The sequence below is a fragment of the Enterobacter nematophilus genome, assembly GCF_026344075.1.
GTDB classification, from domain to species: domain Bacteria; phylum Pseudomonadota; class Gammaproteobacteria; order Enterobacterales; family Enterobacteriaceae; genus Enterobacter; species Enterobacter nematophilus.
Genome location: NZ_JAPKNE010000001.1, coordinates 1310105 through 1366658, shown reverse-complemented (window position 1 = coordinate 1366658; position 56554 = coordinate 1310105). Strand labels below are relative to the sequence as shown.

Annotated in this window: 53 protein-coding genes (1 of these 53 only partly in view); 31 read left to right on the top strand and 22 right to left on the bottom strand. The window is 60.2% G+C overall.

Annotation, left to right across the window (positions count from 1 at the left end; all coding sequences use genetic code 11):
- Window positions 1–83: 83 nt before the first annotated feature.
- Complete coding sequence (locus OSH03_RS06500; protein WP_266178582.1) at window positions 84–1043, bottom strand: FRG domain-containing protein; 960 nt, start codon at window positions 1041–1043, stop codon at window positions 84–86.
- Between the two features lie 337 nt (window positions 1044–1380).
- Complete coding sequence (locus tag OSH03_RS06495; RefSeq protein ID WP_266178581.1) at window positions 1381–1833, bottom strand: hypothetical protein; 453 nt, start codon at window positions 1831–1833, stop codon at window positions 1381–1383.
- A 250-nt stretch (window positions 1834–2083) separates the two neighbouring features.
- On the opposite strand from OSH03_RS06495, the gene OSH03_RS06490 reads away from it, so the two are divergent.
- A complete protein-coding gene (locus OSH03_RS06490) occupies window positions 2084–2902 on the top strand; it encodes an AraC family transcriptional regulator (protein WP_266178580.1) in 819 nt (272 codons plus the stop codon).
- 75 nt (window positions 2903–2977) lie between these two features.
- Window positions 2978–3340: a cupin domain-containing protein gene (locus OSH03_RS06485; RefSeq protein ID WP_266178579.1), complete on the top strand. Its 363-nt coding sequence runs from the start codon at window positions 2978–2980 to the stop codon at window positions 3338–3340.
- A gap of 72 nt (window positions 3341–3412) precedes the next feature.
- Here OSH03_RS06485 and OSH03_RS06480 read toward each other — a convergent pair whose 3' ends face one another.
- Window positions 3413–4294 (bottom strand): LysR family transcriptional regulator, encoded by an 882-nt coding sequence (locus OSH03_RS06480; protein WP_061098945.1) that lies wholly within the window; start codon window positions 4292–4294, stop codon window positions 3413–3415.
- 105 nt (window positions 4295–4399) lie between these two features.
- Here OSH03_RS06480 and budA point away from each other — a divergent pair, with 105 nt between their 5' ends.
- From budA to OSH03_RS06455, 5 genes are all read left to right on the top strand, one after another.
- Entirely contained in the window at window positions 4400–5179 is a 780-nt protein-coding gene (budA, locus tag OSH03_RS06475) for an acetolactate decarboxylase (protein WP_061098944.1), read from the top strand.
- A 13-nt stretch (window positions 5180–5192) separates the two neighbouring features.
- Complete coding sequence (alsS, locus tag OSH03_RS06470) at window positions 5193–6872, top strand: acetolactate synthase AlsS (RefSeq protein ID WP_061098943.1); 1680 nt, start codon at window positions 5193–5195, stop codon at window positions 6870–6872.
- A 20-nt stretch (window positions 6873–6892) separates the two neighbouring features.
- Window positions 6893–7663: a (S)-acetoin forming diacetyl reductase gene (locus OSH03_RS06465; protein ID WP_266178578.1), complete on the top strand. Its 771-nt coding sequence runs from the start codon at window positions 6893–6895 to the stop codon at window positions 7661–7663.
- Between the two features lie 131 nt (window positions 7664–7794).
- A complete protein-coding gene (locus OSH03_RS06460; RefSeq protein WP_227442104.1) occupies window positions 7795–8268 on the top strand; it encodes a cold-shock protein in 474 nt (157 codons plus the stop codon).
- Between the two features lie 107 nt (window positions 8269–8375).
- Window positions 8376–9074: a GNAT family N-acetyltransferase gene (locus OSH03_RS06455; protein ID WP_266178577.1), complete on the top strand. Its 699-nt coding sequence runs from the start codon at window positions 8376–8378 to the stop codon at window positions 9072–9074.
- Window positions 9075–9107: 33 nt separating this feature from the next.
- Here the strand turns inward: OSH03_RS06455 and OSH03_RS06450 are convergent, their stop codons facing one another.
- The 5 genes from OSH03_RS06450 to betI form a co-directional block, all read right to left on the bottom strand.
- Window positions 9108–10802, bottom strand: coding sequence for a thiamine pyrophosphate-binding protein (locus tag OSH03_RS06450; protein WP_266178576.1), 1695 nt, complete (start codon window positions 10800–10802; stop codon window positions 9108–9110).
- A gap of 33 nt (window positions 10803–10835) precedes the next feature.
- Window positions 10836–11576: an SDR family oxidoreductase gene (locus OSH03_RS06445; RefSeq protein ID WP_266178575.1), complete on the bottom strand. Its 741-nt coding sequence runs from the start codon at window positions 11574–11576 to the stop codon at window positions 10836–10838.
- Window positions 11577–11850: 274 nt separating this feature from the next.
- Entirely contained in the window at window positions 11851–13530 is a 1680-nt protein-coding gene (betA, locus tag OSH03_RS06440) for a choline dehydrogenase (RefSeq protein ID WP_266178574.1), read from the bottom strand.
- 13 nt (window positions 13531–13543) lie between these two features.
- Complete coding sequence (gene betB, locus OSH03_RS06435; protein WP_266178573.1) at window positions 13544–15016, bottom strand: betaine-aldehyde dehydrogenase; 1473 nt, start codon at window positions 15014–15016, stop codon at window positions 13544–13546.
- 13 nt (window positions 15017–15029) lie between these two features.
- Entirely contained in the window at window positions 15030–15617 is a 588-nt protein-coding gene (betI, locus tag OSH03_RS06430) for a transcriptional regulator BetI (protein WP_061098935.1), read from the bottom strand.
- A gap of 128 nt (window positions 15618–15745) precedes the next feature.
- Here betI and betT point away from each other — a divergent pair, with 128 nt between their 5' ends.
- The 6 genes from betT to sitD all read left to right on the top strand — a co-directional run bounded on the left by betT (window position 15746) and on the right by sitD (window position 21807).
- Window positions 15746–17779, top strand: a complete 2034-nt coding sequence (gene betT, locus OSH03_RS06425; protein ID WP_266178572.1) for a choline BCCT transporter BetT — start codon at window positions 15746–15748, stop codon at window positions 17777–17779.
- Between the two features lie 138 nt (window positions 17780–17917).
- On the top strand, window positions 17918–18202 hold the full coding sequence (nadS, locus tag OSH03_RS06420; RefSeq protein ID WP_266178571.1) for a NadS family protein: 285 nt from the start codon (window positions 17918–17920) through the stop codon (window positions 18200–18202).
- 203 nt (window positions 18203–18405) lie between these two features.
- Entirely contained in the window at window positions 18406–19317 is a 912-nt protein-coding gene (locus tag OSH03_RS06415) for a metal ABC transporter substrate-binding protein (protein WP_266178570.1), read from the top strand.
- A gap of 2 nt (window positions 19318–19319) precedes the next feature.
- Window positions 19320–20126: an iron/manganese ABC transporter ATP-binding protein SitB gene (sitB, locus tag OSH03_RS06410; RefSeq protein ID WP_266178569.1), complete on the top strand. Its 807-nt coding sequence runs from the start codon at window positions 19320–19322 to the stop codon at window positions 20124–20126.
- The gene (sitC, locus tag OSH03_RS06405) at window positions 20123–20971 is read left to right on the top strand and encodes an iron/manganese ABC transporter permease subunit SitC (protein ID WP_047355404.1); all 849 of its coding nucleotides are present in this window, start codon (window positions 20123–20125) and stop codon (window positions 20969–20971) included. The genes sitB and sitC overlap by 4 nt, the downstream gene beginning before the upstream one ends.
- Window positions 20968–21807 carry an iron/manganese ABC transporter permease subunit SitD gene (gene sitD / locus OSH03_RS06400; protein ID WP_266178568.1) on the top strand — a complete coding sequence of 280 codons (840 nt, stop codon included), beginning with the start codon at window positions 20968–20970 and terminating at the stop codon, window positions 21805–21807. The genes sitC and sitD overlap by 4 nt, the downstream gene beginning before the upstream one ends.
- Here sitD and entD read toward each other — a convergent pair.
- Both entD and OSH03_RS06390 read right to left on the bottom strand, forming a co-directional pair.
- A complete protein-coding gene (gene entD / locus OSH03_RS06395; RefSeq protein WP_266178567.1) occupies window positions 21761–22435 on the bottom strand; it encodes an enterobactin synthase subunit EntD in 675 nt (224 codons plus the stop codon). The genes sitD and entD overlap by 47 nt on opposite strands.
- Before the next feature lie 60 nt (window positions 22436–22495).
- On the bottom strand, window positions 22496–24736 hold the full coding sequence (locus OSH03_RS06390) for a TonB-dependent siderophore receptor (protein WP_253541172.1): 2241 nt from the start codon (window positions 24734–24736) through the stop codon (window positions 22496–22498).
- A 146-nt stretch (window positions 24737–24882) separates the two neighbouring features.
- Between OSH03_RS06390 and fes the strand changes: the two genes are divergently transcribed.
- The 3 genes from fes to entF are packed head-to-tail and all read left to right on the top strand — an operon-like array spanning window position 24883 to window position 30156.
- A complete protein-coding gene (gene fes / locus OSH03_RS06385) occupies window positions 24883–26079 on the top strand; it encodes an enterochelin esterase (RefSeq protein WP_266178566.1) in 1197 nt (398 codons plus the stop codon).
- 10 nt (window positions 26080–26089) lie between these two features.
- On the top strand, window positions 26090–26302 hold the full coding sequence (locus OSH03_RS06380; protein WP_266178565.1) for an MbtH family protein: 213 nt from the start codon (window positions 26090–26092) through the stop codon (window positions 26300–26302).
- On the top strand, window positions 26299–30156 hold the full coding sequence (gene entF, locus OSH03_RS06375) for an enterobactin non-ribosomal peptide synthetase EntF (protein ID WP_266178564.1): 3858 nt from the start codon (window positions 26299–26301) through the stop codon (window positions 30154–30156). The genes OSH03_RS06380 and entF overlap by 4 nt, the downstream gene beginning before the upstream one ends.
- Window positions 30157–30250: 94 nt before the next feature.
- Here the strand turns inward: entF and fepC are convergent, their stop codons facing one another.
- Genes fepC through fepD form a run of 3 tightly spaced genes read right to left on the bottom strand, consistent with a single transcriptional unit; the run spans window position 30251 to window position 33041 of the window.
- Complete coding sequence (gene fepC, locus OSH03_RS06370; protein WP_266178563.1) at window positions 30251–31051, bottom strand: iron-enterobactin ABC transporter ATP-binding protein; 801 nt, start codon at window positions 31049–31051, stop codon at window positions 30251–30253.
- Window positions 31048–32037, bottom strand: a complete 990-nt coding sequence (gene fepG / locus OSH03_RS06365) for an iron-enterobactin ABC transporter permease (RefSeq protein ID WP_266178648.1) — start codon at window positions 32035–32037, stop codon at window positions 31048–31050. Before fepG ends, fepC begins: the two co-directional genes overlap by 4 nt.
- Complete coding sequence (gene fepD, locus OSH03_RS06360; RefSeq protein ID WP_266178562.1) at window positions 32037–33041, bottom strand: Fe(3+)-siderophore ABC transporter permease; 1005 nt, start codon at window positions 33039–33041, stop codon at window positions 32037–32039. The genes fepG and fepD overlap by 1 nt, the downstream gene beginning before the upstream one ends.
- 108 nt (window positions 33042–33149) lie before the next feature.
- Between fepD and entS the strand changes: the two genes are divergently transcribed.
- Window positions 33150–34397, top strand: coding sequence for an enterobactin transporter EntS (gene entS / locus OSH03_RS06355; RefSeq protein WP_151413882.1), 1248 nt, complete (start codon window positions 33150–33152; stop codon window positions 34395–34397).
- Window positions 34398–34873: 476 nt separating this feature from the next.
- On the opposite strand, the gene fepB is transcribed toward entS, so the two are convergent.
- Window positions 34874–35833, bottom strand: a complete 960-nt coding sequence (gene fepB / locus OSH03_RS06350) for a Fe2+-enterobactin ABC transporter substrate-binding protein (protein WP_061098918.1) — start codon at window positions 35831–35833, stop codon at window positions 34874–34876.
- Window positions 35834–36020: 187 nt separating this feature from the next.
- Here fepB and entC point away from each other — a divergent pair, with 187 nt between their 5' ends.
- The 7 genes from entC to OSH03_RS06315 all read left to right on the top strand — a co-directional run bounded on the left by entC (window position 36021) and on the right by OSH03_RS06315 (window position 43413).
- Window positions 36021–37196, top strand: coding sequence for an isochorismate synthase EntC (gene entC, locus OSH03_RS06345; RefSeq protein WP_266178561.1), 1176 nt, complete (start codon window positions 36021–36023; stop codon window positions 37194–37196).
- A 9-nt stretch (window positions 37197–37205) separates the two neighbouring features.
- Window positions 37206–38816: a (2,3-dihydroxybenzoyl)adenylate synthase EntE gene (gene entE, locus OSH03_RS06340; RefSeq protein ID WP_266178560.1), complete on the top strand. Its 1611-nt coding sequence runs from the start codon at window positions 37206–37208 to the stop codon at window positions 38814–38816.
- 10 nt (window positions 38817–38826) lie between these two features.
- Window positions 38827–39681 (top strand): isochorismatase, encoded by an 855-nt coding sequence (locus OSH03_RS06335; protein WP_266178559.1) that lies wholly within the window; start codon window positions 38827–38829, stop codon window positions 39679–39681.
- Entirely contained in the window at window positions 39681–40433 is a 753-nt protein-coding gene (gene entA / locus OSH03_RS06330; protein ID WP_277614559.1) for a 2,3-dihydro-2,3-dihydroxybenzoate dehydrogenase EntA, read from the top strand. Before OSH03_RS06335 ends, entA begins: the two co-directional genes overlap by 1 nt.
- A complete protein-coding gene (gene entH / locus OSH03_RS06325) occupies window positions 40433–40846 on the top strand; it encodes a proofreading thioesterase EntH (RefSeq protein WP_116341260.1) in 414 nt (137 codons plus the stop codon). The genes entA and entH overlap by 1 nt, the downstream gene beginning before the upstream one ends.
- A 149-nt stretch (window positions 40847–40995) precedes the next feature.
- A complete protein-coding gene (cstA, locus tag OSH03_RS06320) occupies window positions 40996–43101 on the top strand; it encodes a pyruvate/proton symporter CstA (protein ID WP_266178557.1) in 2106 nt (701 codons plus the stop codon).
- A gap of 114 nt (window positions 43102–43215) precedes the next feature.
- Window positions 43216–43413, top strand: a complete 198-nt coding sequence (locus OSH03_RS06315; protein WP_006809671.1) for a YbdD/YjiX family protein — start codon at window positions 43216–43218, stop codon at window positions 43411–43413.
- On the opposite strand, the gene OSH03_RS06310 is transcribed toward OSH03_RS06315, so the two are convergent.
- The 4 genes from OSH03_RS06310 to OSH03_RS06295 all read right to left on the bottom strand — a co-directional run bounded on the left by OSH03_RS06310 (window position 43410) and on the right by OSH03_RS06295 (window position 46164).
- A complete protein-coding gene (locus tag OSH03_RS06310) occupies window positions 43410–43814 on the bottom strand; it encodes a helix-turn-helix domain-containing protein (protein WP_032670385.1) in 405 nt (134 codons plus the stop codon). The genes OSH03_RS06315 and OSH03_RS06310 overlap by 4 nt on opposite strands.
- The gene (locus OSH03_RS06305) at window positions 43786–44091 is read right to left on the bottom strand and encodes a type II toxin-antitoxin system RelE family toxin (protein ID WP_253541190.1); all 306 of its coding nucleotides are present in this window, start codon (window positions 44089–44091) and stop codon (window positions 43786–43788) included. The genes OSH03_RS06310 and OSH03_RS06305 overlap by 29 nt, the downstream gene beginning before the upstream one ends.
- 183 nt (window positions 44092–44274) lie before the next feature.
- Entirely contained in the window at window positions 44275–45018 is a 744-nt protein-coding gene (locus tag OSH03_RS06300; protein ID WP_266178556.1) for an SDR family NAD(P)-dependent oxidoreductase, read from the bottom strand.
- Window positions 45019–45075: 57 nt separating this feature from the next.
- Window positions 45076–46164, bottom strand: a complete 1089-nt coding sequence (locus OSH03_RS06295; protein ID WP_266178555.1) for an oxidoreductase — start codon at window positions 46162–46164, stop codon at window positions 45076–45078.
- Between the two features lie 159 nt (window positions 46165–46323).
- On the opposite strand from OSH03_RS06295, the gene OSH03_RS06290 reads away from it, so the two are divergent.
- Genes OSH03_RS06290 through OSH03_RS06275 form a run of 4 tightly spaced genes read left to right on the top strand, consistent with a single transcriptional unit; the run spans window position 46324 to window position 51141 of the window.
- A complete protein-coding gene (locus tag OSH03_RS06290) occupies window positions 46324–47826 on the top strand; it encodes a sugar ABC transporter ATP-binding protein (protein ID WP_266178554.1) in 1503 nt (500 codons plus the stop codon).
- Window positions 47823–48818 carry an ABC transporter permease gene (locus tag OSH03_RS06285; RefSeq protein ID WP_266178553.1) on the top strand — a complete coding sequence of 332 codons (996 nt, stop codon included), beginning with the start codon at window positions 47823–47825 and terminating at the stop codon, window positions 48816–48818. Before OSH03_RS06290 ends, OSH03_RS06285 begins: the two co-directional genes overlap by 4 nt.
- Before the next feature lie 20 nt (window positions 48819–48838).
- Window positions 48839–49903 (top strand): sugar ABC transporter substrate-binding protein, encoded by a 1065-nt coding sequence (locus OSH03_RS06280; protein ID WP_266178552.1) that lies wholly within the window; start codon window positions 48839–48841, stop codon window positions 49901–49903.
- The gene (locus tag OSH03_RS06275) at window positions 49900–51141 is read left to right on the top strand and encodes an LVIVD repeat-containing protein (protein ID WP_266178551.1); all 1242 of its coding nucleotides are present in this window, start codon (window positions 49900–49902) and stop codon (window positions 51139–51141) included. Before OSH03_RS06280 ends, OSH03_RS06275 begins: the two co-directional genes overlap by 4 nt.
- A gap of 55 nt (window positions 51142–51196) precedes the next feature.
- Here OSH03_RS06275 and mtnK read toward each other — a convergent pair whose 3' ends face one another.
- Window positions 51197–52396: an S-methyl-5-thioribose kinase gene (gene mtnK, locus OSH03_RS06270; protein ID WP_266178550.1), complete on the bottom strand. Its 1200-nt coding sequence runs from the start codon at window positions 52394–52396 to the stop codon at window positions 51197–51199.
- 105 nt (window positions 52397–52501) lie between these two features.
- Between mtnK and mtnA the strand changes: the two genes are divergently transcribed.
- Both mtnA and OSH03_RS06260 read left to right on the top strand, forming a co-directional pair.
- Complete coding sequence (mtnA, locus tag OSH03_RS06265; RefSeq protein ID WP_266178549.1) at window positions 52502–53518, top strand: S-methyl-5-thioribose-1-phosphate isomerase; 1017 nt, start codon at window positions 52502–52504, stop codon at window positions 53516–53518.
- 42 nt (window positions 53519–53560) lie between these two features.
- Window positions 53561–54031, top strand: a complete 471-nt coding sequence (locus tag OSH03_RS06260) for an SRPBCC family protein (protein ID WP_023343575.1) — start codon at window positions 53561–53563, stop codon at window positions 54029–54031.
- A gap of 53 nt (window positions 54032–54084) precedes the next feature.
- On the opposite strand, the gene OSH03_RS06255 is transcribed toward OSH03_RS06260, so the two are convergent.
- From OSH03_RS06255 to OSH03_RS06245, 3 genes are read right to left on the bottom strand one after another with little or no spacing between them, the layout of a single operon-like run.
- Window positions 54085–54627 carry a 1,2-dihydroxy-3-keto-5-methylthiopentene dioxygenase gene (locus OSH03_RS06255; protein ID WP_266178548.1) on the bottom strand — a complete coding sequence of 181 codons (543 nt, stop codon included), beginning with the start codon at window positions 54625–54627 and terminating at the stop codon, window positions 54085–54087.
- On the bottom strand, window positions 54624–55313 hold the full coding sequence (gene mtnC, locus OSH03_RS06250; RefSeq protein WP_266178547.1) for an acireductone synthase: 690 nt from the start codon (window positions 55311–55313) through the stop codon (window positions 54624–54626). The genes OSH03_RS06255 and mtnC overlap by 4 nt, the downstream gene beginning before the upstream one ends.
- Complete coding sequence (locus tag OSH03_RS06245) at window positions 55310–55924, bottom strand: methylthioribulose 1-phosphate dehydratase (RefSeq protein ID WP_266178546.1); 615 nt, start codon at window positions 55922–55924, stop codon at window positions 55310–55312. Before OSH03_RS06245 ends, mtnC begins: the two co-directional genes overlap by 4 nt.
- Window positions 55925–56046: 122 nt before the next feature.
- Here OSH03_RS06245 and OSH03_RS06240 point away from each other — a divergent pair, with 122 nt between their 5' ends.
- Window positions 56047–56554, top strand: the 5' portion of a protein-coding gene (locus tag OSH03_RS06240) for a pyridoxal phosphate-dependent aminotransferase (protein ID WP_266178545.1). The gene runs 653 nt beyond the window's last position; 508 of the gene's 1161 nt are visible here — the first part of the coding sequence; the start codon lies at window positions 56047–56049; the stop codon falls past the right edge of the window.

The following is a 56554-nucleotide window of genomic DNA, read 5'->3' as shown; positions in this document are numbered from 1 at the left end:
CGTTCCGTTAAAAGTTTAACTTGAAAAAAGCCGCTGCGATAATTTCTAAAGCAGCGGTTTTATTAATTCGACATCATCAGTTATTAGTCAAAGAATGAAAAATCATTGTTTATTTTTCTATTTAAAAGAGTATTGCTGAATCCTGATAGTGATGGGTATATCTTGGATTCTACAATGCCTAAATTCATTAGCTCTTTTTTTATTCTATATGGATTGTTAATTATTATTTTGCTTAGATTATTTTCATTTTTAGCTTGAAAAGGTTTCTCAAAATTATTATGAAACAAAAAAAGACACTCTTGAGACTGCATTCTTTTATCAAATGAATAATGTTCAATGCTCAAGGTGTCCGTTAGCGTAGGTATTGGAGTCACAGACATAAAACGATAACCAAAACTACTTAATTTAGCTATCTCTCTAAATGAGCTTTGTTCAGAACGTGTCTTTACATGCGAGGATTTAATTGATTCAACAAGATTTTTTGTGGCATAATCAAATTCATCCCCTGTAAGATATGCTTCACTATCATAGATAAATACTGCCGCAGGGTCTTGTGTTTTGATTGTAGATTTTGACACCGCAAAGTACAATGCAATCAGCGGATTAATGGATACGTCAATAAATCGAGTAGGTAAACCATAATGTTGAGCTAATAGCAGTATAGATAAATTTGAGTTTATAAGGAACTCTTTGGATTCAATCTCTGATATATATGTTGGTAAGTTGTTTTTAAATATTACATATGCATTGAATATATCGTTAATACGAGAGTCTATGCATATCCTTAATTTTCTATAGTCAATTTCATTCTTCTCTTTTTTATTAAGAAAGTCCTTCTTCCTTGGGAAGATAGCCCTTGTGAGAGATGACACTATTCTCCATCTTGCGTCTCCTTGTCCGCGATAAAATTTACCATGATCTATATTGCTTATAATGCCAATATAATCAGAAACAGTGTTTATTTCACCCATTATATTCGTTTCATCGTCAGAATAAATTGAGTTAAGATCAACTTCAAGAGATTCGTAGGAACTGTCTACCATTATTTCTATCCATAATTTTTAATTGGAATTGGCTCTAGGAGAATGCACCATGCCGCAGGGTACGTGTGCGAATGAATTATACAACAATTTTACTGAATTTCCATTGTTCATTAATAATATTAAATAAAATGTTTTTATGTTGGCGGTGCCTCATCCAGCGTATGGTCTCGTATTTAAGGATTTAATAATCGGTCTGGAACCACCAATCTTTAATATATTCAGTGTTGCGTCTTATCTTCACTCTTAACAGACATTCAACAAACAATGTTGTTGTTTGCATAAGGCCGAGAATCCGCTTTTTACCCAGCAGAACCCCGGCCCCCCATCACCCGCCTCATCACGCCGTGATATACGGCTCCTTCACAAACTCCGCCAGCAGCCAGACCATATCATGCAGCAGCCCGGTGAGTTCTTTCGCCACGCTCGAAGGCAACGTCCCGCCCATTACTGCCAGTGTTAACGCTACGGCATAGTCCACCTGTAGCGTCGTCTCTTGCCAGCAATCCGGCACACAGGAAGCGATCTTTTCCCCCGCAATCAGCTGTTCAACCAGATACGCCGGGAGTTCAGCATCGCAGCATTCCCGCAGCCGCTTCAGCGCAGCCAGCAATCGCTTACAGAGGGTGGCAAACGTCACCGCGTCGTCAGTTTCTAGTAGTACACTCACATAGGCGGTGCAGGCGTCGGCCAGTTCAAAAAGATCCGCAGAATCGGGAATTGAAGTGTTAACAAGATGATGAATAGCACTTTCCTCAGAAAGCGCGTATGTAAATCCAGGGGTAGTTGCCATTTAGCATCCTCTTTGTTCAAAAAATGTCATGTTATGCTAACGGGTTCCTACGCCCGGTTACGGATGTGCCGCAACGCAGGTACTTTACGACTGCGAAGAAGGGATGAAAAGGGATGCCCCTGAATTACATAAGGTTACTTGCAGGTTTGCGAGGAGTCTTCCAGAAAGCCCTGACATCAATATCTTTCCAAATGCCACTCCATGCGTTTATGGTGTTACTTCCCCCCTCTACCGTTATCAGGTTGCACATATGCCGAGCGCCAGCGAGAGCAAAGACTGGGTCAAATTTGCGCAAACGCCAGGAAAAATAGAGCGCATTGAGGCGTACTTTAGCGGACATGGCTATGAGCCACATCGGCATGACACCTACGCGATAGGCAGAACCTTGTCCGGGGTGCAGAGCTTTCACTATCGGGGCAGTCAACAACACAGCCTTCCTGGTGGGACGATGGTTCTGCACCCCGATGAACTGCATGACGGAGAAGCGGGGACGATTGAAGGTTTTCAGTATCGGATGCTGTATATCGATCCCGCGTTAATTCAGAAAATCCTGGGCGGAAAGCCGCTGCCGTTTATTCCCGGCGGGATCTCATCCGATCCCCGGCTTTTTGCGGCGACCGAATCCCTGCTGAAAGGGCTAGAAGAATCTGTTGATACGCTGGAAGAAGAGGACGCGCTTTACGATCTGGCCAACACGCTGGCCATGGTGGGAGGGCAGCGCTTTCGTCGATGCGCATTCGATTATCGTCGCGCAGAGCGTGCACGCGAGTATATACAAACTGAATTCAGCCAAAACATTACGCTGGAGACGCTGTCTGCGGTCAGCGGCAGGGATCGCTGGAGCCTGAGTCGGGATTTTCGTGCACTTTACGGAACAAGCCCGTATCGCTATGTGACGATGCGGCGACTTGAATATTGCCGACGTTTGATAGAGAAGGGCCTGTCTCTTGCTGAAGCGGCCGTTGAGGCCGGGTTTTCCGACCAAAGCCATATGACTCGCCAGTTTATCAAAACGCTGGGGATCTCGCCGGGACGCTGGCAGAAAATCATCCAAAACAGCCGCGCCTGAGCTGCACGATCGTTCAAGACTGGCGCAATGGCTTAACTCTATTCTGGACACTTCTCAACCATAGGGAGTGTCACCATGTATCAACCCGTTAATCTGAAAAATAAATTTTCCCTCTTCGACGCGCGCTGGCAGCCGAAGGTCATCGCTCAGATGAATGACTACCAGTTTAAGATTGTGAAAATAGAGGGAGATTTTATATGGCACGCGCATCCTGAAACCGATGAAGCATTTATCGTGGTCGAGGGCGTGTTACGTATTGATTTTCGTGACGGACACGTGCTCGTTAATCCGGGAGAACTTTACGTTGTGCCAAAAGGCGTTGAGCACAAAACCTCTGCTGAGGGTGTTGTGAAAATGATGATGATAGAACCTTGCGGGGTCCTGAACACCGGACACGAAGGCGGGGAGCGCACCGCAGAGAACGATGTCTGGATTTGACGCCGGAGGCTGGCTTGCCGGGTGGCGGCTACGCCTTACCCGGCCTACAAAAACCACCAACCAAACCGGCCGTCACCCCTCGCTCATCATCCCCAAAAACCGCTTCACCGTCCGCGAGCGTTCAAACCGCCGCCAGCAGAGCGCGATATCGGTGTAGAGCTCCGGCGAGCTCAGCGCGTGATAGGTCACATTCGGCGGTGAAATGGCCGCCATGGATTTCGGCACCAGGGCAAACCCGCCGCCCGCGGAGACCATGCTCAGGGAGGAGGAGAGCTGCGACGACTGCAGCGCGTGCTGCACGTCAATCCCGGCCCGTTCGCAGCAGCCGTGCACCCGGTCGTACAGGCCCGGCGCGACCTCCTGCGGGAACAACACCACCGGCGTATCCCGAAGCTGATCTAACGCCAGCGAACCGCACGCCGCCAGCGGATGATCGCGATGCAGCGCCACCACCATCGGCTCCCGGTCGAGGATTTTTATTTCGAACATCTTGCTGCTCTCGCAGGGCAGGCGCACGAAGGCGATATCCAGCTCACCCTCCGCCAGCATCGTCGTCAGCGACGACATATTGGCTTCCACCTGGTGAACCTGCACCGCCATGTTCTGCACCTGAAACTGGCGAATCAGCGCGAAAATTTTGGGGTGGAAAGCGTCGGAGCTGGTGATGCCAATCGACAGGTTGCCGTTCAGCCCGCGCGCGATGCCGCGGGCTTTCTCCAGCGCGGCATCGCTCAGCGCCAGAATTTTACAGGCGTCCTCGTAGAAGGCTTCTCCCGCCTCGGTCAGCTCCACGCCACGCGTCAGGCGCCTGAACAGCGGCGTGCCCACTTCCTCTTCGAGCCGTTTGATCTGCTGACTCAGAGGAGGCTGTGAAATACCCAGCGCTTCGGCCGCCCGGGTGAAGTGTCGCTCGCGTGCAACCGCGACAAAATACCGCAGATAACGAAGTTCCATATCTAAAACGTCTCAAACCAGCATGGTTTCTATATTGGAACTCTCTGCTGAATCGGGTCAACATTTATTTAACCTTTCTAAATAAAGTTGAAGAGGACGAGCACGATGATGCATTCATCTGCCTGCGACTGTGAGGCGAGTTTGTGCGAGACCCTGCGCGGGTTCTCCGCCCAGCATCCTGACAGCGTGATCTACCAGACATCGCTAATGAGCGCCCTGCTAAGCGGCGTGTACGAAGGGGAGACGACGATCGCCGACCTGCTGGCACACGGTGATTTTGGTCTCGGCACCTTTAACGAGCTGGACGGTGAAATGATTGCCTTCAGCAGCCAGGTGTACCAGCTGCGCGCCGACGGCAGCGCCCGGGCCGCGAAGCCGGAGCAGAAAACGCCGTTCGCGGTGATGACCTGGTTCCAGCCGCAGTACCGCAAAACCTTCGATGCGCCGGTCAGCCGCCAGCAGATCCACGACGTCATCGACCAGCAGATCCCCTCCGACAACCTGTTCTGCGCGCTGCGCATTGACGGCAATTTCCGCCACGCCCACACCCGCACGGTGCCGCGACAGAAGCCGCCGTACCGGGCGATGACCGACGTGCTGGACGACCAGCCGGTGTTCCGCTTTAACCAGCGCGAAGGGGTGCTGGTCGGGTTCCGCACGCCGCAGCATATGCAGGGCATTAACGTGGCCGGGTATCACGAGCATTTCATCACCGACGACCGCCAGGGCGGGGGACATCTGCTCGACTACCAGCTGGAGAGCGGCGTGCTCACCTTCGGTGAAATTCACAAGCTGATGATTGACCTGCCCGCCGACAGCGCGTTTTTACAGGCCAACCTGCACCCCAGCAACCTTGATGCGGCTATCCGCGCCGTCGAAAACTAACAGGAGTACTACCGTGAACAGTGAGAAACAGTCACGTCAGTGGGCGCACGGCGCCGATATGGTTGTCGGCCAGCTGGAAGCGCAGGGCGTGAAGCAGGTGTTCGGCATACCGGGGGCGAAAATCGACAAGGTGTTTGATTCCCTGCTGGACTCCTCCATCGAGATTATTCCGGTGCGCCACGAGGCCAACGCGGCGTTTATGGCGGCGGCGGTGGGGCGGCTGACCGGCAAGGCCGGGGTGGCGCTGGTCACCTCCGGGCCGGGCTGTTCGAACCTGATCACCGGCATCGCCACCGCCAACAGCGAGGGTGACCCGGTGGTGGCGCTGGGCGGGGCGGTGAAGCGGGCGGATAAAGCCAAGCTGGTGCACCAGAGCATGGACACCGTCGCCATGTTCAGCCCGGTCACTAAATATGCCGTCGAGGTCAGTTCGCCGGACGCGATTGCCGAGGTGGTATCGAACGCGTTTCGCGCCGCCGAGCACGGCAGGCCGGGAGGCGCGTTCGTCAGCCTGCCGCAGGATATTGTCGACCAGCCCGCGACGGGCGCGATTTTGCCCGCCAGCGGTCCGGCGCTGATGGGCCCGGCACCGGAGTCAGCGATTAACGACGTGGCGAAGCTTATCGAAAACGCCAAAAACCCGGTCATCTTGCTCGGCCTGATGGCCAGCCAGCCAGCGAACAGCGCCGCGCTGCGCAAGCTGCTGGAGAAAAGCCGCATTCCGGTCACCAGCACCTATCAGGCCGCCGGGGCGGTGAACCAGGAGCACTTTACCCGCTTTGCCGGACGCGTCGGCCTGTTCAACAACCAGGCGGGCGACCGGCTGCTGCATCTGGCTGACCTGATTATCTGCATCGGCTACAGCCCGGTGGAGTACGAGCCTTCTATGTGGAACAGCGGCGACGCGACGCTGGTGCACATCGATGTGCTGCCCGCCTACGAGGAGCGTAACTACGTCCCGGATCTGGAGCTGGTGGGGGACATCGCCGAAACGCTGAACCTGCTTGCTAACCGGATCGATCGCAAGCTTGAGCTGAGCCAGCGTGCGTCAGAAATTCTGGTCGATCGCCAGCATCAGCGGGACCTGCTCGACCGCCGCGGCGCCTCGCTCAACCAGTTTGCCCTGCACCCGCTGCGCATCGTGCGCGCCATGCAGGACATCGTGAACAGCGACGTGACGCTCACCGTCGACATGGGCAGCTTCCATATCTGGATCGCCCGCTACCTCTACAGCTTCCGCGCGCGTCAGGTGATGATCTCCAACGGTCAGCAGACCATGGGCGTCGCGCTGCCGTGGGCGATTGGCGCGTGGCTGGTCAACCCGGGCCGCAAGGTGGTGTCGGTCTCCGGCGACGGCGGTTTTTTACAGTCCAGCATGGAGCTGGAAACCGCGGTGCGCCTCAACGCCAACGTGCTGCACATCATCTGGGTGGATAACGCCTACAACATGGTGGCCATTCAGGAAGAGAAAAAATACCAGCGTCTTTCCGGCGTGGAGTTCGGCCCGGTCGACTTCAAAGCCTATGCCGACGCGTTCGGCGCGAAGGGCTTCGCCGTGGAGAGCGCCGAGGCGCTGGAGCCGACGCTTCGCGCGGCAATGGATGTCGACGGCCCGGCCGTGGTGGCTATTCCCGTCGACTACAGCGATAACCCGCTGCTGATGGGCCAGCTCCATCTCAGCCAGATTTTGTGAATCAATATAAGGACAGAGAAATGCAAAAAGTGGCTCTCGTAACAGGCTCAGGCCAGGGGATTGGTAAAGCGATTGCGCTTCGCCTGGTGAAAGACGGCTTTGCCGTCGCCATCGCCGACTATAACGTTGAGACGGCAAGAGCCGTCGCAGATGAAATTATCCGCAACGGCGGTAACGCCGTCGCCGTGAAGGTCGACGTCTCTGACCGCGAACAGGTGTTTGCCGCGGTGGAGAAAGCCCGCACCGCGCTGGGTGGCTTCAACGTCATCGTTAACAACGCCGGGGTAGCGCCGTCTACGCCCATCGAATCCATCACGCCGGAGATTGTCGACAAGGTCTACAACATCAACGTGAAAGGGGTGATATGGGGCATTCAGGCTGCCATCGACGCGTTTCGTAAAGAGGGGCACGGCGGGAAAATCATCAACGCCTGCTCCCAGGCGGGCCACACCGGCAACCCGGAGCTGGCGGTATACAGCTCCAGCAAGTTTGCGGTTCGCGGCCTGACCCAGACCGCCGCGCGAGACCTCGCGCCGCTGGGGATCACCGTTAACGCCTACTGCCCGGGCATCGTCAAAACGCCGATGTGGGCGGAAATTGACCGTCAGGTGTCTGAGGCGGCAGGCAAACCGCTCGGCTACGGGACCGAAACTTTTGCCAAACGCATTACGCTTGGCCGTCTGTCCGAGCCGGAAGATGTGGCCGCCTGCGTCTCTTACCTGGCTGGCCCGGATTCCGACTACATGACCGGTCAGTCGCTCTTAATTGATGGTGGAATGGTGTTTAATTAAATTCTAATAAGCTCTGACATGAGTTTTCCCCTGCCTCCGTGCAGGGGCTTTTTTTTGTCTCCTCCGCCATTGTGCATTACACTGCGCGCTGCAAAACTTTAGTCATTACGATCTGACAGGCGGTAACAGCGATGAACGGTACAATCACAACGTGGTTTAAAGATAAAGGCTTCGGATTTATCAAAGATGAAAACGGCGACAACCGCTATTTTCATGTGATTAAGGTCGCGAACCCCGATCTGATTAAAAAAGACGCTGCGGTGACCTTCGAGCCAACCACCAACAACAAAGGCCTCTCCGCCTACGCGGTGAAGGTGATCCCCGAAAGTAAGCACCTCTATATTGCGGGCGAGCGCGTGAAGCTCACCTCGATCAAATCCTTCGTGGTGTTCAGCGAAGAAGAGCCCGTTGATACCAAAATCGACAAAGAGAACGCGGTGCTGTCGGTGGGGCTGCTGATGAACAGCATCAAACCAAAATCCGACAAAAAGCCGGGCGAAATGCGTACGGTGAAGAAGCTGGCGATCACCACCTTCCAGAACACGACGATGATCTTTACCGAAGATGAAATCGATATCGACGCTACGGTTAAGCTGCTGAAGTAATCTTATGCCGGGCGGCGGTTCCGCCTGACCCGGCCTGCAAATCCTCCCTTTTCGCCCGCTTTTTAACCTGCTATAACAAACTCCTTACCTTTCAGGGAGTCATCGCCGTGCCCGAAATCAATCAACATGGTCAAACCGTTAACGATATCGTCCCGGACTGGAAATGCGCCCGGGTCTTAACCCGCACCCCGCTCACCGGTCAGTATTGCCGTCTGGAGCCGCTGGACGCCGATCGTCACTCGGCTGATTTATACGAGGCCTACGCGCTGGGTGATGACAGCGACTGGACGTGGCTTGCCAGCACCCAGCCTGAAAGCGTGGAAGCCACCGCGCACTGGGTGCTCGGCAAGGTGATGGATGACGATCTGGTCCCGTTTGCGGTAATCGATTTACGCACTGAAAAAGCGGTAGGGCTGGTGAGCTACATGGCGATTGAGCGGTTTCAGGGATCGGTGGAAATCGGCCACGTTACCTGGTCGCGCAGGATGAAAGGCACCCGCATCGGCACCGAAGCGGTGTGGCTGCTGTTGAAAAATGCCTTTGAGCACAAGTATCGTCGGCTGGAGTGGAAGTGCGATTCGATGAACACCGCCTCACGCAGCGCGGCGGAGCGGCTGGGGTTTGTCTGGGAAGGACGCCTGCGCCAGAAGCTGGTGCGTAAAGGGCGCAACCGCGACAGCGATATGCTTTCGATTATTGACGGCGAATGGCCGCAAAGGGATGCGGAGCTGCGCGCCTGGCTGGCGGCGGAGAATTTTGACGCCCAGGGGCAGCAGATTACGCGGCTGGAGGCGTTTCGTTTATAAGCTTTATATGTAGGGTACAGCGTAAACGCGCGGTTAATCCGCGGAAATTACGATTTCAATCAGATTGGTTTTTCCTGACAGCAGCCCGCGGGCTACCGCTTCGGCGATGTCTGCGGCATCGGTTATCCGACAGCAGCGAATTCCCATGGCGGTGCCCAGGGATTGGAAGTCAATGTGCGGATTAATCAGATCCATTCCGATAAAGCGCCCCAGCTGCGTCGAGCTGTAGCCCGGCTGGCCCTTCATAAAGTTTTTAAGAACGTTGTACTCCAGGTTATTCATCACAATGAAGGTAACCGGCAGATTTTCGTGTGCCGCCGTCCAGAGCGCCTGCGGTGAATACAGTGAGGCGCCGTCGCCCATCAGGCAGACTACCGGCTCGCGGCCCAGCCCCAGCGAGTGACCCACCGCCGCAGGCATACCCCAGCCCAGACCGCCGCCGCGCATGAAATAGTAGCGCTGGTGCTGCTGGTCGGAAATAAAACGCCGGACATGTCTCGCGGTGGCAATTGCTTCATCAACAATGGTGGTGCCCGGCGGAACGGCTTTGATGACTTCATAGGCCGCCACCATCGGTGAAATGGCCGGGCGCAGCCGCTCTGCCGAGAGGCGTTCTTCCTGCTGCTGCCACTCTTTTTCTCGTTCGCTGAGCGCTGTTTTAAGCAGCTGCTGATGAACCAGTTTACCTGCCACCCGGCGTTGCTCAAGCTTCGGTAACAGTGCCTCCAGGGAGAGTTTGATATCCCCCATCACCGAGAGGCGGGTGGCGTAGGTGCGGCCCAGCTCGTTCATGTCGGCCGAAAGCTGGTAAACCGCGCACGTTCCCGGAATCGCGTCCCCTTCGCTGTATAAGATGGTGATCAGGCTTCTGCCGCCGATGATAAAGACGGCGTCGTAGGCGTTGACGATGCTGGCGATTTCGCAGGCGGTGGTGGGCATGTTGCCGCGCCAGAGCGCGTGTTGGGTGGGAAAGGGAAGGTTCAACGGCCAGGAGGAGCCGTAGACGTGAGCGCCCAGGTTTTCCGCCAGCTCGACAATCTCCTGCGTCGAGCCGCTGGAGTGAACCTCATCCCCCGCCACAATCATGATCCTGCCGGGCGTAACCTGGCTCAGCTCCTCCGCCAGCTCGTCCAGCGAGCCCGCGACGGTGTGATAGTTCACTTTGGATGCCGTTTGTATCCCGGCATCGCTGAGCTCTTCCATCACGTTCATCGGCAGTGAGAGCAATACGGGACCGGCGGGAGGATAGCTGGCAGCGTGGAATGCACGACGCACCAGCACCGGAAGCTGGTCGGCGCTGGTGACCTCCTGCGCCCATTTCATGACCGGGGAACCGATGGAAACAATGTCATCATACAGGAGCGGGTCACGCACGTAGTGGCGCGTATCCTGTTGCCCGACGGTGACCACCAGCGGGGTTTTCATGATCCGCGAGTTAATGAGATTCCCCATGCCGTGCCCGAGACCGCTGGCGGTATGCAAATTGATAAAGCCCGTTTTGCCAGAGGCTTTTGCGTAGCCGTCGGCTATGGCGACCACGCTGCTCTCCTGGAGCGCCAGAATATAGTGAATGTTTTCATGCCGGAGCAGGGCATCAATCAGCGGAAGTTCGGTGGTGCCGGGATTGCCAAAAATATATTCCACGCCTTCACTCTCCAGCACTTCAAGGAGAATGTCGGCACCTGTTCGCATATTTAAATCTGATAAGGACGTTAATGACTTAATCATAATGACACCTCATTCAGCGTTATTTAAGGCATGCTAAAATTCTTCCTGCGTGGGTCGGACGATAATTTCATTTACATCAACATCATCAGGCTGTTCAATAGCAAATAATACGGCCCGCGCAATGGCGTCTGCCGGAATGGCCTGCTTATAAAATTCATGGAGGAATTTTTTACTCTCTTCGTCAGAACTGCCGAATTGCAGTTCGCTTTCGACCGCACCGGGGGAAATAAGCGTTGTGCGGACCGTTTTACCAACCTCCTGGCGTAAGCCTTCGCTCAGCGCGCGGACGGCGAATTTCGTGGCGCTGTAGACCACGCCGCCGGGGGCAAGCACCTTAATTCCGGCCACCGAGGCAACGTTAATGAAATGTCCGCCGCCCTGACGCTGGAACACCGGCAACGCCGCCGCTATGCCATATAAAACGCCTTTGAGATTGGTATCGATCATCTGGTCCCACTCGTCGGTCTTGCGCTCGCTGATGGGGGCGATAGCCATAAAGCCTGCGTTGTTGATCAGCACGTCGACGCGTTGGTATGCGGCAACCGCAGCGTCAATCGCGTGCTGGACCTCCTCCTGACGGGTCACGTCCGCCTTAACGGCGATCGCTTGGCCGCCCTGCTGGACGATGCGATCCACCAGGGCGTTAACTCTGTCCAGGCGACGCGCCACCAGCACCAGCGAAAAGGGCTTATTCGCTAAATACAGGGCAATAGCCTGACCTATACCGCTGCTGGCGCCGGTGATAACAACAACTTTGTTTGCACTATTATTCATGATCTTATCTCGCCGTTGAGTGATGCAAAAATAAAGGCAGGGGGGAATTAAAGAATAATGACGTTTTCTTTAATTTCAGGTTTAAATATATTGTATATTTCGAATGGAAAGACATTCGATTAAACATAGTTGAATTGCGGGAACAGTGTCAACAGACTTTTAAATGAACAAAATAATTGCCGGGTAATATTTATTTCTTATAGGTATCGAAAAAATATTATCGTAATGAAGGGATATATTGAAAACCCTCTCCTTTTACGGAGAGGGCTGAATATTAAACGTTCTGTAATGCCTGACGTACCGGCGCACCGTTCGCCACATAATACGCCGCCGTGCTCTTCGCCAGCGGCTCGCGCCCGCGAATGGCGTCAGCAATTTTTTCACCGATCATAATCGTGGTGGCGTTCAGGTTGCCGGTAATAATCTGCGGCATGATCGACGCATCCACCACGCGCAGCCCTTCCAGCCCGTGAACGCGGCCTTCACCGTCAACCACCGCCATCTCGTCGTAGCCCATCTTGCAGGTGCCGCACGGGTGGAACGCGGTTTCCGCGTGGTTACGCACGAACTTGTCCAGCTGTTCGTCCGTCTGGCACTCAATCCCAGGGCTGATTTCCCGGCCGCGATATTTGTCCAGCGCGGGCTGGTGCATGATTTCGCGGGTGATGCGGATCGCGTCGCGGAACTCCTGCCAGTCCTGCTCGTGGGACATATAGTTAAACAGGATCGCCGGATGCTGGTGCGGATCGCGAGATTTTATGCGCACGTGCCCGCGGCTCGGGGAGCGCATGGAGCCAACGTGGCACTGGAAGCCGTGCTCTTTTACCGCGTTCGAGCCGTTGTAGTTAATCGCCACCGGCAGGAAGTGGTACTGAATGTTCGGCCACTCGAACTCCTCGCGGCTGCGGATAAATCCGCCTGCTTCGAAGTGGTTGCTCGCGCCCACGCCGGTGCCGCCAAACAGCCACTCGGCGCCGATCTTCGGCTGGTTCCACCACTGCAGGGCAGGGTAGAGGGAGACCGGCTCTTTACACGCGTACTGGAGGTACATCTCCAGGTGATCCTGCAGGTTTTCCCCCACGCCGGGCAGGTCGTGCACCAGCGGGATATCGAACTTCTTCAGCAGTTCCGCGCTGCCCACGCCGGAGCGCTGGAGGATCTGCGGAGAGGCAATGGCCCCCGCGCACAGCAGCACCTCTTTGTTCGCCGTCGCGTTGGACGGAATGGTGCTTTCGCCCTCCAGCCACTCGACGCCCACGGCGCGCTTGCCGTCAAAAATAATGCGATCGGTCGTGGCGTGGGTGCGGATGGTCAGGTTCGGGCGCGGTTTCGCCTGGTCCAGATAGCCGCGCGCGGTGCTGGCGCGTCGGCCCTGCGGCGTGACCGTGCGGTCCATCGGGCCGAAACCTTCCTGCTGGTAGCCGTTGAGATCCTCGGTGCGCGGATAGCCCGCCTGCACGCCCGCTTCCACCATCGCCTCAAACAGCGGGTTCACGCCCGGCTTCGAGGTGGTAACGCTCACCGGACCGTCGCCGCCGTGGTAGTCGTTCGGCCCCACGTCGCGCGTCTCCGCCTTGCGGTAGTAGGGCAGGCAGTTGAGGTAGCTCCAGTGCTCCAGACCCGGCTCTTTGGCCCAGTTATCCAGATCCATCGCGTTACCGCGCACGTAGCACATGCCGTTGATGAGCGACGAACCGCCCAGCCCTTTGCCGCGCCCGCACTCCATGCGGCGGTTGTTCATGAATGGTTCAGGCTCTGTTTCGTACGCCCAGTTGTAGCGCTTGCCCTGCAGCGGGAACGCCAGCGCGGCGGGCATCTGGGTGCGGAAATCAAAGCGGTAGTCCGGCCCGCCCGCCTCAAGCAGCAGGACGGTGGTGTTCGGATCTTCAGTCAGTCGTGTAGCCAGGACGTTGCCGGCAGAGCCGGCCCCGATAATGATGTAGTCAAATTGCAAATAAACCTCCCGGTTAAAATATGGACTGGAATTTACCCATCTCAACCTGGATGGACTTCACCTGGGTATAGCTCTGCAGCGTCATCACGCCGTTTTCGCGGCCAATGCCGGAGTGCTTGTAGCCCCCGACCGGCATCTCCGCGGCGGATTCACCCCAGGTGTTGATCCAGCAGATGCCCGCTTCGAGCTGATGAATCGCGCCGTGCGCGCGGTTCAGGTCGGCGGTGACGATGCCCGCCGCCAGACCGTAGTCGGTGTCGTTGGCGCGGCGAATGGCTTCTTCATCGCTTTCATAGGTGAGGATGGACATCACCGGGCCGAAGATCTCTTCGCGCACGATGGTCATCTCGTCGGTGCAGTCGGTAAACACGGTCGGGGCAACCCACGCGCCGTTGTCAAAGCCTTCGCCCTTCAGCACGTCGCCGCCGCACAGCACGCGCGCGCCTTCCTCTTTGCCTTTGGCGATGTAGCGCAGCACGCTGTCGCGGTGCGGGAAGCTGACCATCGGGCCGAAGTTGGTCTTTTCATCGAACAGATCGCCCGCGCGGATGCGGCCCACGCGCTCAGCGATTTTCTGCTCAAACGAGGCCTTGAACTTCGCGGGCACGAACACGCGGGTGCCGTTGGTGCATACCTGGCCGGAGCTGAAGAAGTTCGCCATCATGGCGATGTCTGCCGCGAGATCGAGATCCGCATCGTCAAAAATAATCAGCGGAGATTTGCCGCCCAGCTCCATCGTCACCTCCTTCAGGGACGAGGCCGCCGAGTTGGCCATTACCTTTTTGCCGCTGGCGACGCCGCCGGTGAAGGAGACTTTCGCGATGCCCGGATGCTCGGTCAGGTACTGGCCGGTCTCCGCGCCCACGCCCGGCAGGACGTTAAACACGCCGTCCGGCAGGCCCGCTTCGGTGTAGATCTCGGCAAGCTTGAGGGCGGTGAGCGGAGTGACCTCGCTCGGCTTGAAGATCATCGCGTTGCCCGCCGCCAGCGCCGGGGCGGATTTCCACAGGGCGATCTGGATCGGGTAGTTCCACGCGCCGATGCCCGCCACCACGCCCAGCGGCTCGCGACGGGTGTAGACGAACGAGGTCTCACGCAGCGGGATCTGGCTGCCTTCCAGCGCCGGGATCAGCCCCGCGTAGTACTCCAGCACGTCCGCGCCGGTGACGATATCCACGGTTGAGGTTTCGGAATACGCTTTACCGGTGTCGAGGGTCTCAAGCGTTGCCAGCTCGTCGTTGCGCTCGCGCAGGATATCGACGGCGCGACGCAGGATGCGCGAGCGCTCCATGGCGGTCATCGCTGCCCAGATTTTTTGCCCGCGCTGTGCGCTTTCCACGGCGCGGTCGACGTCTTCGCGCCCGGCGGCCTGTACGCTCGCCAGAACTTCACCGTTGGCCGGGTTGATGGTCTCGAAGGTGCGACCGCTGGTGGCGGATGTATAACCACCATTGATATAAAGCTGCTGTTCTGCCATTCGGGACATAAATTCTCCTCGGTTATTCGGTCGGTAAATGCTGGCTGATAAAGTGGCTGGTGAGCGACTGCGCCAGGGTCTTATCCAGCGGCTTGCCGCTCAGCGCGGCGCGCAGCCACAGCCCGTCGATCAGCGCCGCCAGCCCGTAGCCCGCCTCTTCAGCCTGTTCACGCGGCAGCTCGCGGCGGAACTCGTACACCAGGTTTGAGAGCAGGCGTCGGCTGCTCACCTGCTGCAGGCGGTAGAGCATCGGCTGGTGCATGCTGCTTGCCCAGAAGGCCAGCCAGGCCTTCATAGCCGCGCCGCTTACCTGGGTTTCATCGAAGTTGCCGGCGACAATCGCCTGCAATCGCTGCTCTGCGCTGCCGCCCGGCAGGGCGCGTAGGCGGCTTAATACCGCGTCGCGCAGCTGGCCGGTGATGTCGCGCATGGTCGCTTCCAGCAGGCCGTTTTTATCTTTGAAGTAGTGACTGATGATCCCCGTGGACACGCCCGCCCGACGGGCGATTTGCGCGATGGTCGCGTCATGCATGCCCACTTCATTTATTGCTTCCAGCGTGGCGTCGATAAGCTGCCTGCGCCGAATCGGCTGCATCCCCACTTTGGGCATTTTTGCCACTCCATTCATCAGCGTTGGTTATATATTAAAGCGTTTTTTGATTGGACGTTCAATATAAAATGTGTCTTAATTGTTGCGGATTTGGATTTTAATAGTTACAAAAACAGTGAGGATACTGGATGACAGACCTTTCACAGGACAGAGAAAAAGACAAAATCAACCCGGTCGTTTTTTATACTTCCGCCGGGCTGATTTTGTTGTTTTCCCTGACGACGATCTTCTTTCGTGATTTTTCTGCCGAGTGGATTGGGCGCACTCTGAACTGGGTGTCGAAGACCTTCGGCTGGTACTACCTGCTGGCGGCGACGCTCTATATTGTCTTCGTGGTGTGCATTGCCTGCTCGCGCTTCGGTTCGGTAAAGCTCGGACCAGAGCAGTCCAAGCCCGAGTTCAGCCTGCTGAGCTGGGCCGCGATGCTGTTTGCCGCGGGCATCGGCATCGACCTGATGTTCTTCTCCGTAGCCGAACCGGTCACGCAGTATATGCAGCCGCCGGAAGGGGCAGGGCAGACGATGGAGGCCGCGCGCCAGGCGATGGTCTGGACGCTGTTCCACTACGGCCTGACGGGCTGGTCGATGTACGCCCTGATGGGCATGGCGCTCGGATACTTTAGCTATCGTTATAATTTGCCCCTCACCATCCGCTCCGCGCTTTATCCGATTTTCGGTAAAAAAATTAACGGCCCGATTGGCCACAGCGTCGACATTGCGGCGGTCATCGGCACCATCTTCGGTATCGCGACAACGCTCGGGATTGGCGTGGTGCAGCTCAACTACGGGCTGAGCGTGCTGTTTGACATCCCGGATTCGATGGCGGCCAAAGCGGCGCTGATTGCGCTGTCGGTGATTATCGCCACCATTTCGGTGACGTCGGGCGTGGATAAGGGCATCCGCGTGCTCTCCGAGCTGAACGTGGCGCTGGCGCTGGGCCTGATCCTGTTCGTGCTGTTTATGGGCGACACGTCGTTCCTGCTCAATGCCTTAGTGCTCAACGTGGGCGACTACGTGAACCGCTTTATGGGCATGACGCTGAACAGCTTCGCCTTCGACCGTCCGGTGGAGTGGATGAACAACTGGACGCTGTTCTTCTGGGCGTGGTGGGTGGCGTGGTCCCCGTTTGTCGGCCTGTTCCTGGCGCGTATTTCGCGCGGGCGCACCATCCGTCAGTTCGTGATGGGCACGCTGATTATCCCGTTCACCTTTACCCTGCTGTGGCTGTCGATTTTCGGCAACAGCGCGCTGTACGAGATCATTCACGGCGACGCGGCGTTCGCGCAGGAGGCGATGGCGCACCCGGAGCGCGGCTTCTACAGCCTGCTGGCGCAGTATCCGGCGTTCACCTTTAGCGCCTCCGTGGCGACCATCACCGGCCTGCTGTTCTACGTCACCTCGGCGGACTCCGGCGCGCTGGTGCTGGGGAACTTCACCTCGAAGCTCAAGGACATCAACAGCGACGCGCCGAACTGGCTGCGCATCTTCTGGTCCGTCGCCATCGGCCTGCTGACGCTCGGCATGCTGATGACCAACGGTATCTCGGCGCTGCAGAACACCACGGTGATCATGGGCCTGCCGTTCAGCTTCGTCATCTTCTTCGTAATGGCCGGGCTGTATAAATCGCTCAAGGTGGAAGACTACCGCCGCGTCAGCGCCAGCCGCGACACCGCCCCGCGTCCGATGGGCGCGCAGGACAGGCTGAGCTGGAAGAAACGCCTGTCTCGCCTGATGAACTACCCGGGCACGCGCTACACCAGCCAGATGATGGAGACGGTCTGCTTCCCGGCGATGGAAGAGGTGGCGCAGGAGCTGAAGCTGCGCGGTGCGTACGTAGAGCTGAAAAACCTGCCGCCGGAAGAGGGCGAGACCCTGGGGCACCTGGATCTGCTGGTGCATATGGGCGACGAGCAGAACTTTGTCTATCAGATCTGGCCGCAGCAGTATTCGGTTCCTGGGTTTACCTACCGGGCGCGCAGCGGGAAATCAACCTACTACCGGCTGGAGACGTTCCTGCTGGAAGGCAGCCAGGGGAATGACCTAATGGATTACAGCAAGGAGCAGGTGATTACGGATATTCTGGACCAGTATGAACGGCACCTGAACTTTATCCATCTGCACAGGGAAGCACCGGGGAATAGCGTGATGTTCCCGGATGTCTAAAGTTTGATCTGAATAAAGCGCATGAAAGTTGAGGGGCCAGATTGTTATGAATCTGGCCCTGTACTTTTCGAATAGAGCTTATTATATCTTTAACTATTGGTGTACTATGTACACCTTTATGTTGTTCAGAGGTATAAAATGAGCATCTATGATGAACTCAAAACTTCGCTTGAAGAGGCGGTTGAGATCCATAGCGGAAGAAAAGCCGCTTCCCGAGTCACCCGCTATGAAGTTGCAGATGTGCGCGCCATCAGAGAGCAGCTCAATATCACGCAAAGCGAAATGGCGAAGGCGCTTGGCACGAGCGTCGATACGATAAAAAGCTGGGAGTCCAAACGCCGCAATCCAACCGGGCTGGCGGCAAAGGTACTTAATGTGATTCGGGAGAATCCTGCATTTTATAAGGCACTTGCCGGACAGTGAGTAGCCCTTATGCCGGGTGGCGCTGCGCTTACCCGGCCTTCAAAACTGCTTTTCCGTAGGCCTGATAAGCGAAGCGCCATCAGGCACGCCCTTCATTGACACAACTTTAATGATAACCATTTTCATTTAAATATAGCCTGTGCTATACCTTATAGCACGGGCTAATTTTGCTTTGAATTTAATCACCTCTGGAGACTTCCGCGATGCACCCACTGCAAGGATTGAAGCGTCTGTTGCTCGGCGCGCTGCTTATAACTGCGACCACTACCGGCACGCAGGCGGCTGAAAAGTTTCAGGTCATCACCACCTTTACCGTTATCGCCGATATGGCGAAAAACGTGGCGGGTGACGCCGCAGACGTGACCTCCATTACTAAGCCGGGTGCGGAAATCCACGAATACCAGCCCACGCCGGGGGATATCAAACGCGCGCAGAAGGCGCAGCTTATCCTGGCGAACGGCATGAATCTGGAACTGTGGTTCCAGCGTTTTTATCAGCATCTGAACGGCGTACCGGAGGTGATTGTCACCAAAGGCATTACGCCGATGGGCATCAGCGAGGGGCCGTACGACGGCAAGCCCAACCCGCACGCGTGGATGTCGCCGGACAACGCCCTGATCTACGTCGACAACATTCGCGACGCGCTGGTGAAGTACGATCCGGCCAACGCGCAGACGTATCAGCGCAACGCGGAAGCCTACAAGCAGAAGATCGTCGCCACCCTCGAACCGCTGCGTAAGCAGGTCGCGGAGATCCCGGAAGACAAACGCTGGATGGTGACCAGCGAAGGGGCGTTCTCCTATCTGGCGCGGGATCTGGGCCTGAAAGAGCTTTACCTGTGGCCGATTAACGCCGATCGACAGGGCACGCCGCAGCAGGTGCGCAAGGTTATCGATCTGGTGAAAAAACATCGCATCCCGGCGGTGTTCAGCGAAAGCACGGTCTCGGATAAGCCCGCCCGTCAGGTGGCGCGGGAAACCGGCGCCCATTACGGCGGCGTGCTGTACGTTGACTCTCTGAGCGCGGAAAACGGCGCGGTGCCAACCTATATCGATCTGCTGAACGTCACGACCCGCACGCTGGTGCAGGGCATCCACGACGGGATGAAGGAGTAGCCATGCAGAAGGGGATTGTCGTCACGGACGTAACCGTGACCTACCGCAACGGCCACACGGCGCTGCGTGACGCGTCGTTCAGCGTGCCGGGCGGATCGATTGCCGCGCTGGTGGGGGTGAACGGCTCCGGCAAGTCCACGCTGTTTAAGGCGATAATGGGCTTCGTGCGGGCGGCGAGCGGCACCATCACCATTCAGGGGCTGCCGCCTCACCGGGCGCTGCGTCAGAACCTGGTCGCCTACGTGCCGCAGTCGGAAGAGGTTGACTGGTCGTTTCCGGTGCTGGTGGAAGACGTGGTGATGATGGGGCGCTACGGGCATATGGGTTTCCTGCGTCGGCCAAAAGCGTGCGACAGGCAGATCGTGACCGACGCCCTGAAGCGCGTGGACATGCTCGAGCTACGCCACCGGCAGATCGGTGAGCTCTCCGGCGGGCAGAAGAAACGCGTGTTCCTGGCGCGGGCGATTGCCCAGCAGGGCGAGGCGATCCTGCTCGACGAGCCGTTTACCGGCGTGGACGTCAAAACCGAGGCCAGGATCATCAGCCTGCTGCGGGAGCTGCGCGACGAGGGCAAAACCATGCTGGTCTCGACCCACAATTTAGGCTCGGTCACGGAGTTTTGCGATTACACGGTGATGGTCAAAGGTACCGTGCTGGCGAGCGGCCCGACGGAAACCACCTTTACCGCCGAGAACCTTGAGCGCGCCTTCAGCGGCGTGCTGCGCCACGTGGTGCTCAGCGGCTCGGAAGACCGCATTATTACCGACGATGAACGCCCGTTCGTGACGCACCGTCAGGAGGCCAAATGAACGCGCTTCTGGAACCGTTTGGCTACGAGTACATGCTCAACGCGATGTGGGTTTCGGCGATGGTGGGCGGGCTGTGCGCGTTTCTTTCGTGCTATCTGATGCTCAAAGGCTGGTCGCTGATCGGCGATGCGCTGTCGCACTCCATCGTGCCCGGCGTGGCGGGGGCCTACATGCTCGGGCTGCCGTTCTCGCTGGGGGCGTTCCTCTCGGGCGGGCTGGCGGCGGGCAGCATGCTGTTTCTCAACCAGCGCAGCCGCCTGAAGGAGGACGCCATCATCGGGCTGATCTTCTCCTCCTTTTTCGGGCTAGGGCTGTTTATGGTCTCGCTTAACCCGACCTCGGTGAACATTCAGACCATCGTGCTCGGCAATATTCTCGCCATTGCCCCGGAAGATATCGTCCAGCTGGCGATTATCGGCGTAGTGTCGATGGTTATCCTGCTGTTCAAGTGGAAAGATCTGATGGTGACCTTTTTTGATGAGAACCACGCCCGCGCCATCGGCCTGCGTCCGGAACGCCTGAAAATTCTATTCTTCACGCTGCTGGCGGTCTCCACCGTGGCGGCGCTGCAAACCGTCGGCGCGTTTCTGGTGATCTGCCTGGTGGTCACGCCCGGCGCAACCGCGTGGCTGCTGACCGACCGCTTCCCTCGCCTGCTGATGATTGCCGTCGCCATTGGCAGCATCACCAGCTTCCTCGGCGCGTGGGCCAGCTATTATCTGGACGGCGCCACCGGCGGCATTATCGTGGTTGCCCAGACGCTGCTGTTCCTGCTGGCGTTCGTCTTTGCGCCGAAGCACGGTCTGCTCGCCAGCCGCCGTCGCGCGCGGGAGGCCCACCCATGATGGCGCTGCTCCTTGAACCCTTCCAGTTTGCGTTTATGAACAACGCGCTGCTGATTTCACTCCTGGTGGCGGTACCCTGCGCGCTGCTGTCGGTTTTTCTGGTGCTGAAAGGCTGGGCGCTGATGGGCGACGCCATGAGCCATGCGGTGTTTCCCGGCGTCGTGCTGGCGTGGATGATGGGCCTGCCGCTGGCGTTGGGCGCGTTCGTGGCCGGTCTGTTCTGCGCGGTCGCCACCGGATACCTGAAGGATAACAGCCGCATCAAGCAGGATACGGTCATGGGGATCGTCTTTTCCGGCATGTTCGGCGCGGGCCTGATTCTTTACATCGCCGTTAAGCCCGAGGTGCATCTCGACCACATCCTGTTCGGCGATATGCTGGGCATTAACGGGATGGACATTCTGCAAAGCGGCATCGTGGCGGGGCTGATCGCGCTGGTGATTGGCCTGAAGTGGCGCGATTTCCTGCTGTTCTGCTTTGACTATCAGCAGGCGCAGGCGAGCGGCCTGCGCACCCGCTGGCTGCACTACGGCTTACTGTGCATGGTCTCGCTGACCATCGTGGCGACGCTGAAGGCGGTGGGGATTATTCTGTCGATTTCGCTGCTCATTGCCCCCGGCGCGGTGGCGGTGCTCATCACCCGGCGCTTCCACATGGCGCTGCTGGTGGCGGTCGCCGTTTCAGCACTCGTGTCGGTTAGCGGCGTCTATGCCTCGTTTTATCTCGACAGCGCGCCAGCGCCGACCATCGTGGTGCTGTTCGCGATGGTGTTTATCGTGACGTTTGCGGTCACCAGCGTGAAGGCCCGTCGGCAGGAGCGTGTGACAGCAGGGTGATTGCCTGCTCGCCGCGCTGCTGCCAGTGCAGGGTGAAGGTGGCGCCTTCGTTAAAGCCTGCCAGCTGGCGGGTCAACGCCAGCGTAAGCGTCTTATCGTCGAGCAGGGTGACGCGGGCGCTGTCAAAACCCATATATGCCTGCACCAGGGGAAAGAGGGCCTTGAACAGGCTCTCTTTGGCGCTGAACGCCAGCGTCAGGGCGAGGGCAAACGGGTATCCCGCGTGGGACAGCACGCGCTCTTCCTGGGCATCAATAATGCCGCCCTTAATTTCTCTGGCTTCATTTTCGGGCAAGATGCTTTCGCAGTCGATGCCGATAAGCGCGTGTCTGTCGCGAACCACCACCGCCATGGCCTGCGTGCCGCTGTGGGTGATGCTGCCGGAAACGCCCTCCGGCCAGAGCGGTTCCCCGCTGGGGCCGATGGCGGGAATGGTGCGCTCGTTTAGCGCATGCATGGCGGCGATGCGGCCTGCCAGGTGGTCGGCCTTGCGTTTGCGTCCGGCGTCAGCGAGCTGCGCGTGATGCGGGAGCCAGAGAAGATCGGCGTCGGTGAAGGTGGTGGGGTCGAAAGTGACGCGGTGGAGGGTGAGGCCGGCGAGAGAAAATGTGCTGTGGGTTGTGTGCATGGTTTCCCCTCACCCTGACCCTCTCCCCGGAGGGGAGAGGGAAGGATTGACTTCAGTGCCTTAAAAACGCGTATTCACGCTCATGTACCAGGTGCGACCCGGTTCATTATACGTGTAGGCACCCGCACCGTACATATACGCACCGGTGGTGGCATTTCCGGTCGTCTGGGCATTACCCGCGCGCCACTGGCGCTTGTCGAAGACGTTGTCCACGCCGCCGGTCAGGCTGACGTTTTTGGTCATGTCCCAGGTCGCGCTCAGGCCAACAATGCTGTACGGGCTGACTTCGTCTTTCTCAGACCCGGTCACCGGCTGGCCTTTGTAGTTGTACTTCTTCGGCTGCTGCTTGCCGTACCAGGTGAAGGTGGACTGCAATGACACATCCTGGTGCACCTGCCAGCTCAGGGTTGAGTTCAGCGTGTATTCCGGGATGATCGACAGACGGTCGCCGGTCTCCTTGTTCTTGCTCTGCAGCATGTAGGTGATGTTGTTGGTCCAGTTGATCGTGTCGCTGACCGGCACGTTCAGGGAGCCTTCCAGCCCTTCCACCACCGCCTTCGGCACGTTTTCCCACTGGTAGATGTCCGTCTGCACTTTACCGGACGAGGTGTGGCCGACAGGCGCGTAGCCCGCTTCAATCTTGTCGCGGTAGTCGTTGCGGAACCAGGTCACGCCCGCCAGCCAGCCGTCGCGTTTCCACTCCAGGCCAATCTCTTTGTTGATGCTGGTTTCGGCTTTCAGGTCGTCGTTGCCCATCATGTAGCAGCCCACGCCGTCGGAGCTTGCGTAACAGCCCTGGCCTTTGCTGTAGAGCAGGTAGTTCGGGTTGGTCTGGTACAGGCTCGGCGCTTTGTAGGCGCGCGCAATCCCCATCTTCAGCGTGAAGTCATCCCCCAGACCCTGCGACAGGTTAAGCGACGGGCTCCAGTTGTTGCCGACGATAGTGTGGTGATCGAAGCGCAGGGCAGGGGTCAGCATGGTGCTGTCGGTCAGCTCCATGTTGTTTTCGGCGAACAGGGAGAAGATCTCCGCCGAGGTGTACGGACTGCGGTCGTCGCTCATGCCCGGAATGGTGCCGCCCTGCAGGGTTTGCGAGAAGGAGGTGGAGTCCTTCATGCGCTGCTGGTTCCACTCGGTGCCCAGGGTCAGGTTCTGGTTGACGAGGAAATCAATCGGCAGGTTGATTTCGCTGTGCAGCATCACGTCGGCCAGGTCGGTGTCGGTGAATTTATCGCTGTTGAACAGGCCTTCCGTACCGCCCGCCAGCCCTTCGCCCAGGCGGGAGTTGCGGGTGTGTTCGTACTGCGCCCAGCTGCTGGTGGTAATGCCGTTGTCCCAGCCGCCGTTCCAGGTCACCGCGAAGTTCTGGCGATAAATACGGTTAGTCTCTTTGCCGTAGTTCTTCTTCACCAGCGCGTTGTCGTTGTTGGTGTTCTGCGTGTCGCCCGCGTAGAGGTTGTTCTGGCGGCTGTAGCCCGCCTCAAACTCCAGGGACTGCATTGGCGCGAAGTCCCAGCGCACCACGCCGTTGATGTCTTTGTTCTCAACGCCCTCACGGCCCGCGGGCAGGGTGTTGGCGTAGGCCCCGGTACGCTCGGACTGGTGGCCCTGGTTGATGTCCCACGCGTCGGCCTGGGTCTTATCCAGGTTACCGAACATGCGGAAGCTGAAGTCGCCGCCCAGCGGGCCGCTCAGGCTGAAGTTGGTGCGCTTGGTAGAGCCTTCATCCTTGTGTTCAGGCGCGTTCAGGTAGGTGTTCCAGGAGCCGTGCCACTGGTCGTCGAACTTTTTGGTGATGATGTTCACCACGCCGCCCGCCGCGCCGTTACCGTAGCGTGCGGCGGCCGGGCCGCGAATGACCTCGATGCGCTCGATCATCTCCGGCGGCACCCAGCCGGTATCGCCGCGGGTGTCGCGCTCGCCGCGCCAGCCCAGTCGGATGGAGTTGCGGCTGGTCACCGGCTTGCCGTCGATCAGGATCAGCGTGTTTTCCGGGCCCATGCCGCGAATGTCAATCTGGCGGTTGTTCCCGCGCTGGCCGCTGGTGGAGTTCCCGGTCAGGTTAACGCCCGGCATGGTGCGGATGATTTCCGCCACGTCGCGCGCGGGCGGGTTTTTGCGGATCTCGTCGGCGGTGATGGTCGACACGCCCGGCGCCTGCAAATTCTGCTCGGCGGCGGTGATCACCATGGTGTCTTCGTGCTGCGCAGAGGCGGTGTTGTCGTCTGCCATGGCGGGCAGCGCGGCGCCATAAATCCCTAAATTGACCAGCAAGGCCAGAGAGTGAATCTTCTTATTCATTGTACGTCCCGCTTTTATGGTTATTTAATGAGCGCGCTTCCCACAGCGCGGGCATTACGCTATTGCAAATGCAAATAGTTATCAATAATATTATCAATAAAATTTGCTCTGAAACAAAAAAGTCTGTTAAACATGGGGTTATAAGGGTGACGGCGTTAGCAACCGGAAGTGAAGCGTGGTGGCGGTCGAAAAACGGGCCGGAATGGGAACGTCAGAAGGAGAGCTATCGCGTCACCTTCTGGTGGCGGGACCCGGCAGGCACGCAGAAAACGTCAACGGTTAAACGCGTCTGGCTCTACGTTACCGGCGTGACCGACCACCATCAGAATGCCCGTCCGCAGTCCCTGGAACGCATCCCGGATACCGACGTCTGGCAGTGGCAGGGCGAGTTCAGCCCCGAATGGCGCGGCAGCTACTGTTTTATCCCCTCCGTAAATGAAAACGATTTTGCCGATACCGTATTTGATGGCCAACTGCCGGACCGCATGGCGCTGCGCGAAGGCTGGGGCAGGCTGCTGCCGCACGCGGTGTCCGACCCGCTGAATCCGCAGAGCTGGCGCGGCGGGCGCGGGCATGCCGTCTCGGCGCTGGAGATGCCTGAAGCCCCCGTTCAGCCGGGCTGGGATCGTCCCGATACGCCCTTTCAACCGCCCGTCTGCATTGAGTGGAACAGCGCGCGCCTGAAAAACTCCCGCCGCGTGTGGATTTTTACCACCGGCGATGAAGGCTCCGATCGCCCGCTGGCGGTGCTGCTCGACGGTCAGTTCTGGGCCGAAAGCATGCCGGTCTGGCCTGCGCTGGCGTCGCTCACCGAAGCGCGCAAACTGCCGCCTGCCGTCTATGTGTTAATCGATGTAATAGACATGGAACATCGCAGCCGCGAATTGCCCTGCAACCCCGATTTCTGGCTGGCGGTGCAGGAAGAACTTCTCCCTCACATAAACACTCTCGTACCCTTCAGCGACCGCGCCGACCGTACCGTGGTCGCGGGCCAGAGCTTTGGCGGGCTTTCCTCACTCTATGCGGGCCTCAACTGGCCGCAGCGCTTTGGCTGCATCCTCAGCCAGTCCGGATCCTACTGGTGGCCGCACCGCGGCGGGCAGCAGGACGGGCTGCTTATCGGGCAGCTTAGAGCGGGTGAAAAAAACGCACGCGGGCTGCGCATCGTCCTTGAGGCCGGGCGCAACGAGCCGCTTATCTTCCGCGCGAACCAGGCGATTTACGCCGAACTGCGCGCGCAGCAGGTTTACTGGCGTCAGGTTGACGGCGGACACGACGCGCTTTGCTGGCGCGGTGGGCTGACGCAGGGGCTGATGACCCTCTGGCAGCCGCTAATTCAATAACGGAGTCTGTATGGAATTCAGCAATCCTTTCGATAATCCGCAGGGACAGTTCGCCATTTTGCAAAACGACCGGGGGCAGTACAGCCTGTGGCCGCAGCAGTGCGAACTGCCCGCAGGCTGGCGCGTGGTGCGTGAAGCGCAGTCTCAGGAGGTGTGCCAGCAGTGGCTGGCCGGGCACTGGCAAACGCTTGAGCCGTCTTATTTTGCGGGAGAGAACGCATGAACCGTCTTCCTCTCGTCGCCGCCCAGCCGGGCATCTGGATGGCGGAGCAGCTGTCCGCATTGCCCAACGCCTGGAGCGTAGCGCACTACACCGAGCTTAAGGGCGATATCGACGCGCCGCTGCTGGCTAAAGCCATCGCCGAGGGCATGATGCAGGCCGATACCCTGCGCATGCGCTTTGCCGAAGAGAACGGCGAGGTATGGCAGTGGGTGGATGACACCGTCATTCTGCCGGAGCCGTCCATCGTTCGCGTTGATTCACACGACGCCGCCGTAGCGCTGATGGAGGCCGATCTCAACCTGAACCTGCGCGTCGACAGCGGCCAGCCGCTGGCGTTTCACCAGCTCATTCATGTAGGCGAAGGCCACTGGTACTGGTATCAGCGATATCATCATCTGGTGGTGGATGGCTTCAGCTTCCCGGCCATTACCCGCCAGATCGCCGCGATTTATGCCGCCTGGAAAAAAGGTGAACCCACGCCTGCCTCACCGTTTACGCCGTTCGCTGAGGTCGTTGACGAGTATCAGCGCTATCGCGGCAGCGAGGCGTATCAGCGCGACGGCGCCTTCTGGGCAGAGCAGCGCAAGCGGCTTCCTTCTCCGGTCTCGCTCTCTTCCGCGCCGCTGCCGGGACGCGCTGCCACTACCGATATCCTGCGCCTGAAAATTGCAATGGACGCTCGCGCCTTTAGCCAGCTTGCGCAGGCGGCAGGGCAGGCGCAGCGCACCGATCTGGCGCTTGCGCTGGTGGCGCTGTGGCTGGGCCGCCTCACCGGACGGCTGGACTACGCTGCCGGGTTTATCTTTATGCGCCGCATGGGGTCAGCGGCGCTGACCGCGACGGGCCCTGTGCTCAACGTCCTGCCGCTGGCGGTGAATATCAACCCGCAGGAGAGCCTGCCGGAACTGGCGCTGCGCCTGGCTAACCAGCTGAAAAAAATGCGCCGCCATCAGCGCTACGACGCCGAGCAGATCGTGCGCGACAGCGGGCGTACCGCGGGCGACGAAGCCCTGTTTGGCCCGGTGCTTAACGTTAAGGTGTTTGATTATCAGCTTGATATCGACGGCGTGGAGGCCATCACCCACACGCTGGCGACCGGCCCGGTGAATGACCTTGAGCTGGCGCTGTTCCCGGACGAGCAGGGCGGACTGAGCATTGAGATCCTCGCCAACAAGCAGCGTTACGATGAAACAGCGCTGAAGCGCCACGCGGCGCGCCTGAACGCGATGCTGACGCAGTTTGCCGCCAGGCCGGACCTGCGCTGCGGTGACGTGGAAACCGTTTCAGCGCAGGAATACCAGAGGCTTGCCCGCATCAACGATACCGGGCTGGCCCTGCCGTCAACCACGCTGGCGGATCTGGTGGCGGAACAGGCGAGCAAAACGCCGGACGCCCCCGCGCTGGCGGATGCAAACGTCGAGCTGAACTATCGCCAGATGCGCAAGCAGGTGGTCGCGCTGGCAAACCTGCTGCGCGAGCGCGGCGTGAAGCCGGGCGACAGCGTGGCGGTGGCGCTCCCGCGCTCGGTGTTCCTGACCCTGGCGCTGCACGGGATTGTTGAAGCAGGCGCCGCGTGGCTGCCGCTTGATACCGGCTACCCGGACGATCGCCTGCGGATGATGCTGGAGGACGCGAAGCCGTCCCTGCTCATTACCACCGACGAGCAGCTCCCTCGCTTTAGCGATCTGCCCATTTCTGCTTTTAGTTACAACATGCTTTTACCCGCTGCCGATGCTGACCCCCTGCGGCTGGCGAAGCCGGAGCAGACCGCGTACATCATCTTCACCTCCGGTTCGACGGGGCGTCCGAAAGGGGTCATGGTCGGGCATACCGCCATCGTTAACCGCCTGAAGTGGATGCAGGATCATTATCCACTGGCGGCGAATGACGTGGTGGCGCAGAAAACGCCGTGCAGCTTTGACGTGTCGGTGTGGGAGTTCTGGTGGCCGTTTATCGCCGGGGCGAAGCTGGTGATGGCCGAGCCGGACGCGCACCGCGATCCGCAGGCGATGCAGAGCTTTTTCGCACGCTACGGCGTGACGACGACCCACTTCGTGCCGTCGATGCTGGCGGCCTTTGTCGCCTCGCTAACGCCGGAAAACGTGGCGTGCTGCAAAACCCTTAAGCAGGTGTTCTGCAGCGGCGAAGCGCTGCCGGCCGACTTGTGCCGCGAGTGGGAGCAGCTCACCCGTGCGCCGCTGCACAACCTGTATGGCCCAACCGAAGCGGCGGTGGACGTCAGCTGGTATCCGGCATTTGGCCCGGAGCTGGCGGCGGTGGAGGGCAACAGCGTGCCGATCGGTTTCCCGGTGTGGAACACGGGGCTGCGCATTCTGGACGCGATGATGCGCCCGGTGCCGTTCGGCGTGGCGGGGGATCTTTACCTCACCGGCATCCAGCTGGCGCAGGGGTATCTGGGCCGTCCGGATCTCACCGCCAGCCGCTTTATTGCCGATCCGTTCGCCCCCGGCGAGCGGATGTACCGCACGGGTGACGTCGCCCGCTGGCTGGACAACGGCGCGGTGGAATATCTCGGCCGCAGCGACGATCAGCTCAAAATTCGCGGCCAGCGCATCGAGCTGGGCGAGATTGACCGGGCGATGCTCGCGCTGCCGGACGTGGCCCAGGCCGTGGCGCACGCCTGCGTGTTCAACCAGGCGGCGGCAACGGGCGGGGATGCCCGCCAGCTGGTGGGGTACGTCGTCTCCGAGTCCGGCTTACCGCTGGACCGCGACGTGCTGCTGGAATCGCTAAAAGCCCAGCTGCCGCCGCACATGGTGCCGGTGGTGCTGTTGCAAATCAGCGCGCTGCCGCTCAGCGCCAACGGCAAGCTCGACCGCAAGGCGCTGCCGCTGCCGGAGCTGACCAGCAAAACATCCGGCCGCGCGCCGGAGACGGAAACCGAAGCCGCCGTCGCGCAGGCGTTTTCCGCGCTGCTGGGCTGCGAGGTGAACGATATCGAAGCCGACTTCTTTGCCCTCGGCGGACACTCGCTGCTGGCGATGCGCCTGGCGGCACAGCTCAGCCGCACATTTTCGCGTAAGGTCACGCCGGGGCAGGTTATGGTTGCCTCGACGGTGAGCAAGCTCAGCGCGCTGCTGGACTCGCGGATGAGCGACGAGCAGGCGCAGCGTCTGGGGTATGAAACCCTCCTGCCGCTGCGCGAAAGCAGCGGGCCGACGCTGTTCTGCTTCCATCCGGCGTCCGGCTTTGCCTGGCAGTTCAGCGTGCTGGCGCGCTACCTCAGCCTGCGCTGGTCAATTACCGGCATTCAGTCGCCGCGCCCGGACGGCCCGATGCAGCAGTGCGCGGATCTGGATGGAGTGATCGAGCATCATCTTGCAACGCTGCGCGCGCAGCAGCCGCAGGGGCCGTATTACCTGTTCGGTTATTCCCTCGGCGGCACGCTGGCGGAGGGCATTGCGGCGCGTCTGCGCGAGCAGGGTGAAGCGGTGGCGTTCCTCGGCCTGCTGGATACCTGGCCGCCGGAAACCCAGAACTGGTCGGAGAAAGAGGCCAACGGCCTTGACCCGGAGGTGCTGGCGGAGATCGAGCGCGAGCGTCAGGCGTTTATTGCCGCGCAGCAGGGGCAGGGCTCCAGCGAGCTGTTTAACGCCATTGAAGGCAACTACGCCGACGCGGTGCGGCTGCTCACTACCGCGCACAGCGCGCGGTTCGACGGTAAAGCGGCGCTGTTTGTCGCCGAGCGCACCCGAACGATGGATCCGCATGTTGCGTGGTCGCCGTGGGTGGGTGAGCTTGAGGTCTACAGCCAGGACTGCGCCCACGTGGATATCATTTCACCGCAGGCGTTTGAGAAGATAGGGCCGGTGTTGAGGGAGATATTGGGATAACGTCAACAGCCCCTCACCCCAGCCCTCTCCCCATAGGGGAGAGGGTGTAATCGTCCCCTCTCCCCTATGGGGAGAGGGTCAGGGTGAGGGGTCATCAAACCGCACGTTTTCCAAGCGGCACCACCAGCGGCGTGCCCGCCACCGGATCGTCAATAATCATGCAGCGCATGCCGTAGATCCGCGCGATCAGATCCGGCGTGACAATCTCCTTCGGCGCGCCCTGCGCCACAATCTCGCCGTCGCGCAAGGCAATCAGATGCGTAGCGTATCGGCACGCCTGGTTTAAGTCGTGCAGCACCGCCGCCAGGGTATATCCCTGCGTGCGGTTTAGCTCACTCAGCAGCTCCAGCAGGTCAATCTGATGGCTGATATCGAGCCAGGTCGTCGGCTCGTCCAGCAGCATGATCGACGTTTCCTGCGCCAGCACCATGGAGATCCACGCCCGCTGGCGCTGGCCGCCGGAGAGGGTGTCCACGCTTTGCTGCGCGAGATCGGTAATCCCCGTCGCCTGCATCGCACGCTTCACCGCTTCGTCGTCCTCTTTGCGCCAGCGGGTAAACAGCGGCTGGTGCGGGTAGCGTCCGCGTGAGACCAGCTCCTGCACCGTAATGTCTCCCGGCGTGGTGGCGTTTTGCGCCAGCAGCCCGATGCGCCTGGCCACTTCTTTACTGGCGAAGCGCTGGATCTGCTCCCCGTCGAGGAACACGCTGCCCTCAGCCGGCGTCATCAGGCGGCTCAGCGTGCGCAGCAGTGTCGATTTGCCGCAGCCGTTTGGCCCAATAATGGCGGTGAAGTGGCCGTCCGGAATGGCAACGGATAGGTCACGGGCAATGATTTTTTTGCCGTAGCCGAGAGTGAGGTTTTCGCCGCGCAAGCGGGTGGTTGAGTCTGTCATTTCTTGCGTGACTCCTGAACGAGCAAGACGATGAGGTAAATCCCGCCGAGGCTGACGGTCACCACGCCCACCGGCAGTTGATAAGGCATAAACAGCCGCTGGGCGCAGAGATCGGCGGCCAGCAGCAGCAGCGCGCCGCACAGCGCTGCCTGGGTTAATCCCCACTTCGCGGTGCCGCTAAGACGCCGCGCGATGTGCGGGGCCACGAGGGCGATAAACGAGATCGGCCCGGCGATGGCGGTGGAGGCGGCGGTCAGCAGTACCGCGACCAGCATCAGCATCAGGCGCGAGCGCTCGACGCTTACGCCCAGCGCGCAGGCGCTGTCGTCGCCCATCTCCAGCAGGCGCATGCGCCGCACCAGCAGCAGCGCGCCGATAAACATCAGCAAAATCAGCGGCGCGGCGGGCCAGGTTTTGCCCCACGTCAGGCCGTTGAGGGAGCCTGCGTACCACAGCCCGGCGGAGAGCGCGGTTTCCAGCGAGGCCTGTAGCAAAAGCCAGGTGTTAAAGGCCATCAGCATGGCGCGGATGCCAATCCCGATAATGATCAGGCGGAAGGTGTCGATGCCGTTGCGCCAGGCTAGCGCCCAGATCAGTAAGGACGTCAGAATGCCGCCCGCCATCGCCGTGAAGGTAATCGCCGTCAGGTGCTGGCCGAACAGCACCATCGCCACCAGCACGCCGCTCCAGGCCCCGGTGTTGAGGCCCATCACGTCCGGGCTGCCGAGCGGGTTGCGCATCAGCGACTGAAAAATCGCGCCGCTCACGCCGAGCGCCGCGCCGACCAGAATCGCCATCGCCACGCGCGGCAGTCGCCACTCCGTCACCACCATGGTGATGTTGCGCGGCGCGCTGCCGGTGAGGGCGTGAAAGACCTGCGTAAAATCGAGCGTCACCGCGCCGCTGCGCAGGCTCCAGACCGCCAGCAGCAGAATGGCGATCGTCAGCAGGGAGACGCCGATAACTAAACGACGGGACGGAGCCATCATGCGCCACCTCCGCGCCTGCGGCGCACCAGGAAGATCAGCACCGGCGCGCCGATAAAGGCGCTCACCACCGACACGCGCAGCTCGCCGGGGACCAGGAGGCGGCCCAGCACGTCGGCAAACAGCAGCAGGGCAGGAGTGGCCAGCAGCGTTACCGGCAGCGACCAGCGGTGATCCGCCCCCACCAGCCAGCGCGCCATGTGCGGCATCATCAGGCCGATAAAGGCTATCGGGCCGACCACGGCGGTCGCGCTGCCGCACAGTACCGTGATGGCTAAAAGACCAATCAGCTGCGTGCGCGCCACCCGGTTGCCGAGGGCGGTGGCGGTGTCGCTGCCGAGGCTCAGGCTGTTCAGCGCCCGGCTTAAAAACAGCGCCACGGCGGCGGCGATAATGACCGGGATCGCCACCACGTTTAATGTTTCAAGGGTGCGGATATCCAGCGAGCCGGCCTGCCAGAAGCGCAGCTGGTCGTAGACGTCCGGGTTGAGCAGGGCGATGCCGCTGGACAAGCCTTCCAGCACCGCCGCGAGCGCGACGCCCGCAAGCGTCAGGCGAACCGGACTCAGCTGCCCGCCGCCCTGGCTGCCGGTAAACGCGACCACCAGCGAGGCGGCCAGCGCCCCGCAGAAGGCCATCGCCAGCTGTTCAGAGGGCGACGTCAACCCGAAGAGCGCCGCGCCGAGCACGATAGCAAAGCTGGCGCCGGAGTTGACGCCGAGAATGCCGGGGTCCGCCAGCGGATTGCGGGTGAGGGTTTGCATCAGGGCTCCGGCAAGGCCAAGCGCGCCACCGGCCAGCAGTCCGGCAAGGGTACGGGGCAGGCGGGCGTCGAGCACGATGACGCAGTCCGCGCTCTGACAGGTGCCGGAGAGCGCATCAACAATAACGGACGCGGGCAGCGGCTTTGCGCCGACCAGCAGGCTGAGTGCAATCGCAAGGCTCAAAAGCAGCAATAAAGCGGGCACGGCAACGGCGCGCACCGCAGAAGAGGAAAACGACATAGCAACATCCATGATTTGATAATGATAGTGATTATCGTTATCTATCTTATTTGGCTATGTTAGCATGTGCGCCCATGGAATGGGTAGAAATAGACTCAAGGCTTTGTCATGAATCAAAAATCCTGGCTGCTCAACCTCAGCCTGTTGAAAACGCACCCGGCGTATCGCGCCGTTTTTATCGCTCGCTTTATCTCCATTTTGTCCCTCGGGCTGCTCGGCGTGGCCGTTCCGGTCCAGATCCAGACTATGACGCACTCCAGCTGGCTGGTGGGGCTATCCGTCACCTTAACCGGCGGGGCGATGTTTATCGGCCTGATGGTCGGCGGCGTGCTGGCGGACCGCTACGAACGTAAGAAGCTGATCCTGCTGGCGCGCGGCACCTGCGGCGTGGGCTTTATCGGGCTGTGCCTGAACGCCATGCTGCCGGAGCCGTCGCTGATTGCCATTTACGCGCTTGGCCTGTGGGACGGTTTCTTCGCCTCGCTGGGCGTGACGGCGCTGCTGGCTGCGACGCCCGCGCTGGTCGGGCGCGAGAACCTGATGCAGGCGGGGGCGATCACCATGCTCACCGTGCGCCTCGGGTCGGTGATTTCGCCGATGGTGGGCGGGCTGCTGCTGGCGACCGGCAACGTGGCGTGGAACTACGGGCTGGCGGCGGCGGGGACGTTTATCACCACCCTGACGCTGCTGCGCCTGCCGCTCCTGCCTCCTCCGCCGCAGCCGCGCGAGCATCCGCTGAAATCGCTGATGGCTGCAATTCGTTTCCTGTTCAGTAACCCGCTGATTGGCGGCATTGCGCTGCTCGGCGGCCTGCTGACCATGGCGAGCGCCGTGCGCGTGCTCTACCCGGCATTAGCGGGAGAGTGGCAGATGAGCGCCTCGGAGATTGGCGTGCTGTACGCGGCCATTCCGCTCGGCGCGGCGCTGGGGGCACTGACCAGCGGCAACCTGGCGCAGAGCGCGCGTCCGGGGTTGATTATGCTGCTAGCCACGCTGGCCTCGTTTATCGCCATTGGCTTCTTTAGTCTGATGCCGGTGTGGGCGCTGGGCGTGTTGTGCCTGGTGATTTTCGGCTGGCTGAGCGCCATCAGCTCGCTTTTGCAGTACACGCTGATCCAGACCCAGACGCCGGAAGGGATGCTTGGGCGCATTAACGGCCTGTGGACCGCGCAGAACGTGACGGGCGATGCGATCGGTGCGGCGATCCTCGGCGGGCTGGGAGCGATAATGACCCCGGTGGCGTCGGCGAGCAGCAGCGGGTTTGCGTTAGCCGTTGTTGGCGTAATTTTATTGGCGGTTTTGGTGGAGTTGCGGCGGTTCAGGCAGGAGGTTGTGTTAAACGACGGTGCGGCCTGATGCCCTTACCCCGGCCCTCTCCCACGGGGCTGAGGAATCCTAATTTTTAAACAGAAGCAATAACGTTGTTTCAGAACGATTTAAGTCTTTCAGCGACGCCCTGGTCCGGCTGTAAATCGCCGAAGCGTTTCCGTAAGGCCGGGGCGAGGCGCAGGGATGCGCCGAGAGGGCGTGGCCTGCAGGGATGCAGGCTCATGCCCGACCCGATAGCCTGAAGGAATAAGCTGAGGGTACCGCGAAGCGGCGATTTACCGCCGGGAGCCCGGGTCGCCAGGGCGGCGGCGATTGAGCCGCCCAGGCACGTTCACCGAAACAGGATTTACAGAGTAGCAAGGAACATAAAGTGAACGGAATGACCACCACTGCCGTATGTTTCCCTCACCCTAACCCTCTCCCCAAAGGGGCGAGGGGATTGTTCAGTGCTCGCATTATTTTGTGGGGATTCCTCAGCCCACGGGGAGAGGGAGGGAAAATGCCTACTTAAACAACGCATTCAATCTGTCTAACACCAACATCGCGCTGTAATAATCCAGGCGGAACGTCTCCGTTCCCAGCGCCCAGACGCGTTTGTTCTTCACCGACGGCAGATGCGCCAGCAGCGGGTTGGCATAAATCGCCTCCACGTCTTTCTGGTCGCCGGCAAAGACAAACAACCCTTCGCCGTTCAGCCCCGTCGCCAGGTTTTCCCCGCCCAACTGAATAATGTCGTGGCGTTTGCCCTGGCTTTGGGAGGTGTGCAGCCCGGCGGGCAGGTCCGCCAGCGTAAAGCCCAGCTGGTGCAGCAGCTTGCCCTGCGCGGATTCCGCGGTCCACAGGTTGGCCGAGTGCGCGGCGGCGGTGTAGACGATGGCGTTGACCGGCTGCGGCGGCAGCTTCATCTGCTGTTTCACCTGCGCGAGCTGTTTATCAAACGCGGCAATACGATCCGCGGCCTGTTTTTCCTGTCCGGTGAGGGTGCCCAGCTGCGTCAGCAGCGCCTGCCAGCTTTTGTCGTCGTAGTTAATGATCAGCGTCGGGGCGATGGCGGAGAGCTGATCGTACAGCGCCAGCGCGGAATCCCCGCCGGTGGCGCCGATCAAAATCAGGTCCGGCATTTGTGCGGCGACCGCTTCGGCGCTCGGCTCACCGATGTACAGCCGCGCCACCTTACGCTGTTTTGCAATATCCCCCCACTGGCGCAGGAAACCCTGCGCGTCCGCCACGCGGTTGTTCGGCGTGGTTGCGCCGCTGGCAATGACCGGCGCGTCAATCGCCAGCAGGGAGCCGGTTAAGGTCACGCTGGTGGAGACAATGCGCGTCGGTTTGCGCTCAAGCGTATGCACGCCGCGGCTGTCGGTGACCTGGCGCGGCCAGTCTGCGGCGGTGGCTGAGGTTAGTCCTAAAACAAAAAGTCCTGTCAAAAAAAGGGCATTGCGGCAAACGGCAGGGAATTTCACTGAGCGGCATCCTGTTTTTGTTGAAGATAATGCTTCTCATTTTCATGGTTGTGGAGAACGGATGCAAGGGTTTGTCGCACAAGTCTTTACCCGACGGTTGACAGCGGGGCGCTGTGGGATTAGGTTAGCCGACGAAAATATAAATGATAATCATTATTGCTTCTTTTATCATTTTGAGGAGGATGATATGGACACGTCCCTGGCTGAGGAAGTTCAGTACACCGCGACCGCGCTGCAATCAGACAGCTTTTTCTTTATGTCGCCTTACCGCAGTTTTACCACCTCAGGCTGTTTTGCCCGCTTCTCTGAACCTGCCGTCGGCGGCGACGATCCGGCGGGGCAGTTCCAGCAGAAATTAGCCCGTGCTTTTCGGGATGCGAAAGCCAGCGGCATCGCCCATCCGGTCATGGTAGGGGCCATCCCGTTCGATACCCGCAAGCCGTCTTCGCTGTTTATTCCGCAACGCTGGGAGACGTTTTCCCGTCCCGCGCGTCAGCAGTCCGCGCGCTATTTCTCCGGCGCGCAGGCGCTGAAGGTGGAACAGCGCATCGAGATCCCCGCTCAGCCCGTTTTTGAAGAGATGGTCGCTCGCGCCGCGTCGCTGACCGCCACGCCGCAGGTGAACAAGGTGGTGCTGTCGCGCCTGATTGATATCGCCACCGACAAAAAAATGGACAGCGGCGCGCTGATGGAGCGCCTGATCGCCCAGAACCCGGCGAGCTTTAACTTCCACGTGCCGCTGGAGGACGGCGGCGTGCTGCTCGGCGCCAGCCCGGAACTGCTGCTGCGCAAAGAGGGCAGGCACTTTAGCTCGCTGCCGCTGGCAGGCTCCGCGCGCCGTCAGCCGGACGACGTGCTGGATCGCGAAGCGGGCAATAAGCTGCTGGCCTCCGAAAAGGACCGCCACGAACACGACCTGGTGACCCAGGCGATGAAGGCCGTTCTGGCGCCGCGCAGCCATCACCTGAGCATGCCGTCTTCCCCGCAGCTCATCACCACGCCGACGCTGTGGCATCTGGCGACGCCGGTAGAAGGTGACGCGCGCGAGAACGAAAACGCCCTGACGCTGGCCTGCCTGCTGCACCCGACCCCGGCCCTGAGCGGCTTCCCGCATCAGGCGGCAAAAGAACTGATTGCCGAGCTGGAGCCGTTCGACCGCGAGCTGTTCGGCGGCATCGTCGGCTGGTGCGACAGCGAAGGCAACGGCGAGTGGGTGGTGACCATCCGCTGCGCGCGTCTTCGCGAAAATACCGTTCGCCTGTTTGCCGGCGCGGGCATTGTGCCGGCCTCCTCGCCGGTGGGCGAGTGGCGCGAGACGGGCGTGAAGCTCTCCACCATGCTCAACGTGTTTGGCCTGCACTAAGGAACGCTCATGACTATTCCCTTTACCCGCTGGCCCGAGGAATTTGCCCGCCGCTACCGTGAGAAAGGCTACTGGCAGGATCGGCCCCTGACCCACATCCTGACGGATCGTGCGGACAGCGATACGGTGGCGATTATCGACGGCGAGCGGAACATCACCTACCGCGCTTTTCATCAGGCGGTGAATAACCTCGCGTCCGCCCTTCAGGCGCAGGGACTGCACCGCGGCGAGACCGCGCTGGTGCAGCTCGGCAACGTGGCCGAGTTCTACATCACCTTTTTCGCGCTGCTGCAGATCGGCGTCGCGCCGGTTAACGCGCTTTTTAGCCATCAGCGCAGCGAGCTAAATGCCTACGCCGCCCAGATCAAACCCGCCGTGCTGATCGCCGAGCGCGACCATGCCCTGTTCGCGGGCGATGATTTTCTTAACACCTTCGTGGATGAACATCGCTCGGTTCGCGCCGTGCTGCTGCGCGGCGATAAGGGCGAACATGCGCTGGAAGCGGCGATTGCCCGCCCGGCGGACAACTTTATCCCGAACCCGACGCCCGCCGACGAGGTGGCCTTCTTCCAGCTCTCCGGCGGCAGCACCGGCACGCCGAAGCTGATCCCGCGTACGCACAACGACTACGACTACAGCATCCGCCGCAGCAACGAGATTTGCGGCATTACCGCCGAAACGCGTTATCTGAACGCGCTCCCCGCGGCGCATAACTACGCCATGAGCTCGCCGGGGTCGTTAGGCGTTTTCACGGCGGGCGGCTGCGTGGTGCTGGCGAACGATCCGAGCGCCACGCTCTGCTTCCCGCTGATTGAGCAGCATCAGATCAACGTGACGTCGCTGGTCCCTCCGGCGGTGAGCCTTTGGCTGCAGGCGATTGCCGACGGCGCGGGCAACGCGCAGCTTAAATCCCTCAGGCTGCTCCAGGTGGGCGGAGCGCGCCTCTCCGCCACGCTCGCGGCGCGCATTCCGGCGGAAATCGGCTGCCAGCTTCAGCAGGTGTTCGGCATGGCGGAAGGGCTGGTGAACTACACCGCGCTCGACGACGCGCCGGAGCGCATCATCAACACTCAGGGCCGTCCGATGTGCCCTGATGACGAGGTGTGGGTCGCGGACGAGCACGGCAACCCGCTGCCGCGCGGGGAGGTTGGGCGTCTGATGACGCGCGGTCCGTATACCTTCCGCGGCTATTTCAACAGCCCGGAACACAACGCCAGCGCCTTTGACGCCGACGGCTTCTACTGCTCCGGCGATCTGATCGCCATCGACGAGCAGGGCTACATCACCGTGCAGGGGCGCGAGAAGGATCAGATCAACCGCGGCGGGGAGAAAATCGCCGCCGAAGAGATCGAAAACCTGCTGCTGCGCCACGAGGCGGTAATCCACGCCGCGCTGGTAAGCATGGAGGACAGCCTGCTGGGCGAGAAAAGCTGCGCGTATCTGGTGGTGAAACAGCCCCTGCGCGCGGTCGAGGTGCGCCGCTTCCTGCGCGAGCAGGGCGTTGCCGAATTCAAGCTGCCGGACCGCGTGGAGAGCGTTGACGCGCTCCCGCTAACGCCGGTCGGCAAAGTCGATAAGAAACAGCTGCGCCTGTGGCTTGCTGAACGCGCCCGGGGCTGAGGAACAGAATATGGCCATTCCAAAATTAACCGCTTACGCGCTGCCAACCGCCGCAGAGCTGCCGACCAACAAGGTGAACTGGGCCTTTGAGCCGGAGCGCGCCGCGCTGTTGATCCACGATATGCAGGAGTATTTCCTGAACTTCTGGGGCGAAAACAGCGCGATGATGCAGCAGGTGGTGGCGAACATCGCCAGACTGCGTGATTACTGCAAAGCGCACAATATCCCCGTGTACTACACCGCCCAGCCGAAAGAGCAGAGCGACGAAGACCGCGCCCTGCTGAACGACATGTGGGGACCGGGGCTGACCCGCTCGCCGGAGCAGCAGCGCATCGTTGCTGAGCTGACCCCGGACGAAGCGGACACGGTGCTGGTGAAGTGGCGCTACAGCGCGTTCCACCGCTCGCCGCTGGAGCAGATGCTGAAAGAGACCGGCCGCAACCAGCTGCTGATTACCGGCGTTTATGCGCACATCGGCTGCATGACCACCGCCACCGATGCCTTTATGCGCGACATCAAGCCGTTCTTTATTGCCGACGCGCTGGCGGATTTTACCCGCGACGAACACCTGATGTCGCTCAACTACGTGGCCGGACGCTCGGGCCGCGTGGTGATGACCGACGAACTGCTTCCGTCCGTTCCGGCTTCAAAAGACGCGCTGCGCGAGCTGATCCTGCCTTTGCTGGACGAATCCGACGAGCCGATGGATGACGAAAACCTGATCGACTACGGTCTGGACTCGGTGCGCATGATGGCGCTGGCCGCCCGCTGGCGCAAAGTGCACGGCGACATTGATTTCGTGATGCTGGCAAAAAATCCTACCCTCGACGCCTGGTGGGCGCTGCTCTCCCGCGAGGTGAAGTGATGGGTTTTGATTTCACAGGTAAAACCGTCTGGGTAACGGGCGCGGGGAAGGGGATTGGCTATGCGACGGCGCTGGCGTTTGTGGACGCGGGCGCGCGGGTGACCGGGTTCGATCTGGCCTTTCCGCAGGACGATTATCCTTTTACCACCGAGACGCTGGACGTGGCGAACGCCGCGCAGGTGGGCGAGATCTGCGGTCGCGCGCTGGCGTCGCTTGAACGCCTTGACGTGCTGGTTAACGCGGCGGGCATTCTGCGCATGGGGGCGACGGACGAGCTCTCGCTGGAGGACTGGCAGCAGACCTTCGCGGTCAACGTCGGCGGCGCGTTTAACCTGTTCCAGCAGACGATGGGCCAGTTCCGCCGTCAGCAGGGCGGGGCGATTGTCACCGTGGCCTCCGACGCGGCACATACCCCGCGCATCGGCATGAGCGCCTACGGCGCGTCGAAGGCGGCGCTGAAAAGCCTGGCTCTGACCGTCGGGCTGGAGCTGGCGGGCAGCGGCGTGCGCTGTAACCTGGTGTCGCCCGGCTCAACGGACACCGACATGCAGCGCACCCTGTGGACCAGCGACGACGCAGAACAGCAGCGCATTCGCGGCTTTGGCGAGCAGTTTAAGCTCGGCATTCCGCTCGGCAAAATCGCCCGTCCGCGGGAGATTGCCGACACGGTGCTGTTCCTTGCATCCGATGCCGCCAGCCATATCACCCTGCAGGATATCGTGGTGGACGGCGGCTCCACGCTGGGGGCGTGATGATCTGGAAACGTCATTTATCGCCTGAAGAACTGAACGCCACCAGCGTGAACACCCTGGTAGCGCACCTGGGCATTGTCTATACCCGCCTTGGGGACGACACGCTGGAAGCGGAGATGCCGGTGGATGCGCGCACCCATCAGCCGTTTGGCCTGCTGCACGGCGGGGCGTCGGCGGCGCTGGCGGAAACGCTGGGCTCAATGGCCGGTTTTCTGATGACCCGCGACGGGCAGAGCGTGGTGGGCACGGAGCTGAACGCCACGCACCATCGCGCGGTCTCTCACGGTAAGGTGCGCGGCGTATGTCAGCCGCTGCATCTGGGGCGTTCGAGCCAGAGCTGGGAGATCGTGGTATTCGACGAGCAGGGGCGGCGATGCTGCACCTGTCGGTTGAGTACGATGGTGCTGGGGTAGGTCATTCAGCTGAAAGTGATCGGCTTAACACTGTGGTGTAAATCTCTGGTTTGACCACGCATTATTGCGTTTCAAAGTTGTTAAATTTTATCCGTTGTTCTAGAAACAAAATGTAACATCTCACTGTTTCACAACAACGGAAAACAACTATGAACAACTCAGGGAAATACCTTACGTGGGCGGTGCTCTCCGTTGTGGGAGCCTTTGCCCTGGGCTATATCGCCCTCAACCGGGGGGAACAGATCAATGCGCTCTGGATCGTCGTCGCCTCCGTCTGCATTTATCTGATCGCGTACCGTTTTTATGGCCGCTATATCGCGAATACCGTGCTGGCGGTTGACGGCACGCGCATGACGCCTGCCGTGCGTCACAATGACGGACTGGACTACGTGCCGACCGACAAAAAAGTGCTGTTCGGTCACCATTTTGCGGCGATTGCCGGAGCGGGCCCGCTGGTGGGGCCGGTGCTGGCGGCGCAGATGGGCTACCTGCCGGGGATGATTTGGATCCTCGCGGGCGTGGTGCTGGCGGGCGCGGTGCAGGACTTTATGGTGCTGTTCGTCTCCACCCGCCGCGACGGCCGTTCTCTGGGCGAGCTGGTGAAGGAGGAGATGGGGGCAACCGCCGGGGTGATCGCTCTGGTGGCGACCTTTATGATCATGGTGATCATCCTCGCGGTGCTGGCGATGATCGTGGTGAAAGCGCTGACCCACAGCCCGTGGGGAACGTATACCGTTGCCTTTACCATTCCGCTGGCGCTGTTTATGGGGATTTACATTCGCTACCTGCGCCCGGGCCGCATTGGTGAAGTATCGGTGATTGGCCTGGTATTCCTGGTGTTCGCGATTATCTCCGGCGGCTGGGTGGCGGAAAGCCCGACCTGGGCACCGTTCTTCGACTTTACCGGCGTACAGCTGACCTGGATGCTGGTGGGCTACGGCTTCGTGGCGGCGGTGCTGCCGGTGTGGCTGCTGCTGGCCCCGCGCGACTACCTCTCTACCTTCCTGAAAATCGGCACCATCGTCGGGCTGGCGATCGGCATTCTGATTATGCGTCCGACCCTGACCATGCCTGCGCTGACCAAGTTCATCGACGGTACCGGCCCGGTCTGGACCGGCAACCTGTTCCCGTTCCTGTTTATCACCATCGCCTGCGGCGCGGTGTCCGGCTTCCACGCGCTGATTGCCTCCGGCACCACGCCGAAGATGCTGGCGAATGAAAATCAGGCCTGCCTGATCGGCTACGGCGGCATGCTGATGGAGTCCTTCGTCGCGATTATGGCGCTGGTCTCGGCCTGCATTATCGACCCGGGCGTTTACTTCGCGATGAACAGCCCGATGGCGGTACTGGCCCCGGCGGGCACCGCTGACGTGGTGGCATCCGCCGCGCAGGTGGTGAGCGGCTGGGGCTTTTCCATTACCCCGGAAACGCTGACGCATATCGCTAATGAGGTGGGCGAGCAGTCGATCATCTCCCGCGCGGGTGGGGCGCCTACGCTTGCGGTGGGCATGGCCTACATCCTTCACGGCGCGCTGGGCGGGCTGATGGACGTGTCGTTCTGGTATCACTTCGCCATCCTGTTCGAAGCGCTGTTTATCCTGACGGCGGTGGATGCGGGAACCCGTGCGGCGCGCTTTATGCTGCAGGATCTGCTGGGGGTAATCTCCCCGAACCTGAAGCGTACCGACTCGCTCCCGGCTAACCTGCTGGCGACGGCGCTGTGCGTGCTGGCGTGGGGCTACTTCCTGCACCAGGGCGTGGTGGATCCGCTGGGCGGGATTAACACCCTGTGGCCGCTGTTCGGTATCGCCAACCAGATGCTGGCGGGCATGGCGCTGATGCTCTGCGCGGTGGTGCTGTTCAAGATGAAGCGCCAGCGTTACGCGTGGGTGGCGCTGGTGCCAACCGCCTGGCTGCTGATCTGTACCCTGACGGCGGGCTGGCAGAAAGCCTTCAGCCCGGACAACAAAGTGGGCTTCCTGGCGATCGCCAACAAGTTCCAGTCGATGATCGACAGCGGCAAGATCCCGGCCCAGTACACCGAGTCGCAGCTGTCGCAGCTGGTGTTTAACAACCGTCTGGATGCCGGGCTGACCATCTTCTTTATGGTGGTGGTTGTAGTGCTGGCGTTGTATTCTCTCAAAACCGCGCTGGCTGCGCTGAAGGTCGACAAGCCAACGGCGAAAGAGACACCGTATGAGCCGATGCCTGAAAACCTGGAAGAGATTGTGACCCAGGCGAAAGGGGCGCATTAATTTAAACAATCGCCCCTCACCCTAACCCTCTCCCCAAAGGGGAGAGGGGACTTTTAACACCCTCTCCCCTTTGGGGAGAGGGTCGGGGTGAGGGGAAATAGCGAGAAACCACCTATGTTCGACACCCTATCCAAAGCAGGTAAGTACCTGGGCCAGGCCGCCAAAATGATGATTGGCGTGCCGGATTACGACAACTACGTCGAGCATATGCGCGTCAACCATCCGGACCAGACGCCCATGACCTACGAAGAATTTTTCCGCGACCGCCAGGACGCCCGCTACGGCGGCAAGGGCGGGGCAAAGTGCTGTTAACCCTCTTTTGGTAAATAGAGGCTGATTTGCTCCTGTTTACAGCCGTAAATGGCCGCCAGCTTTTCGCGGGTGCGCTTTTGCGGACGGGAGTCCAGCGCTTCCAGCTGTGACACGGCGGACTGGCTGATGCCGAGTTTCTCCGCCACCTCCTGCTGCGACATGCCGCGCAGGATACGCCACGCGGCCTGCAGGCTGACGTTCTGCCAGGTCATGATGCTGCACACTTCTCCGGGCAATTCCACGTCATCCAGGCTATCGTGTTCGACTTCAATATCCTCCAGGTCGTCATCGGTTTCGTCGTCGATTTCCGACATCTGTAAGAGCATACGAAAATATTCGTGATAGGGAATAACGGCGTACTGCGTTTTCCCGTTATCGTCCTTGATTAGCTGTACAGCCATAGGTGGCACTCTCCTCATGCAGGTAAGTCGTTGAAGTTCTGCGCTTGACGGCCAAAACATAACAATGGTTATCGGGATCGTCCCGAAGCGTATAGATGATGCGGTAATCGCCTACGCGTAACCGGTAACGATCTTCGGTCGCCGATATTTTTTTGATATCGGGCCGGGGAGCCGAGCGGTCATCCAGCTCAGTAAGCTTTACCTCAATGCGTCGCTGATACCGCTCGTCAATCTTTGAAAACGCCTTTTTTGCACCATTGGACCAGACAATCTTCATCCGTACCTCCACTGTACGCCCACACAAAATATAAGGAAATAATAAGACTATTAGATAAATTCCGAATTTCTTATGGGGTACTGTAGAGCAGAGAAAAAACGCAGGTAAGAAGCAAAACGCAAACCGTCGAGGCGGCTCGAAAAGGCCTCTGCCGGGCGACAGAGGCTTGCAGAAAATTTGCGATCAGGCGTTCAAACCGCCGTCCACGTCCAGACCGGTACCGGAGATCTGACCGGCAGCCGGGCTGGCGAGGAAGGTGACCGCCGCCGCGATGTCTTCCGGCTGACCGTAATGACCCAACGCAATAAGCTGACGCTGAGCGTCAGCCTGTTCCCCGTCTTCCGGGTTCATATCGCTGTTGGTGGGGCCGGGGTGAACCAGGTTAACGGTAATGCCGCGCGGCCCTAAATCACGGGCGAGTCCGCGGGTAAGGGAGTTCAGTGCAGATTTGGTCATCGAGTAAACGGCAATGCCCGGCTGCGCCACGCGGTTCGCCAGACAGCTGCCGATGTTGATGATGCGCCCGCCGTCAGACATGTGCACCAGCGCTTCCTGAATGGCGATGACCACGCCTCGGATGTTGACGTTGATAAGGGCGTCGATGTCCGCCAGGGTCATGGACTCCAGCGGGCCGCCGCGCGCGATCCCGGCGTTGTTGACCAGAATGTCCAGCCCGCCGAGGGATCGCGCCGCATGGGTGACGGCATCCTGAATCGCCTGCGCGCTGGCGCTGTCCGCCTGGATGGCCTCGCCGTGCCGCCCCAGCGCCTTAATCTCATCGGCGACCGCCTGGGCTTTATCGGCGGATTTTTCATAGGTGATGACCACATCGGCACCGGCGCGCGCCAGCGACAGGGCAATCGCACGACCCAGCCCGCGGCTGGCGCCGGTAACCAGCGCCTTTTTACCTGTTAAATCGATCTGCATGATGACCTCGTTACGAGAGTGGTGAGAACCATCATTAGGTATAGCCCGTCGGCGCGATTAACGGCGGAAGGATTCCACTTTCTCAAACGCGGCGCGCAGAACCTCAGGCGTTAGCGTAACGGGTAAATAGTGAATCGACTCCACCGGGCGCAGGGTGTGGGCAATGACCCTGTCCAGCTCGTCGCGGTTATTGATGTCGACGTCCAGCTCGCGAAGCGTGGTCGGCAGGTTAAAGCGCCGGTATGCCGCCACCAGCTGTGCCAGCACGTCGTCCTGGCCGAGCAGGGCGCTCTGCACCAGAATGCCGTAGGCCACCTTGGTGCCGTGGAGGAATTTTTCCGTCTGCGGCAGCACGGTTAAGCCGTTGTGCACCGCATGCGCCGCCGCCACGCGGGTGTAGCGTTCGCCCAGGCCGCCGACCATCCCGCCGCCGGCGATAATCGCGTCCACCACGTCCCGGAACGCCTGCGTTTGCTCGCCGCGCTGCTGGTCGGCCAGCGCTTGCTCGCTGTGTTCCAGCAGCACGTCGCGGATCGCCAGCGCGCCGTTAAGGCCAAGACGCACGGTCAGCGGCAGGTTTTCCGGCTGCGGGGCAAGCACCACCGCCTCGTACCACTTCGCCAGCGTATCGCCGATCCCCGCCAGCAGGTATTCCGCCGGGGCGTTGAGGACGATCTGCGGCTCCACCAGCACCAGGAAGTTGGCGTCGTCGAAGATCTCAAACTGCAGCGCCTGCCCGGCATCGTTGTACCAGACGGAGAGCGGGGTCCACGCGGCGCAGGTGGCGGCAATGGTGGGGATGCCCACGAACGGCACCCCTAAGCGGCGCGCCACGGCCTTGACGGTGTCCATCACCGCGCCGCCGCCCACGCCAATCACCACGCTGGCATCGCTGCCGGACTCGTTCACCAGATGGGTGACGTCGCGCTCGCTGCAGTGGCCTTTAAACAGCAGGTGCTTCGCCCCCGGCGCGTTAAAGCTCTCCGGCAGGAACGGGCGCGCGCCCTCTATTGCGCGCTCGCCGTAAATCCATACCGCACGGGAAAGCTGTTCCGGGGTAAAGAAGTCATTCAGATGCGCAAGGCTTCCGGAATGAGAGAAGTAGTTCGCCGGGCCGGGCACGACGCGGATGTCGGTGTTGCTCATGGTGTTGTCCTTTTTTCGCAAGCGCTAACCCGATGTTATGTCTGGACATCCGGATGGCTAATAATATTTCGCTTTATCTTATGCCTTTTCCGTCGTTGTCAGTCAACCGGAGCTGTGAAAAATTCGATAAATCAGAAGAGTTATGAAGGATTTACGCGGATGGTTTCCAGTCGCCTTGAAATGCGCGGTATCAGCCTGGCCTTTTCCGGCTTTCAGGCGCTGTCGCGCGTGGACTTCACGCTGAACGGCGGGTCGGTGCACGCGCTGACCGGCGCCAACGGCGCGGGGAAATCAACGCTGATGGCGGTGCTGTGCGGGACGCACGACCACTATGAAGGCGAAATCTGCATCAACAACCAGCCGGTAAGCATTCGCGAGCCGCTGGACGCCAAACGGCTGGGCATCCACCTCGTGCAGCAGGAGGTGGACGTGGCGCTGATCCCGGGGTTGAGCATTGCCGAAAACATCATGCTCGACCAGCTGGCGCAGCCGGGGCACCGCTACCGCTGGCGCGACATCCGCCAGCAGGCGGGGCAGGCGCTGGCGCAGCTCGACGTTACGCTGGACGTTCGCCGCTCCATCGACGGCTGTTCGCTGGCCGAAAAGCAGCAGATTTTGCTGGCACGCGCCTTGTCCCAACACTGCCGTTTTTTGATTCTTGATGAGCCCACCGCGCCGCTGGACGCGCACGAGAGCGAGCGCCTGTTTACGGTGGTAAGGCGTTTAAAAGAGCAGGGAATCGGCGTGGTGTTTATCTCCCACCGCATTCACGAGCTGAAGGCCATCTGCGACACCTTAACGGTGCTGCGCGACGGCAGGCTGGTCGAGTCCGGCCCGATGGCGGATCTGAGCGGAGAGGAGATCGTCGAAAAGATGCTCGGCCACGTGCTGAGCGATATCTACCCGCCCGCGCGGCCGCCGCACGGCGACGAAACGCTGCTGCGGGTGGAAGGGCTGCACGACGACGCGCTGCTGAAGGATATCTCCCTGCACCTGCGCAAAGGCGAAATTCTCGGGATTGCCGGGCTGGCGGGGGCGGGGAAAACCGAACTCTGCAAGGCGCTGTTTGGCGCCACCAAAAGCCGCGCGGCGCGCGGTGAGCTGAATCATCAGGCCTGGACCCCGCGTGACCCGGCAGACTCCGTGCAGCGCGGGCTGGCGCTGGTGCCGGAGGAGCGGCGCAAGGAGGGGATTTTTATCGACGAGCCGGTGAGCATGAACCTTGCCGTGAGCGCCGATAACAGCTTTTCGCGCTGGAGCCTGTTCGGCCATCGTCAGGCGTGGCGCTGGGCGGAAGAGGTGATTGCCCGGGTCGGCGTGCGAACGCGCGGGCCGGGGCAGGTGCTGCGCCGCTTATCCGGCGGCAACCAGCAGAAGGTCGCCATCGGCAAATGGCTGCGCAACGACGCCAGCGTGCTGATATTTGACGAGCCGACCAAAGGCGTGGACGTAAAGGCCAAAACCGACCTGTTCCAGCTGATTGACGGCCTGGCGCGCGAGGGCAAAGGGGTGATTTACGCCTCCGGCGAGTTCGCCGAGCTGGTGGGACTGTGCGACCGCATCTGCGTCCTGTGGGACGGGCGCATCGTGGCGGAAATCGCCGGGGCCGAGGCCCGCGAAGAGACACTACTTTATTATTCAACCGGAGGAACGGCGTCGTGAGCAAGGCCCTTTCAGTAACGGCGGCGGCGTCTGGCCGTCAGCAACTTTTTGATTTTCTCTATAAATGGGGCATGCTGCTGACCGTCGTCGCGCTGGTGGCTATCTTTGGCCTGGCGTCGGACAGCTTCCTCGACCCGAACAACATCATCAACATTCTGCGCGCGATCGCCATCGTGACGGTGATTGCCGTCGGCGTGTCGATTTCGCTGACCGTTGGCGGGTTCGATCTCTCCGTGGGATCGACCGCCTCGCTGGCGAACGCTCTGGTGATTTCGCTTTTCGTCTGGCACGGCTTCGGTACCACCGAGTCGATTCTGATCACCCTCGCGCTCTGCACGCTGGTTGGCCTGTTTAACGCCATTCTGATCGTCATCCTGCGCATCCCGGACATGCTCGCGACGCTCGCCAGCCTGTTTGTGATCCAGGGCGTGGCGATGACCTACAGCTACGGCGGGTCGATTACCGAGAACATGGTGCTGCCGAGCGGCGACATGGCGGAAGGCACCATTCCGGCGGCGTTCAGCCTGCTGGGGCAGGTGCCGACCATCGTCATCATCATGCTGACAGTGACCCTTCTGGCGCAGCTTGGGCTGTCGCTGACCACTCATGGACGCCGGATGTACGCCATTGGCGGCAACCCGGAAGCGGCGCGCCTCTCGGGCATTCGCACCACGCGCTACAAGGTGGCGGCCTACGTCATCGCCTCGCTGCTGGCGGGGCTGGGCGGGATTTTGCTGGCCTCGCGCATCGGGTCGTCGCAGGTGAACGCGGGCGGCGGGTATCTGATGGACGCGGTGGCGGCGGCGTGGATTGGCTTCTCGCTGGCCGGGTCCGGCAAGCCGAACGCGCTGGGGACCCTGGTGGGAGCGGTCATTCTCGGCGTGCTGTCGAACGGGCTGGTGATGCTCTCCGTGCCGTATTACGCCATGGACATTATAAAAGGGCTGGTGCTCGCGGTGGCACTGGCGATCACCTACATACAAAAACGCTGACAACACAACGGGATAAAAAAATGAAAAAGATTGCGCTCTCTTTGGTGGCACTGGGGTTACTCACGGCACTGCCGGGCTTCGCGGCCACGCCCGCGCCGGTTCCGGCTGCCATTGCGAACCACGACGGCCCGATCCGCATTGCGGTGATCCGTAACCTCGGCTCGGACGACAACACCACGCAGTTTGTTGCCGGGGCGATTCAGGAAGGGAAAAAGCTTGGCTTTAAGGTCAGCACCTTTTTGAGCAACGGGGACGACGCTAAATTCCAGGACTTCGTTAACCAGGCCATCAGCCAGAAGTATGACGGGATCATTCTCTCTCAGGGCCGCGATCCGTACTCCACCGCGCTGGTGAAGAAGGCGGTGGATGCCGGGATTAAAGTCGCCGTGTTTGATACCGCCGTTAATGGGGATATCCCGGGCGTGACCGTGACGCAGCAGGACGATGCCTCCCTGACGAACCTCTCCTTCGGCCAGCTGGCAAAAGATTTCAACGGCAAGGCGAATATCGTCAAGCTGTGGGTGGCGGGCTTCCCGCCGATGGAGCGCCGTCAGGCTGCCTATAAAGAATTGCAAAAGCAGTACCCGGAGATTAAAGAGCTGGAGTCCATCGGCGCGGTCTCCTCTGACGTGCAGGGCGACACCGCCAACAAGGTGGGCGCGATCCTGGCGAAATACCCGAAAGGCAAAATCGACGCCATCTGGGGCACCTGGGACGCCTTCAGCCAGGGCGCGTATAAGGCGCTGAAAGAGAACGGACGCACCGAGATCAAGCTCTACAGCATCGACATCTCCAACCAGGACTTACAGCTGATGCGCGAGCCGGGTAGCCCGTGGGCAGTGAGCGTGGCGGTGGATCCGAAGCTGATTGGCGCGACCAACGTGCGCCTGGTAGCCAACAAGATTGCCGGGGAAGCGACGCCTGCGACCTACGATTTCAAAGCGGCAGCCATTCCGCAGGCGCTGCTGACCGCCCAGCCGGGCGCGGTGAACGTGGCGTCTCTGGGGAAAATCATTCCTGGCTGGGGCCAGACGGAAGATTTTATCGCGCCGTGGTTTGCGACGCTGGAAGCAAAAAATAAATGAGCCTCCTTCCCACGCCAGAATACAGCCGCAATATGCGGCTGATTGGCTATAGCGACCAGGGCGGCCGCCCGGACGGCGTGCAGCTGATGGTGCATCGCGGCTTCGCCTATATCGGCCATATGGTGTCGCAGGGCTTTTCGATTGTTGACGTGCGCGACCCGAAAAACCCGAAAGCCGCGGGCTACGTGCCCGCGCCGCCGGGCACCTGGAACGTCCATTTACAGGCGCATGACGATCTGCTGCTGGTGATTAACGCCCGGGATCTGTTTGCCGATGCGCGCTTTGCCGACGAGAAGGTCTATTACACCCGCCAGGTGGGGGAGACCGTCAGCGACGTGCAGGACAGGGGCTGGAGCGCCGGGCTGCGCGTCTTTGATATCTCCACGCCGGACGCGCCGCGCGAAATCGGCTTTCTGTCGCTGAGCGGCATCGGCATTCACCGCATCTGGTACGTTGGCGGGCGCTGGGCGTACGTGTCGGCGCTGATCGACGGCTTTACCGACTACATTTTCCTGACCATCGACCTGGCGGACCCGCGTAAGCCCGAGGTGGCGGGGCGCTGGTGGCTGCCGGGGATGAACCAGGCCGCAGGCGAACAGCCCAACTGGCCGGAAGGCAAACGCTATGCGCTGCACCACGCGATTATCGCGGGCGATACCGCCTACGGCAGCTGGCGCGACGGCGGCCTGACGCTGCTGGACGTGAAGGACCGCAGTCAGCCGAAGCTGATTAGCCACCGCAACTGGAGCCCGCCGTTTGGCGGCGGGACGCACACCGCGCTGCCCTTACCGGACCGCGATTTGCTGGTGGTGCTGGACGAAGCGGTGCTGGATAACCAGCAGGACGGCGAGAAGCTGATCTGGCTGTTTGACATCCGCGAGCCGTCGAACCCGGTGAGCATTTCGACCTTCCCGCAGCCGAATGAAACCGACTACGTGGCAAAAGGGGCGCACTTTGGCCCGCACAACCTGCACGAGAATCGGCCGGGGAGCTTCGTCAGCTCGACGCTGATTTTTGCGACGTATCAGAACGCGGGCGTGCGCGCGTATGACATTTCTAATCCGTATCGCCCGGTGGAAACGGGGGCGCTGGTGCCCGCGGCACCGGAGAGGATGATGGACACGAGGCCGAATCGCCCGCAGGTGATCCAGTCGTGCGACGTGTTTGTGGATGCGCAGGGGATTATTTACAGCACGGACTATAACGGCGGGCTGTCGGTGATTGAGTATTTGGGGTGAGTGCGGTTTGATGCCCCTCACCCTAACCCTCTCCCCAAAGGGGAGAGGGGAAAAATCAGCTGTACTGCCGCACCCTGGCCACCAGCTCTTCCGCGCTGTCGATGCGGTCAGCAATCACAATCAGCGCTTTCCCGAGCGTTATCGCGTGGCGCAGGCATTCGTGGCGCATGGCCTCGTCCTGGATGCTGTCGATATCCGCGACGTGGGAAAGCCCGACGCTGCGGCGAATGAGCTCGGTGCCGCAGAACCCAATGGCGTCGTGCCAGACCTTTTTCAGGAATGCGGAGGCATAGCCCGGTGCGCTGAGCGCGGCGTCGCGGGCTTTCTCGTTTGCCAGCGCCTGGAAACGTTCCGCGAAGGTGTTCCACAGCTCCTGAATATCGGTCAGGCGCTGCTCGCGCGCGGCGGCGGCATCGCGAATGCCAAGATGCCCCGGCAGGCCGCAGAAGTTCAGCAGCAGGTTGCCGATGGCGGTGCCGACGTCAAAGCCAATCGGCCCAAAGTAGCCGAACTCTGCGTCGATGGCCTTCAGGCTGCCGTCGGCCACAAAAATCGACCCGCTGTGGATGTCCCCGTGCAGCAGGGCTTCGGCGTGCGAGAAGAAGCGGTGCTTCAGGGAGGCCACGGCAATTTTTAGCTGGGCGTCGTCGCGCAGGGCCGCTACGTCATTTTCCAGCTCGGCCGGATAGCTGTTGCGCTCGTGGACCTGGTACGGATCGTTGAAGAACAGATCTTCGGTGATCTCGCACATCTCCGGGTTGATGAACTTCGCCACCTGCGCTTTTTTCTCGTGCGGATGCAGGTAGAAGTCGCTGGTGTGGAACAGCGCATGCGCGAGGTATTCCCCCAGCTGGCGCGCCGCCTGCGGGTAGTAGATGTTGTTGATTAACTCGCCGCGCCAGATGCGATGGCTGGAGAGATCTTCCATTACCATCACCGCCAGTTCCGGGTCAAAGTGGTGGATTTTCACGGTGTGCTGCGGGCTGTGCTGGTAGTGCTCAACCAGGGTTTGCGCTTCAAGGCGAGCGCGATCCAGCGTCAGCGGCCAGGACTCGCCGACGCAGCGCACGTAGGGCAGCGCCTGCTTAACGATGATGCGGCTCACGCCCGCGCCGTCAAAAATTTTAAAGACCAGATTGAGGTTGCCGTCGCCTACCTCCTGCGCCTCTACCAGCGATGAAGGATCGTCAAGTCCGCCAAACTGCCTGGCATACTCCACGGCGTCCTGAGCGGTAAAGGTACGGTATTGCGACATGGCCTGCTCCTCACAAGTTTTACTTATTAAGACATGTAGACGTCTATACATCTGGATTTCATCCTGACACAATGTGCTACAACAACGCAACAGGGAATTAACGACATGCAGACATTACAGACGACCAGCCTGCGGGTGGCGGATAATCAGCTCTTTATTCTCGACCAGCAGGCGCTTCCGCAGGAGAAACGCTGGCTGGATGCCTCGACGGTTGAGGCGCTGGTTGGGCATATTCACGCTCTGCGCGTGCGCGGCGCGCCGCTGATTGGTCTCTCTGCAAGCCTGCTGCTGGCGCTGCTGGCGGAAAACGGCAAAAGCCGCGACGAGCTTGCGGCGGCGCTGGACACGCTTCGCGCATCCCGCCCGACGGCGGTGAACCTGATGAACAACCTCGACCGCATGAAGCGGGCGCTGTGGCAGGAAGAGTTTGTTCCGGCGCTGGTCGCGGAAGCGCTGCGCCTGATTGACGAAGACAAACGGCTTTGCGAGGCGATTGCAAAAGCGGGCAGCGCGCTGGTGAAGCCCGGCAGCTGTCTGCTGACCCACTGCAACACCGGCGGGCTGGCAACGGCGGGCGTCGGTACGGCGCTGGGCGTAATTGCCCGCGCGCATCAGGAGGGTAACGTCAGCAGCGTCTGGGTGGATGAAACCCGTCCGCTCTTACAGGGCGGCAGGCTGACCGCGTGGGAACTCGGCGAGCTGGGCGTGCCGTATCAGCTGATTACCGACTCCATGGCCGCCAGCCTGATGGCGAAAGGGCAGGTGGACGCCGTGTGGGTGGGGGCAGACCGTATCGCCGCCAACGGCGACGTGGCGAACAAGATTGGCACCTATTCTCTGGCGGTGCTGGCGAAGTTCCACGGCATTCCGTTCTACGTGGCAGCTCCGCAAACGACACTCGATCCGGACTGCCCGAACGGAGACGCGATCCCCATTGAGCAGCGCGCCGCCAGCGAGGTGACGGGCGTTGCCGGAAGCTTTGGCGCGGTGCAGTGGGCGCCGGAAGATGCGCAGGTCTATAACCCGGCGTTTGACGTCACGCCTGCCTCGCTGATTAGCGGCTGGGTGCTGGATACGGGCGTGGTCACGCCCCAGGAGGTTGCAGAAGGGAAATTTGCCTGAGTCCGGCTATCCTTTAAGGGGTTCCCTTAAGAGGACAACATCGTGACGCTCGATCCTGAAACAGACTTAAAACTGGAGCGCGTGGTGGATGCACCGCGCGACCTGCTGTGGCTCTGCTGGACCACGCCCGAGCACATCAAAAACTTCTTCATTCCTGCTCCCCATAAGGTGACCGAATGCGACCTTGACCTGCGCGTGGGCGGGCGGTTCAACACCGTGTTTGAGGTGGACGGGCAGCGAATGGATAACCGCGGCGTGTTTCTTGAAATCGATCCCGGTAAAAAGCTGGTCTTTACCGACGGTTATACCGAGGGCTGGAAGCCGGCTGAAAAGCCGTTTATGACGGCGATCCTGCTGCTGGAGGATGTGGGCGAGGGCAAAACCCGCTACACGGCGATTGCGCGCCACCCGACGAAGGAAATTCGCGAGCAGCACGAGCAGATGGGCTTCCACGAAGGGTGGGGGATTGTGCTGGATCAGCTGGTGGGGTATGTGAAGGGGCTTAACGCGTAGCGCGCGCTGGTGCCCTCACCCCAGCCCTCTCCCACAGGGAGAGGGAGAAAAGATTATGCGAGGCGCGGATAGGCATCCGCGATCGCATCGCCCGTAAACTGAGCAACCCAGCCTTCCGGATTGTCGAAAATACGAATCGCCGTAAAGTTAGGCTCTGAGCCCATATCAAACCAGTGCGGCGTGCCTGCGGGCACGGAGATCAGGTCGTTTTTCTCGCACAGCACCTGATAGACTTCATTGCCAATGTGAAGGCAGAAAAGCCCCGCGCCCTCCACGAAGAAGCGCACTTCGTCTTCGCCATGGGTGTGTTCGTTCAGGAACTTCGCGCGCAGCGCTTCTTTTTGCGGGTTGTCGGCGCGCAGGCTGATGACGTCCCAGCTCTGGTAACCCTTCTCTGCGACCAGCTTGTCGATCGCATGCTGATACGCTTCGATCACGGCTTCGGGCGCGGGATCCTGCCCCAAATCTCGGTCCGCGTCCCAGCGTTCAAAACGTACCCCTTTAGCGTTCAGCTGTTGGGCAATCTCGGCGGCGTCGGTGCTGTGCCACCGGTGCTGGCTGGCGTCTTTATCGGAATAAATGGTTAATGCGCTCATGAAGGGATCTGCTCCGGATTAATCTCGTCAAACTGGTGGACCTGATGGTGATGGCTTGCGCCGTCATCATCACCGCGAATCAGCTGCAGGGTGCGAAAGCCTGCCCGTTCAGCCGCGTCCAGCTCCTGATGAATATCGGACAGGAACAGGATCTGCGACGGGGCGATGCCCGTTTGCGCCGCAATGTTCTGATAAGACTGCACCTCGCGCTTGGCGCCGATGCGGGTATCAAAATAGCCGCTGAACAGATGAGTAATATCACCTTCGTCGCTGTAGCCAAATAACAGTTTCTGCGCGGCGACGGAGCCAGAGGAATATACATAGAGATCAATCCCCTGCGCTTTCCACTTTTCCAGCGCAGGCAGCACGTCCGGGTAGAGGTGGCCGGTAAAGTCGCCGTTCACGTAGCCGTCTTGCCAGACGATCCCCTGCAGTGCTTTCAGCGCGGTGGATTTGCGGTCTTCATCCATAAAGGCAAACAGGGTGTCGATAAGCTCGCTGACGCTGGCCTGCGGGCTACCGATTTCCTCGCGCAGATTGTCCAGAATGGATTTCACCGGCTCGGCGTACTGCTGGGCGCTCACGAAGGCCGCCAGCCGCTCACGCGCGTAGGGGAACAAAACATCATGGACAAAACGAATATCGCTGGTGGTCCCTTCAATATCCGTCACAATCGCGCGAATCATACTCTCTCCAGTTGTCGTAAACGCATTTCGCATTCAAATAAGAACTCTAATCCTTCCAGATGACGGCGGGCTTCGGCCACGTCGCGTCCCCAGCAGGTTAAGCCATGGCCGCGCAGAAGAAAACCATAATTAAGCGGGCGTTCCCGGGCGTAATGGGCGATTCGTGAGGCGAGGGCGTCGATGTCCTGGTCGTTATCAAAGACCGGGATGGCGACCGTATCCAGATGAGTAGTCTGCCCGGCAAGCGATTTTTGCATCTCGAAACCGCTGATATTCAGCTCGGCTTCTTTGACCAGACGCGACAGCACCGTGGCGTTAACGGTATGAACGTGCAGGACGGCGTTGGCTTCCGGGAACAGGCGATAGATAAGGGTGTGCAGCCCGGTCTCCGCCGACGGTTTACGACCGGACGGCGCGCGGCTGGTGGTAATCTCAACCTGCAGAAAATCTTCCGTCGTCAGGCTGCCTTTGTCTTTGCCGGATTCGCTAAGCCAGCACAGATGTTCGTCCTGACGCACCGACATGTTGCCGCCGGTGGCGGGTGCCCAGCCTTTGGCGCCGATCCAGCGGCAGGCGTCGACCAGTTGCGTGAGTTGCAGGTTGTCTGTCATTTCCTTTTACCCTCTCGGCCAGGAATATTTATAGCATATAGACGTCTAAGCGTCTTGATTGCCAAAGACTAACATCGTGTTATAGTGGCAGCAACATAAGTATTACAAGCAGGCACAACAAAATGAGCAATAACGCATTGATCCCGCAGAGTAAACTTCCCGGTCTCGGTACCACCATCTTTACGCAGATGAGCGCCCTGGCGCAGCAGCACAACGCCATTAACCTCTCGCAAGGGTTCCCGGATTTTGACGGGCCTGGCTATTTGCAGGAGCGCCTGGCGTACCACGTTGCGCAGGGGGCGAACCAGTATGCGCCGATGACCGGCGTGCAGGCGCTGCGGGAGGCCATTGCGGATAAAACGGCGGAGCTGTACGGCTATAGGCCCGATGCGAACAGCGACATTACGGTGACGGCAGGGGCGACCGAAGCGCTGTATGCGGCCATTACCGCGCTGGTGCGTGCGGGCGATGAGGTGATCTGCTTTGAACCGAGCTACGACAGCTACGCGCCAGCGGTTGAGCTCTCCGGCGGCGTGGTGAAACGCGTGGCGCTTCAGCCGCCGCATTTCCGCCCTGACTGGCAGGCGTTCGCGGCGCTGCTGAGTGACAAAACCCGTCTGGTTATTCTCA

Excerpts from the sequence above, each read along its gene's own strand:
- OSH03_RS06495 (WP_266178581.1), bottom strand. The coding sequence starts at position 1,833 with ATGGCAACTACCCCTGGATTTACATACGCGCTTTCTGAGGAAAGTGCT.
- OSH03_RS06490 (WP_266178580.1), top strand. The coding sequence starts at position 2,084 with ATGCCGAGCGCCAGCGAGAGCAAAGACTGGGTCAAATTTGCGCAAACG.
- sitB (WP_266178569.1), top strand. The coding sequence starts at position 19,320 with ATGCAGAAGGGGATTGTCGTCACGGACGTAACCGTGACCTACCGCAAC.
- OSH03_RS06485 (WP_266178579.1), top strand. The coding sequence starts at position 2,978 with ATGTATCAACCCGTTAATCTGAAAAATAAATTTTCCCTCTTCGACGCG.
- entF (WP_266178564.1), top strand. The coding sequence starts at position 26,299 with ATGAACCGTCTTCCTCTCGTCGCCGCCCAGCCGGGCATCTGGATGGCG.
- entS (WP_151413882.1), top strand. The coding sequence starts at position 33,150 with ATGAATCAAAAATCCTGGCTGCTCAACCTCAGCCTGTTGAAAACGCAC.
- entC (WP_266178561.1), top strand. The coding sequence starts at position 36,021 with ATGGACACGTCCCTGGCTGAGGAAGTTCAGTACACCGCGACCGCGCTG.
- OSH03_RS06500 (WP_266178582.1), bottom strand. The coding sequence starts at position 1,043 with ATGGTAGACAGTTCCTACGAATCTCTTGAAGTTGATCTTAACTCAATT.
- OSH03_RS06300 (WP_266178556.1), bottom strand. The coding sequence starts at position 45,018 with ATGCAGATCGATTTAACAGGTAAAAAGGCGCTGGTTACCGGCGCCAGC.
- OSH03_RS06465 (WP_266178578.1), top strand. The coding sequence starts at position 6,893 with ATGCAAAAAGTGGCTCTCGTAACAGGCTCAGGCCAGGGGATTGGTAAA.
- OSH03_RS06295 (WP_266178555.1), bottom strand. The coding sequence starts at position 46,164 with ATGAGCAACACCGACATCCGCGTCGTGCCCGGCCCGGCGAACTACTTC.
- OSH03_RS06335 (WP_266178559.1), top strand. The coding sequence starts at position 38,827 with ATGGCCATTCCAAAATTAACCGCTTACGCGCTGCCAACCGCCGCAGAG.
- OSH03_RS06480 (WP_061098945.1), bottom strand. The coding sequence starts at position 4,294 with ATGGAACTTCGTTATCTGCGGTATTTTGTCGCGGTTGCACGCGAGCGA.
- betB (WP_266178573.1), bottom strand. The coding sequence starts at position 15,016 with ATGTCCCGAATGGCAGAACAGCAGCTTTATATCAATGGTGGTTATACA.
- fepD (WP_266178562.1), bottom strand. The coding sequence starts at position 33,041 with ATGTCGTTTTCCTCTTCTGCGGTGCGCGCCGTTGCCGTGCCCGCTTTA.
- OSH03_RS06445 (WP_266178575.1), bottom strand. The coding sequence starts at position 11,576 with ATGAATAATAGTGCAAACAAAGTTGTTGTTATCACCGGCGCCAGCAGC.
- betT (WP_266178572.1), top strand. The coding sequence starts at position 15,746 with ATGACAGACCTTTCACAGGACAGAGAAAAAGACAAAATCAACCCGGTC.
- OSH03_RS06315 (WP_006809671.1), top strand. The coding sequence starts at position 43,216 with ATGTTCGACACCCTATCCAAAGCAGGTAAGTACCTGGGCCAGGCCGCC.
- OSH03_RS06275 (WP_266178551.1), top strand. The coding sequence starts at position 49,900 with ATGAGCCTCCTTCCCACGCCAGAATACAGCCGCAATATGCGGCTGATT.
- OSH03_RS06305 (WP_253541190.1), bottom strand. The coding sequence starts at position 44,091 with ATGAAGATTGTCTGGTCCAATGGTGCAAAAAAGGCGTTTTCAAAGATT.
- mtnK (WP_266178550.1), bottom strand. The coding sequence starts at position 52,396 with ATGTCGCAATACCGTACCTTTACCGCTCAGGACGCCGTGGAGTATGCC.
- entA (WP_277614559.1), top strand. The coding sequence starts at position 39,681 with ATGGGTTTTGATTTCACAGGTAAAACCGTCTGGGTAACGGGCGCGGGG.
- mtnC (WP_266178547.1), bottom strand. The coding sequence starts at position 55,313 with ATGATTCGCGCGATTGTGACGGATATTGAAGGGACCACCAGCGATATT.
- entE (WP_266178560.1), top strand. The coding sequence starts at position 37,206 with ATGACTATTCCCTTTACCCGCTGGCCCGAGGAATTTGCCCGCCGCTAC.
- OSH03_RS06290 (WP_266178554.1), top strand. The coding sequence starts at position 46,324 with ATGGTTTCCAGTCGCCTTGAAATGCGCGGTATCAGCCTGGCCTTTTCC.
- OSH03_RS06310 (WP_032670385.1), bottom strand. The coding sequence starts at position 43,814 with ATGGCTGTACAGCTAATCAAGGACGATAACGGGAAAACGCAGTACGCC.
- fepG (WP_266178648.1), bottom strand. The coding sequence starts at position 32,037 with ATGGCTCCGTCCCGTCGTTTAGTTATCGGCGTCTCCCTGCTGACGATC.
- OSH03_RS06390 (WP_253541172.1), bottom strand. The coding sequence starts at position 24,736 with ATGAATAAGAAGATTCACTCTCTGGCCTTGCTGGTCAATTTAGGGATT.
- entD (WP_266178567.1), bottom strand. The coding sequence starts at position 22,435 with ATGCACACAACCCACAGCACATTTTCTCTCGCCGGCCTCACCCTCCAC.
- mtnA (WP_266178549.1), top strand. The coding sequence starts at position 52,502 with ATGCAGACATTACAGACGACCAGCCTGCGGGTGGCGGATAATCAGCTC.
- OSH03_RS06380 (WP_266178565.1), top strand. The coding sequence starts at position 26,090 with ATGGAATTCAGCAATCCTTTCGATAATCCGCAGGGACAGTTCGCCATT.
- entH (WP_116341260.1), top strand. The coding sequence starts at position 40,433 with ATGATCTGGAAACGTCATTTATCGCCTGAAGAACTGAACGCCACCAGC.
- betI (WP_061098935.1), bottom strand. The coding sequence starts at position 15,617 with ATGCCCAAAGTGGGGATGCAGCCGATTCGGCGCAGGCAGCTTATCGAC.
- budA (WP_061098944.1), top strand. The coding sequence starts at position 4,400 with ATGATGCATTCATCTGCCTGCGACTGTGAGGCGAGTTTGTGCGAGACC.
- OSH03_RS06460 (WP_227442104.1), top strand. The coding sequence starts at position 7,795 with ATGAACGGTACAATCACAACGTGGTTTAAAGATAAAGGCTTCGGATTT.
- nadS (WP_266178571.1), top strand. The coding sequence starts at position 17,918 with ATGAGCATCTATGATGAACTCAAAACTTCGCTTGAAGAGGCGGTTGAG.
- fepC (WP_266178563.1), bottom strand. The coding sequence starts at position 31,051 with ATGACAGACTCAACCACCCGCTTGCGCGGCGAAAACCTCACTCTCGGC.
- sitD (WP_266178568.1), top strand. The coding sequence starts at position 20,968 with ATGATGGCGCTGCTCCTTGAACCCTTCCAGTTTGCGTTTATGAACAAC.
- OSH03_RS06450 (WP_266178576.1), bottom strand. The coding sequence starts at position 10,802 with ATGATTAAGTCATTAACGTCCTTATCAGATTTAAATATGCGAACAGGT.
- sitC (WP_047355404.1), top strand. The coding sequence starts at position 20,123 with ATGAACGCGCTTCTGGAACCGTTTGGCTACGAGTACATGCTCAACGCG.
- cstA (WP_266178557.1), top strand. The coding sequence starts at position 40,996 with ATGAACAACTCAGGGAAATACCTTACGTGGGCGGTGCTCTCCGTTGTG.
- OSH03_RS06245 (WP_266178546.1), bottom strand. The coding sequence starts at position 55,924 with ATGACAGACAACCTGCAACTCACGCAACTGGTCGACGCCTGCCGCTGG.
- OSH03_RS06280 (WP_266178552.1), top strand. The coding sequence starts at position 48,839 with ATGAAAAAGATTGCGCTCTCTTTGGTGGCACTGGGGTTACTCACGGCA.
- OSH03_RS06255 (WP_266178548.1), bottom strand. The coding sequence starts at position 54,627 with ATGAGCGCATTAACCATTTATTCCGATAAAGACGCCAGCCAGCACCGG.
- OSH03_RS06415 (WP_266178570.1), top strand. The coding sequence starts at position 18,406 with ATGCACCCACTGCAAGGATTGAAGCGTCTGTTGCTCGGCGCGCTGCTT.